At 72.8% G+C, this 57,671-nt stretch carries 50 protein-coding genes and 1 tRNA gene (1 of these 51 running past the window's edge); 35 read left to right on the forward strand and 16 right to left on the reverse strand.

Going from position 1 to position 57,671, the window contains the following annotated elements; translation table 11 throughout:
- Positions 1-640, forward strand: the end of a protein-coding gene (locus tag OG553_RS19960) for a NarK family nitrate/nitrite MFS transporter (protein WP_405980290.1). 788 nt of this gene lie to the left of the window's left edge; only the last 640 of its 1,428 coding nucleotides appear in the window; its start codon lies off the left edge, out of view; its stop codon occupies positions 638-640.
- An 85-nt stretch (positions 641-725) separates the two neighbouring features.
- Entirely contained in the window at positions 726-947 is a 222-nt protein-coding gene (locus tag OG553_RS19965) for a hypothetical protein (RefSeq protein WP_405980291.1), read from the forward strand.
- Positions 948-960: 13 nt separating this feature from the next.
- Here the strand turns inward: OG553_RS19965 and mscL are convergent, their stop codons facing one another.
- From mscL to OG553_RS20000, 7 genes are all read right to left on the reverse strand, one after another.
- Positions 961-1,470 carry a large conductance mechanosensitive channel protein MscL gene (mscL, locus tag OG553_RS19970; protein ID WP_405980292.1) on the reverse strand — a complete coding sequence of 170 codons (510 nt, stop codon included), beginning with the start codon at positions 1,468-1,470 and terminating at the stop codon, positions 961-963.
- Positions 1,471-1,593: 123 nt separating this feature from the next.
- Positions 1,594-2,169, reverse strand: coding sequence for a hypothetical protein (locus OG553_RS19975; RefSeq protein ID WP_405980293.1), 576 nt, complete (start codon positions 2,167-2,169; stop codon positions 1,594-1,596).
- 139 nt (positions 2,170-2,308) lie between these two features.
- Positions 2,309-2,866, reverse strand: a complete 558-nt coding sequence (locus OG553_RS19980; protein WP_405980294.1) for a carboxymuconolactone decarboxylase family protein — start codon at positions 2,864-2,866, stop codon at positions 2,309-2,311.
- A gap of 228 nt (positions 2,867-3,094) precedes the next feature.
- A complete protein-coding gene (locus OG553_RS19985) occupies positions 3,095-3,928 on the reverse strand; it encodes an S-methyl-5'-thioadenosine phosphorylase (RefSeq protein WP_405980295.1) in 834 nt (277 codons plus the stop codon).
- Between the two features lie 85 nt (positions 3,929-4,013).
- Positions 4,014-4,325, reverse strand: a complete 312-nt coding sequence (locus tag OG553_RS19990) for an FmdB family zinc ribbon protein (protein WP_405980296.1) — start codon at positions 4,323-4,325, stop codon at positions 4,014-4,016.
- A 67-nt stretch (positions 4,326-4,392) separates the two neighbouring features.
- A complete protein-coding gene (locus OG553_RS19995) occupies positions 4,393-5,727 on the reverse strand; it encodes an MFS transporter (protein ID WP_405980297.1) in 1,335 nt (444 codons plus the stop codon).
- A gap of 415 nt (positions 5,728-6,142) precedes the next feature.
- Positions 6,143-7,603, reverse strand: coding sequence for a potassium/proton antiporter (locus OG553_RS20000; RefSeq protein ID WP_405980298.1), 1,461 nt, complete (start codon positions 7,601-7,603; stop codon positions 6,143-6,145).
- Positions 7,604-7,883: 280 nt separating this feature from the next.
- On the opposite strand from OG553_RS20000, the gene OG553_RS20005 reads away from it, so the two are divergent.
- Positions 7,884-10,901, forward strand: a complete 3,018-nt coding sequence (locus OG553_RS20005; protein ID WP_405980299.1) for a penicillin acylase family protein — start codon at positions 7,884-7,886, stop codon at positions 10,899-10,901.
- A gap of 66 nt (positions 10,902-10,967) precedes the next feature.
- Here the strand turns inward: OG553_RS20005 and OG553_RS20010 are convergent, their stop codons facing one another.
- Positions 10,968-11,594, reverse strand: a complete 627-nt coding sequence (locus OG553_RS20010) for a 5-formyltetrahydrofolate cyclo-ligase (RefSeq protein ID WP_405980300.1) — start codon at positions 11,592-11,594, stop codon at positions 10,968-10,970.
- Positions 11,595-11,688: 94 nt separating this feature from the next.
- Between OG553_RS20010 and galU the strand changes: the two genes are divergently transcribed.
- The 8 genes from galU (at position 11,689) to OG553_RS20050 (ending at position 18,544) form a co-directional block, all read left to right on the forward strand.
- Positions 11,689-12,591 (forward strand): UTP--glucose-1-phosphate uridylyltransferase GalU, encoded by a 903-nt coding sequence (galU, locus tag OG553_RS20015; RefSeq protein WP_405980301.1) that lies wholly within the window; start codon positions 11,689-11,691, stop codon positions 12,589-12,591.
- Between the two features lie 4 nt (positions 12,592-12,595).
- Positions 12,596-13,939, forward strand: a complete 1,344-nt coding sequence (glp, locus tag OG553_RS20020) for a gephyrin-like molybdotransferase Glp (protein ID WP_405980302.1) — start codon at positions 12,596-12,598, stop codon at positions 13,937-13,939.
- An 80-nt stretch (positions 13,940-14,019) separates the two neighbouring features.
- On the forward strand, positions 14,020-14,499 hold the full coding sequence (gene moaC, locus OG553_RS20025; RefSeq protein ID WP_405980303.1) for a cyclic pyranopterin monophosphate synthase MoaC: 480 nt from the start codon (positions 14,020-14,022) through the stop codon (positions 14,497-14,499).
- Between the two features lie 107 nt (positions 14,500-14,606).
- Positions 14,607-15,098: a molybdenum cofactor biosynthesis protein B gene (locus tag OG553_RS20030; RefSeq protein WP_405983082.1), complete on the forward strand. Its 492-nt coding sequence runs from the start codon at positions 14,607-14,609 to the stop codon at positions 15,096-15,098.
- Positions 15,099-15,115: 17 nt separating this feature from the next.
- Positions 15,116-15,736, forward strand: a complete 621-nt coding sequence (locus tag OG553_RS20035; protein ID WP_405980304.1) for a GNAT family N-acetyltransferase — start codon at positions 15,116-15,118, stop codon at positions 15,734-15,736.
- Positions 15,737-15,890: 154 nt separating this feature from the next.
- On the forward strand, positions 15,891-16,922 hold the full coding sequence (locus tag OG553_RS20040; RefSeq protein WP_405980305.1) for a hypothetical protein: 1,032 nt from the start codon (positions 15,891-15,893) through the stop codon (positions 16,920-16,922).
- A 78-nt stretch (positions 16,923-17,000) separates the two neighbouring features.
- Positions 17,001-17,074, forward strand: a tRNA-Ala gene (locus OG553_RS20045).
- 153 nt (positions 17,075-17,227) lie between these two features.
- Entirely contained in the window at positions 17,228-18,544 is a 1,317-nt protein-coding gene (locus OG553_RS20050; RefSeq protein ID WP_405980306.1) for a CoA transferase, read from the forward strand.
- A gap of 48 nt (positions 18,545-18,592) precedes the next feature.
- Here the strand turns inward: OG553_RS20050 and OG553_RS20055 are convergent, their stop codons facing one another.
- Positions 18,593-19,099 carry a GNAT family N-acetyltransferase gene (locus tag OG553_RS20055; RefSeq protein ID WP_405980307.1) on the reverse strand — a complete coding sequence of 169 codons (507 nt, stop codon included), beginning with the start codon at positions 19,097-19,099 and terminating at the stop codon, positions 18,593-18,595.
- Between the two features lie 38 nt (positions 19,100-19,137).
- On the opposite strand from OG553_RS20055, the gene OG553_RS20060 reads away from it, so the two are divergent.
- A complete protein-coding gene (locus tag OG553_RS20060; protein WP_405980308.1) occupies positions 19,138-19,941 on the forward strand; it encodes an exodeoxyribonuclease III in 804 nt (267 codons plus the stop codon).
- 134 nt (positions 19,942-20,075) lie between these two features.
- Here the strand turns inward: OG553_RS20060 and OG553_RS20065 are convergent, their stop codons facing one another.
- Complete coding sequence (locus tag OG553_RS20065) at positions 20,076-20,792, reverse strand: MerR family transcriptional regulator (RefSeq protein WP_405980309.1); 717 nt, start codon at positions 20,790-20,792, stop codon at positions 20,076-20,078.
- Positions 20,793-21,015: 223 nt separating this feature from the next.
- Here OG553_RS20065 and OG553_RS20070 point away from each other — a divergent pair, with 223 nt between their 5' ends.
- From OG553_RS20070 to OG553_RS20085, 4 genes are all read left to right on the forward strand, one after another.
- Entirely contained in the window at positions 21,016-22,626 is a 1,611-nt protein-coding gene (locus tag OG553_RS20070; protein ID WP_405980310.1) for a flavin-containing monooxygenase, read from the forward strand.
- Positions 22,623-23,639: an alpha/beta fold hydrolase gene (locus tag OG553_RS20075; RefSeq protein WP_405980311.1), complete on the forward strand. Its 1,017-nt coding sequence runs from the start codon at positions 22,623-22,625 to the stop codon at positions 23,637-23,639. Before OG553_RS20070 ends, OG553_RS20075 begins: the two co-directional genes overlap by 4 nt.
- Positions 23,636-24,520 (forward strand): SDR family oxidoreductase, encoded by an 885-nt coding sequence (locus OG553_RS20080; protein ID WP_405980312.1) that lies wholly within the window; start codon positions 23,636-23,638, stop codon positions 24,518-24,520. Before OG553_RS20075 ends, OG553_RS20080 begins: the two co-directional genes overlap by 4 nt.
- A gap of 76 nt (positions 24,521-24,596) precedes the next feature.
- Positions 24,597-24,785, forward strand: coding sequence for a hypothetical protein (locus OG553_RS20085; RefSeq protein ID WP_405980313.1), 189 nt, complete (start codon positions 24,597-24,599; stop codon positions 24,783-24,785).
- A 223-nt stretch (positions 24,786-25,008) separates the two neighbouring features.
- Here the strand turns inward: OG553_RS20085 and OG553_RS20090 are convergent, their stop codons facing one another.
- Complete coding sequence (locus tag OG553_RS20090; RefSeq protein ID WP_405980314.1) at positions 25,009-28,272, reverse strand: S41 family peptidase; 3,264 nt, start codon at positions 28,270-28,272, stop codon at positions 25,009-25,011.
- Between the two features lie 227 nt (positions 28,273-28,499).
- On the opposite strand from OG553_RS20090, the gene OG553_RS20095 reads away from it, so the two are divergent.
- Entirely contained in the window at positions 28,500-29,078 is a 579-nt protein-coding gene (locus tag OG553_RS20095) for a TetR/AcrR family transcriptional regulator (protein WP_405983083.1), read from the forward strand.
- Between the two features lie 217 nt (positions 29,079-29,295).
- The gene (locus tag OG553_RS20100; RefSeq protein WP_405980315.1) at positions 29,296-31,512 is read left to right on the forward strand and encodes an MMPL family transporter; all 2,217 of its coding nucleotides are present in this window, start codon (positions 29,296-29,298) and stop codon (positions 31,510-31,512) included.
- A 182-nt stretch (positions 31,513-31,694) separates the two neighbouring features.
- Here OG553_RS20100 and OG553_RS20105 read toward each other — a convergent pair whose 3' ends face one another.
- Positions 31,695-32,087: an SsgA family sporulation/cell division regulator gene (locus tag OG553_RS20105; RefSeq protein ID WP_405980316.1), complete on the reverse strand. Its 393-nt coding sequence runs from the start codon at positions 32,085-32,087 to the stop codon at positions 31,695-31,697.
- A 177-nt stretch (positions 32,088-32,264) separates the two neighbouring features.
- Here OG553_RS20105 and OG553_RS20110 point away from each other — a divergent pair, with 177 nt between their 5' ends.
- The 4 genes from OG553_RS20110 to OG553_RS20125 all read left to right on the forward strand — a co-directional run bounded on the left by OG553_RS20110 (position 32,265) and on the right by OG553_RS20125 (position 36,238).
- The gene (locus OG553_RS20110) at positions 32,265-33,326 is read left to right on the forward strand and encodes an energy-coupling factor ABC transporter permease (RefSeq protein WP_405980317.1); all 1,062 of its coding nucleotides are present in this window, start codon (positions 32,265-32,267) and stop codon (positions 33,324-33,326) included.
- 1 nt (position 33,327) lies between these two features.
- Complete coding sequence (gene cbiQ / locus OG553_RS20115; protein WP_405980318.1) at positions 33,328-34,089, forward strand: cobalt ECF transporter T component CbiQ; 762 nt, start codon at positions 33,328-33,330, stop codon at positions 34,087-34,089.
- Positions 34,077-34,880, forward strand: coding sequence for an energy-coupling factor ABC transporter ATP-binding protein (locus tag OG553_RS20120; protein ID WP_405980319.1), 804 nt, complete (start codon positions 34,077-34,079; stop codon positions 34,878-34,880). The genes cbiQ and OG553_RS20120 overlap by 13 nt, the downstream gene beginning before the upstream one ends.
- A gap of 176 nt (positions 34,881-35,056) precedes the next feature.
- Positions 35,057-36,238, forward strand: coding sequence for a serine hydrolase domain-containing protein (locus OG553_RS20125; RefSeq protein WP_405980320.1), 1,182 nt, complete (start codon positions 35,057-35,059; stop codon positions 36,236-36,238).
- Positions 36,239-36,251: 13 nt separating this feature from the next.
- Here OG553_RS20125 and OG553_RS20130 read toward each other — a convergent pair whose 3' ends face one another.
- From OG553_RS20130 to OG553_RS20140, 3 genes are all read right to left on the reverse strand, one after another.
- Entirely contained in the window at positions 36,252-36,731 is a 480-nt protein-coding gene (locus OG553_RS20130) for a YbaK/EbsC family protein (protein ID WP_405980321.1), read from the reverse strand.
- A 497-nt stretch (positions 36,732-37,228) separates the two neighbouring features.
- Entirely contained in the window at positions 37,229-38,884 is a 1,656-nt protein-coding gene (locus OG553_RS20135) for a penicillin-binding transpeptidase domain-containing protein (protein WP_405980322.1), read from the reverse strand.
- 79 nt (positions 38,885-38,963) lie between these two features.
- Positions 38,964-40,730: a dolichyl-phosphate-mannose--protein mannosyltransferase gene (locus tag OG553_RS20140; protein ID WP_405980323.1), complete on the reverse strand. Its 1,767-nt coding sequence runs from the start codon at positions 40,728-40,730 to the stop codon at positions 38,964-38,966.
- A 67-nt stretch (positions 40,731-40,797) separates the two neighbouring features.
- Here OG553_RS20140 and rsmI point away from each other — a divergent pair, with 67 nt between their 5' ends.
- From rsmI to OG553_RS20205, 13 genes are all read left to right on the forward strand, one after another.
- Positions 40,798-41,694: a 16S rRNA (cytidine(1402)-2'-O)-methyltransferase gene (rsmI, locus tag OG553_RS20145; protein ID WP_405980324.1), complete on the forward strand. Its 897-nt coding sequence runs from the start codon at positions 40,798-40,800 to the stop codon at positions 41,692-41,694.
- A 160-nt stretch (positions 41,695-41,854) separates the two neighbouring features.
- Entirely contained in the window at positions 41,855-42,346 is a 492-nt protein-coding gene (locus tag OG553_RS20150) for a hypothetical protein (RefSeq protein ID WP_405980325.1), read from the forward strand.
- An 88-nt stretch (positions 42,347-42,434) separates the two neighbouring features.
- Positions 42,435-43,343: a TatD family hydrolase gene (locus tag OG553_RS20155; protein WP_405980326.1), complete on the forward strand. Its 909-nt coding sequence runs from the start codon at positions 42,435-42,437 to the stop codon at positions 43,341-43,343.
- A 146-nt stretch (positions 43,344-43,489) separates the two neighbouring features.
- On the forward strand, positions 43,490-45,001 hold the full coding sequence (locus OG553_RS20160) for a ubiquitin-like domain-containing protein (RefSeq protein ID WP_405980327.1): 1,512 nt from the start codon (positions 43,490-43,492) through the stop codon (positions 44,999-45,001).
- Entirely contained in the window at positions 44,998-45,909 is a 912-nt protein-coding gene (gene rsmA / locus OG553_RS20165) for a 16S rRNA (adenine(1518)-N(6)/adenine(1519)-N(6))-dimethyltransferase RsmA (protein ID WP_405980328.1), read from the forward strand. Before OG553_RS20160 ends, rsmA begins: the two co-directional genes overlap by 4 nt.
- Positions 45,906-46,811 (forward strand): 4-(cytidine 5'-diphospho)-2-C-methyl-D-erythritol kinase, encoded by a 906-nt coding sequence (locus tag OG553_RS20170; RefSeq protein ID WP_405980329.1) that lies wholly within the window; start codon positions 45,906-45,908, stop codon positions 46,809-46,811. Before rsmA ends, OG553_RS20170 begins: the two co-directional genes overlap by 4 nt.
- Positions 46,812-47,131: 320 nt before the next feature.
- A complete protein-coding gene (locus OG553_RS20175) occupies positions 47,132-48,478 on the forward strand; it encodes an acyltransferase family protein (RefSeq protein WP_405980330.1) in 1,347 nt (448 codons plus the stop codon).
- 28 nt (positions 48,479-48,506) lie between these two features.
- Positions 48,507-50,306 carry an ABC-F family ATP-binding cassette domain-containing protein gene (locus OG553_RS20180; RefSeq protein WP_405980331.1) on the forward strand — a complete coding sequence of 600 codons (1,800 nt, stop codon included), beginning with the start codon at positions 48,507-48,509 and terminating at the stop codon, positions 50,304-50,306.
- Between the two features lie 188 nt (positions 50,307-50,494).
- A complete protein-coding gene (locus OG553_RS20185) occupies positions 50,495-52,150 on the forward strand; it encodes a PQQ-binding-like beta-propeller repeat protein (RefSeq protein WP_405980332.1) in 1,656 nt (551 codons plus the stop codon).
- 41 nt (positions 52,151-52,191) lie between these two features.
- Positions 52,192-53,859 carry a PQQ-binding-like beta-propeller repeat protein gene (locus OG553_RS20190; protein ID WP_405980333.1) on the forward strand — a complete coding sequence of 556 codons (1,668 nt, stop codon included), beginning with the start codon at positions 52,192-52,194 and terminating at the stop codon, positions 53,857-53,859.
- A 133-nt stretch (positions 53,860-53,992) separates the two neighbouring features.
- Positions 53,993-54,712 (forward strand): response regulator transcription factor, encoded by a 720-nt coding sequence (locus OG553_RS20195; RefSeq protein ID WP_405983084.1) that lies wholly within the window; start codon positions 53,993-53,995, stop codon positions 54,710-54,712.
- 182 nt (positions 54,713-54,894) lie between these two features.
- Complete coding sequence (gene galE, locus OG553_RS20200) at positions 54,895-55,854, forward strand: UDP-glucose 4-epimerase GalE (protein WP_405980334.1); 960 nt, start codon at positions 54,895-54,897, stop codon at positions 55,852-55,854.
- A 491-nt stretch (positions 55,855-56,345) separates the two neighbouring features.
- On the forward strand, positions 56,346-57,116 hold the full coding sequence (locus tag OG553_RS20205) for a LuxR C-terminal-related transcriptional regulator (RefSeq protein ID WP_405980335.1): 771 nt from the start codon (positions 56,346-56,348) through the stop codon (positions 57,114-57,116).
- Here OG553_RS20205 and OG553_RS20210 read toward each other — a convergent pair.
- Positions 57,075-57,572 carry a MarR family winged helix-turn-helix transcriptional regulator gene (locus OG553_RS20210; RefSeq protein WP_125603002.1) on the reverse strand — a complete coding sequence of 166 codons (498 nt, stop codon included), beginning with the start codon at positions 57,570-57,572 and terminating at the stop codon, positions 57,075-57,077. The two genes, OG553_RS20205 and OG553_RS20210, sit on opposite strands and share 42 nt — an antisense overlap.
- Between the last annotated feature and the right edge of the window lie 99 nt (positions 57,573-57,671).

The following is a 57,671-nucleotide window of genomic DNA, read 5'->3' on the forward strand; positions in this document are numbered from 1 at the left end:
GCGCAAGCACAACTGGCTGATGACCTGGCTCTACGTCGGCACCTTCGGGTCCTTCATCGGATTCGCCGCCGGCCTGCCGCTGCTGATCAAGAACAACTTCGAGACGCAGGGCTACCAGGCCACCACCTACGCCTGGATCGGACCGTTCATCGGCGCGCTCATGCGCTGGGCCGGCGGCTGGCTCTCCGACAAGATCGGCGGCGCCCGCGTGACCATGCTGTCCTTCGTCGGCATGGCGGCGGCCCTGGTCGTCGTGATCTTCGCACTCCCGTCCGGCGGCGACCAGGGAAGCTTCTGGGCGTTCTTCATCGGCTTCCTGGCGGCCTTCGCCTTCTCCGGACTGGGCAACGGCTCGACCTTCCGGCAGATCCCGGTGATCTTCCGCGATCAGTACATGCGCCAGGCGGAGGGCCAGGGCCCCGAGGCGCAGGCGGCCGCGCTGAAGCAGTCGGAGATGGAGGCGGGCGCCGTCACCGGCTTCTCCTCCGCCATCGCCGCCTACGGCTTCTTCTTCATCCCCGCGATGTTCGCCGCCATGGCGGTCACCCACGCGCTGTGGATGTTCATCGGCTTCTACGCGACCTGCCTCGCGGTGTGCTGGTGGTTCTACGCCCGCAAGGGCGCGGAAGCCCCCAGCTGACCCGGGCACCGGCACCGCTGCCGGCAGCGGCAGCGGCAGCGGCAGGGACCGGGGCCGGGGGCGAGGGCGGCCGTACCCTTGGGGCATGAGCACCGCCCCCGCCTCCGACCCGCAGTCCCCGAAGCCCGAAGCCGGGGCGAAGCCCGAGACGAAGCCGAAGCCCAGGCCGAAGCTCGTCTTCGACGACCCGCTGGACCGGCAGTCCTCGGACGACACCGACCGGGGCTGGGGCGAGCGGCCGCCCGCCGGAGGGAGCGCGGCCGACCTGGCCCGCTTCCTCGACGAGAAGCCCCCGCACCACATCTGACCTTCCGGGGCCGTCAGAAGGCGTCGCGCGCCCCCGGCGTCCCCTGCGGCCTGACGCTCTCGCCGTTCCCGCTCCGCTGCGCGACCAGGACGTCGCGGATGTCCTTGAGCACCTCCAGCTCGGTGATCTCCATGCTCTCCTGCACGCCCTCCTTGGCCTTGCGGCGCGCCTCCACCTTGGCGAGGTACTTCGCCATGGGCAGGACCATCAGGAAGTACACGACCGCCGCGGTGATCAGGAAGCTGAGGGCGGCGTTCAGCACGGAGCCCCACATGATGTTGACGCCGGTCGGCTCGCCCTTCGCGTCGACCCCACAGGGTGCCTTCAGACACGAGGTGTAGACATCCAGGTTCTTGGTGCCGATGGCGCCCACGAGAGGGCTGATGATGCCCTTGACGATCGAGTTCACGATGTTCGTGAACGCCGCGCCGATGACCACGGCCACCGCCAGGTCGACCACGTTCCCGCGCATCAGGAAGGCCTTGAAGCCCGCCAGTACGCTCTCCTTCTTCTTCTCGCTCACCACTGAGCCTTTCTCTGTGCCTGCTGTAGACGGAGCCAACGGTTCCGAAAGCTACGGCAGGCACGGCCCGGCGTGTCCAATCAGCGCCCCCTCCAGAGCGACTTGACTGCTCCTCAGTGCGAATCAACACACCGTCACCGCCAGCCGCGCCACGGCACCCGCCCCCACGAGGGCACGCGCCGTGTCCCGGGGCACGGACAGCACCACCAGCGCCCCGCCGTCCCCCACACCCGCCTCGGCAGCGGGCACTTCAGCCACCCGGGCACCCGTCGCCACCACCCGGGGCGACCCGGTGCGCTCGGCCGCGACCACGTCGACCCGGTCCCCGGGCCGCAGCAGCCGCACCGTCCCGGCATCCGCGATGCGCACCGGCGCCGACACCATCCGCACCGCCGCGGGCGCCGGTTTCACCACCGGCGCGGGAGGAGGCGCACTTCGGGAGGCCCGGGCCTCCGTTCCGCCCACCGCCAGAGCGGCCGCCACCACGGCCAGCCCGGCCGAGGCGACCCGCCGCTTGCGGCGCACCGCCCGCCGCAGCCGGCCCCCGGCCCGGCCCACCCGGAGCGGGGGGAAGGGAGGTACGGGGCGCGCGGGGGGACACGTGGACGAGCAGACGGGACGGGACCCCGAAATGGCAGGGGAACCGGGGGAACCGGGGGAAGCGGAGGAAACGGGGGATGGGGGAGAGGTCCTGGACATGATGGGCACCGCCAAGCTGGTCGTGGTCCGGCGTCCGGGCCCACTGCCCGGACCTCCCTCACGATCCGCCGCCCCGCCAGGGCCCGCTCCGGCCTGTGGACAATCCCCAGGTTGTGGACAACGCCGTCACCCTCAGGTGTCAGCGCCCGGCCGGGACCTGGCAGGCCTCCGAGAAGCCCTGGCTGGTCAGACCGAAGGCGCTGTTGACCCGCGAACGCCAGTTCTCCAGCGCGACCATGGCCGTGAGCTCGACGAACGCCGCCTCACCGAGGCGGGCGATCAGCTCGGCGGCCAGCTCGTCCGTGACCGACGGTTCGGTCTCGGTCATCGCCTCGGCGTACTCCATGACCAGCAGCTCCAGCCCGGTGAACACCTCGCGCGACTCCCGCCACTGCGGCACCCGCTCGATCTTCTCCGGCGAGAGCCCCTTCTCGTGGCCCTCCCAGTAGCCGAAGTCCATGCACCACGAGCAGTTGATGCGCGCGGCCGCGGCCATCACCGCCAGGTGCTTGAGGCCGGCGTCGAGCTTGTTCCACTTCGCCGCCTGCTGCTCCATGCGTACGTACGAGAACAGCACGCGCGAGTTGTGGCCGTACGCCTGGCCGGGGTCCAGCACCTTGCCGTAGGTGCGGCGCGAGTACCAGGCGCCGATGCGCATGAGCAGGGTGCGGGGCGGGGTGAGCGAGATGCGCGGCATGGCTGGCCTCTTCCGGCTCGGGGGTCCCGGTGACCCCTTCGCCATGGAGACAGGACAGCCCCGCGGAATGTGACACCGCCCCGAAAGTTTTTCGTACGGTGCCGGCTCGGGTCCCCGGCAGGCGGCCGGCAGGCCCCCCAGAGGCGCGCCACTGCCCTGCCGACCCGTCGAGGGCCGGCAGGGGAGGGCGAAGGGACGCGTGAGGGCTCCACCGGCCCTCAGCCGCCGCTACGGCAGTTCGATGCCGAGGTCCCAGCCGTCGTGTACGCGGGTGCACAGGCAGGCGCGGGTCTCGGTCGGCGGCAGCGCCGCCACCGCGTCGAAGAGGACCTCGCGCAGTCGGCCGACGTTCTCGCCGAACACCTTGAGGACCTCCGTGTGGGAAACGCCCTCACCCGTCTCGGCACCCGCGTCCAGGTCCGTGACCAGGGCCATCGAGGTGTAGCAGAGCCCCAGCTCGCGAGCGAGGACCGCCTCCGGGTGCCCGGTCATGCCGACCACCGACCAGCCGGCCGCCGCGTGCCACCGCGACTCCGCACGCGTCGAGAACCGCGGCCCCTCGATGACGACCATGGTGCCGCCGTCCACCGGCTCCCACTCCCGCCCCCGCGCGGCCGCGAGCGCCACCGACCGGCCCACCGGGCAGTACGGGTCGGCGAAGGTGGTGTGCACGACGTTCGGAACGGTCCCGTCCGGCAGCGGCTCACCGTCGAAGAAGGTCTGCGCCCGGGACTTCGTACGGTCGACCAGCTGGTCCGGCACCAGCAGCGTGCCGGGCCCGTACTCCGCTCGCAGGCCGCCGACCGCGCAGGGGCCCAGCACCTGGCGGACGCCGACCGAACGCAGCGCCCACAGGTTGGCCCGGTAGTTGATCTTGTGTGGCGGCACGGTGTGGCTGCGCCCGTGCCGCGGCAGGAACGCCACCTGGCGTCCGGCCAGCTCACCCACGTACAGGGAGTCGCTCGGGGGCCCGTACGGCGTCTCCACCTGGATCTCGGAGACGTCCTCGAGGAAGGAGTAGAAGCCCGACCCGCCGATTACACCGATCTCTGCGTTCACCATGGCCTCACCCTAACGGGGGACGCACAAGGCCCCGCCGCCCAAGAGGGCGGCGGGGCCTTGCGGAAAGCGGAAGACGTACTGCGGGTCAGGCGGCCGAGGTGGAGCTGCTGCCCGTGCTCGAGGTCGCCGAGGAGGTCGAAGCGGCAGGGGCGGGGGCAGGCGTCGACGTCGTCGTGGACGACGAGGACGACTTCGAGGCAGGGGTGCTGCTCGACGAGGCGCCACGGCTGTCGTTCCGGTAGAAACCGGAGCCCTTGAAGACGATGCCGACCGCGGAGAACACCTTCTTCAGGCGTCCGTCGCAGCTCGGGCACACGGTCAGTGCCTCGTCGGTGAACTTCTGCACGGCCTCAAGGCCCTCACCGCACTCGGTGCACTGGTACTGGTAGGTCGGCACGAATTTCCTCCTGGCACTCTGACTCAATGAGTGCTAACGACGCTCCATGGTGACGTATTCCGGCGGATCAGTCCACCGTCACAGGCGTGCGGTGACCGATCCCACGCTCGTTCGCCGCGTTGCGGGCGGCTGACGTGGTGGCCGGCGCGGTGGCCGGCGAGGACGAGTTCACGATCCGGCTCGGGGCCTTCGGCGCCAGCTTCCCGCGCAGCGCCACCAGCGTGACGAGGGCGAGGGCCGTGGCCACCAGCGGCACCAGGAAGCCGTACGAGGACCCGTGCGCGTCCGTCAGGCGGCCGGCCAGGGTGACGGCGGCGGCCTGCCCGAAGGCGACCGCTCCGGTCAGCCAGGTGAAGGCCTCGGTCCGCGAGGCGGCCGGGACCAGCTGCTCGATCATCGTGTAGCCGGTGATCAGCGCGGGGGCGATGCACAGACCGACGACCAGGCCGAGCGCGCCCAGCAGGATCATCGAGTGCGCGGCCCACAGCACCGAGGCGGCGGCGGTCAGGCCGATGTAGCCCAGGATCAGGCGGCGGCGCGGGCCGATCTTCCAGGCGACGGCGCCCATCGTGATGCCGGCGATCATGTTGCCGGCCGCGAAGATGCCGTACAGCAGGCCGTTGGCGCCCGGGTTGCCGATCTCGTTGGAGAAGGCGGCGAGCGAGACCTGCATGCCGCCGAAGACGGCGCCGATGCCGATGAAGGCGACGATCAGGACGCGCAGGCCGGGGAAGGACAGCGCGGACTGGTGCTTGCCGCCGGCCGCGGCGAGGGGAGCGACCTTCGGCTCGGTGGCGCGCTGCGCGGCGAAGAACAGGCCGCCGAGCAGGGTCAGGGCCGCCTCGGTCGCCAGGCCGGCGGCCGGGTGGACGCCGGTGCACAGGGCGGTGGCGAGCACCGGGCCGACGACGAAGGTGAACTCGTCGGTGACGGACTCGAACGCGGCGGCCGTCGGCAGCAGCGGGGAGCCCTCCAGCTTGGCCGCCCAGCGGGACCGGACCATCGGGCCGACCTGCGGGACCGAGGCGCCGGCCGGGACGGCGGCCAGCGCGAGCGCCCACAGCGGGGCGCCGAGGAGTGCCAGCGCGGTCAGAGCGGAGACCGCGGCGGCGTGCGCGAGGACGACCGGCACGAGGATGGCGCTCTGGCCGCGGCGGTCGGTGAACTTGCCCATGACCGGCGCGAACAGGGCCATGGAGACGCCGGTGACGGCGGCGACGATTCCCGCGTCGCCGTAGGAGCCGGTGGCGTGCTGGACGAGCAGCAGGATGCTGATGGTCAGCATGCCGAACGGCAGACGGGCGGCGAAGCCGGGGAGGACGAAGGAGAGGGCGCCGGGAGTGCGCAGCAGCTGCCCGTAACCGGGTCGGGCGGACTTGTCGGTCGTGACCGCGGATGTCACGGCCTGGCCTTTCCGCTGCCTGGTAGAGCGTCCCCGTCTGCGGACGGCGGGCCGCTTTGTGAGCGACCGCACCCGTACATGTGGGAGCCCCGAGAGCTGTCCTCTTGCGCAGAACCGAGTGATACCTGGGCGCCCACTGCGGGAGGGAGCCACGGCCGCTTTGCGGTCGCGCCAGCTCTGCGTCAGGCAGAGTTGGTTCGATGTGGTGTGCCTTCATCGTACAGGGGAATCCACTACCACGCCCTGTGATTACGGTGACAAGGCATGTCTTCACCTGCGATTAACTGGAACTTTGCATTCCGTGCCCCATGAAATGGGTGCAAGGTCGGTCACATGCCAGCGAAAATGGCCGAATTAGAGCGCCGCTCTAACTGAAAATGATCACCTGTGCGGCGTTCCGGGCACCCTCCGCCACCTAGAGTGACGTTCCGCCACCGGTCCCGAGCCACCCCGCCAGCTTGCCGCCGCGCGCCACCGCCCGCAGCCGGGCCTCCGCGGCATCCCGCACCGGGTCCGTCGCCACGACCAGCAGCTCGTCCCCGCGCCGCAGCACCGTCGACGGCGCCGGCACGAAGCTCTTCGCGTCCCGCACCACCAGCGTCACCGACGCCCCCGCCGGCAGCCGCAGCTCGCCGACCTCCACGCCGTGCATCCGGGAGGCGGCCGGGATGGCGAAGGACAGCAGGTGCCCGCGCAGCTTCTCCAGCGGCGCCGACTCGATCCCGAGGTCGGCCGCCGCCTCGTCCGTGTCGCGCAGGTTCAGCTTGCGCGCCAGCCACGGCAGGGTCGGCCCCTGCACCAGCGTGTAGACGACCACGAGCACGAAGACGATGTTGAAGACCCGGTCGCTGCCCTCGATCCCGGTCACCAGCGGGATCGTCGCCAGGATGATGGGCACGGCGCCGCGCAGGCCGGCCCACGACATCAGGGCCTGCTCCTGCCACGGGATGCGGAAGGGCAGCAGGCTGACGAAGACCTCCAGCGGCCGCGCCACCATGGTCAGCACCAGTCCGATGATCACGGCGGGCCAGAAGTCGTTCACCAGCTCGTGCGGGGTGACCAGCAGGCCCAGCAGCACGAACATGCCGATCTGCGCGATCCAGCCGAGCCCGTCCGCGAACCCGCGCGTGGCCGGCCAGTGCGGCAGCTTCGCGTTCCCCAGCACCATCGCCGCCAGGTACACCGCGAGGAATCCGGAGCCGTGCGCCATCGCGCCGGCCGCGTACGCGGTCACGGCGATCGCCATCACCGCGATCGGGTACAGGCCGGAGGCGGGCAGTGCCACGTGCCGCAGCCCGTACGCCCCCAGGAAACCCACCGCCAGGCCGATCGCGGCGCCGATCGCCAGCTCCAGCGCGATCTTGCCGAGCAGTACGTACCACTCGTCCACCGGTCCGACCGCCGCGAAGGCGACCACCAGGATCACGACGGGGGCGTCGTTGAAACCGGACTCCGCCTCCAGCACGCCCGTCACCCGCGAGGGCAGCGGCACCTTGCGCAGTACGGAGAAGACGGCCGCCGCGTCGGTCGAGGAGACGACCGCGCCGATCAGCAGCGCCTGCCGCCACTCCAGCCCCACCAGGTAGTGCGCGCCCGCCGCCGTGACCCCCACGCTGACCGCGACGCCGACCAGCGACAGCACCACCGCCGCCGGCAGTGCGGGTTTGATCTCTTTCCACTTGGTGCCCAGACCGCCCTCGGCGAGGATGACGACCAGCGCCGCGTAACCGATGACCTGCGTCAGCTCGGCGTTGTCGAATACGACGTTGCCTATGCCGTCCTGGCCTATCGCGATGCCTATGCCGAGGTAGATGAGCAGGCTGGGGAGTCCGCTGCGCGAGGAGATGCGCACCGCCGCCACGGCGACGAGCAGCACGAGCGAACAGACCAGCAGGAGCTCATTGAGCGTGTGGACAGTCAGCGGGCGGCCCTTTCCTCAGAGCGTGCCTGGTGGATCGTTCCCCGGCGGCGCATTCGGCAAGTACTTCGTTACCTTACCTAATCTTTGACGGACTCTTTACGTGATAACCACATTGTGAAACGCCTCTTCCCGCCTGTCCTACGGACCTCGACCCCTGGCGGATCAACGGAGGCGGTCCTGCGCCTATGGTTGCTCCCAGCAATCCCAGGACCACCCTGCCCCTCTAAGGACAGCGATGCCCGCCAATGAATCCGGACCTTCCGTCAAGAAGAAGGGACGACGCGCACGCCTGCTCGTGCTCGTCATGGTCCTGGCGCTCTTGGCGGGCCTCGGCTACGGCGCGTACTGGAGCGTGGACACCGTGCGCGCCTCCTTCCCGCAGACGACCGGCTCCCTCAAGGTCCCAGGCCTGACCGGGACGGTCGATGTGAAGCGCGACGAGCACGGCATTCCGCAGCTCTACGCCGACAACGACGAGGACCTCTTCCGCGCGCAGGGCTTCGTGCACGCCCAGGACCGGTTCTGGGAGATGGACGTACGCCGCCACATGACCTCCGGCCGGCTGTCGGAGATGTTCGGCTCCGGCCAGGTCGAGACCGACGCCTTCCTGCGCACCCTCGGCTGGCGCCACGTGGCGCAGGAGGAGTACGACAAGAAGCTCTCGCCGGAGACGAAGAAGTACCTCCAGGCCTACGCCGACGGGGTCAACGCGTACCTGAAGGGGAAGTCCGGCAAGGACCTCTCCGTCGAGCACGCGGCCCTCAAGCTGACCGGCGACTACAAGCCGGAGCAGTGGACGCCGGTGGACTCGGTGGCCTGGCTGAAGGCGATGGCCTGGGACCTGCGCGGCAACATGCAGGACGAGATCGACCGCTCGCTGATGACGAACAAGCTCTCGCAGGCGCAGATCGACGAGCTCTACCCGCCGTACCCCTTCGACCGGAACAAGCCGATCGTCGAGGGCGGCACCGTCGCCGGCGGCAAGTACAACCCCCAGGGCACCCCCGGCTCCGGCTCGACCGGCACCGGAACCGGCAGGGGCACCGGTACGGGTACGGGCGCGACCGGCACCGGCACCGGGTCGGGCGCGAGCACCACCCCCGGCACCGGCTCGCAGGCCACCCCCAACGGGGGCACGACCGCCCCCACCGGCCTCGCCGACAACGCCGGAGCCCAGGGCGCGACCGTCGGCCTGCGCACGCAGCTCGGCTCCCTCGCGAAGACCCTGGACGAGATCCCGGCCATCCTCGGCCCCAACGGCAGCGGCATCGGATCGAACTCCTGGGTCGTCTCGGGCCAGTACACGACCACCGGCAAGCCGCTCCTCGCGAACGACCCGCACCTGTCCCCGCAGCTGCCCTCGGTCTGGTACCAGATGGGCCTGCACTGCCGTGCGGCCTCGCCCCAGTGCCAGTACGACGTGGCCGGCTACACCTTCTCGGGCATGCCCGGCGTGGTCATCGGCCACAACGCCGACATCGCCTGGGGCATGACCAACCTCGGCGCCGACGTGACCGACCTCTACCTGGAGCAGGTCCGTCCCGAGGGCTACGTCTACGACAACAAGGTCGTCCCCTTCACCACCCGTGAAGAGGAGATCAAGGTCGCGGGCGGCAAGAGCAAGAAGATCACCGTCCGCACCACCAACAACGGACCGCTGATCTCCGACCGCAGCGACGAGCTGGAGACCGTCGGCTCGCGCGCCCCCGTCCCCAGCTCGGCCCCCGACCGCGGCAACGGCTACGCCGTCGCCCTGCGCTGGACCGCCCTGGACCCGGGCAAGTCGATGGACGCGGTGTTCAAGCTCAACCGGGCCAAGGACTTCAACGCCTTCCGCGCCGCGGCGGCCGACTTCGAGGTCCCCTCGCAGAACCTGATCTACGCCGACAACAAGGGCGCGAACGGCAACATCGGCTACCAGGCCCCGGGCCGCATCCCGATCCGCAACCAGGGCGACGGCCGCCTGCCGGCGCCCGGCTGGGACCCCAAGTACGCGTGGAAGGGCGGCCGGGACGGCAACGCCGGCTACATCCCGCAGAACGAGATGCCCTGGGAGCTCAACCCGGCGCGCGGCTACATCGTCACCGCCAACCAGGCCGTCACCGAGTCCGCTCCCGCCGCCTCCGGCAACGCCGCCGGCACGGGCACCGGGACCGGGACCGGGACCGGTGCCGGCAACAGCACCGGGACCAGCACGGGCACGGGGACGGGCACCGGCACCGGCACCGGTTCCAGTGCCGCCGCCGGCAAGTACCCGTACGTCCTGACCACGGACTGGGGCTACGGCGCCCGGAGCCAGCGGATCAACGACCTCATCGAGGCGAAGACCAAGGACAACGGCAAGATCTCCACCGACGACATGCGCGCCATGCAGATGGACAACAGCAGCGAGATCGCCGCGCTGCTGACCCCGATGCTGGCCAAGATCCAGGTCTCGGACCCGGACGTGCGTTCGGCGCAGAAGCTGCTCGAAGGCTGGAACTACACGCAGGAGTCCGACTCCGCGGCGGCCGCGTACTTCAACGCGGTCTGGCGGAACATCCTCAAGCTGGCCTTCGGCGACAAGATGCCGAAGGAGCTGCGGGTCGAGGGCAGCTGCATGAACGTCAGCGAGGAGAGCACCGGCCCGAACGACGACCTCACCAAGACGGTCCGCGAGTGCGGTACGCGCGGCCCCGACTCGGCGCAGCCGGACGGCGGCGACCGCTGGTTCGAGGTGGTCCGCAAGCTGGTCAAGGACGAGAAGTCGCCGTGGTGGACCGCCACCCCGAAGACCGTCCACGACAAGCCGATCAAGACGCGTGACGAGCTCTTCGCCCGCGCCATGGAGGACGCGCGCTGGGAGCTGACGGCCAAGCTCGGCAAGGACCAGGCGACGTGGAGCTGGGGCCGGCTGCACCAGCTGACCCTGAAGAACCAGACGATCGGCAAGGAGGGCCCGGGCTTCATGCAGTGGCTCCTCAACCGCGGCCCGTGGAACGTGGGCGGCGGCGAGGCCACCGTCAACGCGACCGGCTGGAACGCCTCCAGCGGTTACGACGTCACCTGGGTGCCGTCGATGCGGATGGTCGTCAACCTCGGCGATCTGGACAAGTCCCGCTGGATCAACCTGACCGGTGCCTCCGGTCACGCGTACGCCGGCACGTACACGGACCAGACGGAGATGTGGGCCAAGGGCGAGCTGCTGGAGTGGTCCTTCGGAAAGGACGCCGTCGACAAGTCGACAAAGGAGACGCTGACGCTCAAGCCGTGAGCGGGAGCGTGAGCGTCGGCGTGAGCGGGAGCGTGAGCGTGATCACGTCGCCCGGCGGCCGGCCGGTCACGCGGTAAAGCGCACCACCCCCGACGGGGTGGCCACCGCCTGGACGGGGTGGTCGTGCGGTTCCTCCGGGACCCGCGCGACCACCTCTTCGTCGTACAGGAGCACCACCAGCGCGGGATGCGCGCCGGCCCGCTCCAGCCGGGCGAGCACCCGGTCGTACGAGCCCCCGCCGCGGCCGAGCCGCATCCCGCGCCCGTCCACCGCGAGCCCGGGGAGCAGCACCGCGTCCGCGCCGGTCACGGCGTCCGGGCCGAGCGGCGTGCCGGAGGGCTCCAGCAGCCGCATCTTCCCCGGGTGCGCGGCTTCGGCGAGGCTGCCGGGTCCCTCGTACGCGGCCCAGTCGAGGTCGTTGTCCGGGAGCAGCAGGGGCAGCAGCACCCGCTTGCCGGCGGCCCGCAGCGCGTCGAGCAGCTCGCGGGTGCCCGGTTCGGAGCCGACGGAGACGTACGCGGCGACGGTGTGCGCGCCGTCGAGTTCGGGCAGGGTGAGGGCGGTGCGGGAGAGTGCGCGGGCCGCCGCGTCGCGCGCCCCGGCGGACAAGGTGCGGCGGGCGGCGAGCAGTTCCCGGCGCAGGGCGGCCTTTTCGGGTACGAAGGGGTTGTTTCCGGACGGGTTCTCTACCACAGTCTCGTCACAATTCCTTTCACATATGGATCAAGTCGGGCATATTCACCGGAACCCTGCTGGGTCTTCTGTACGACCCACTATCGTTCTGCCCATGACTCAGTCGCACCCAGTGATCAAGAAGGCCGTCATCCCGGCTGCGGGGCTCGGCACTCGGTTCCTCCCGGCGACCAAGGCGACCCCCAAGGAAATGCTCCCGGTCGTGGACAAGCCGGCCATCCAGTACGTCGTCGAGGAGGCCGTCTCGGCCGGCCTGGACGACGTACTCATGATCACCGGCCGTAACAAGCGGGCCCTGGAGGACCACTTCGACCGGAACTACGAGCTCGAATCGGCTCTGATCGCCAAGGGTGACGACGACCGGCTGAAGAAGGTCCAGGAATCGAGCGACCTGGCCACCATGCACTACGTCCGCCAGGGCGACCCGCGCGGCCTCGGCCACGCCGTCCTGTGCGCCGAGCCGCACGTGGGCGACGAGCCCTTCGCCGTCCTCCTCGGCGACGACCTGATCGACCCGCGCGACCCGCTGCTGCGGCAGATGGTCGACGTCCACGCGCGCCACGGCGGCACCGTCATCGCGCTGATGGAGGTCGACCCGTCCAGCGTCCACCTCTACGGCTGCGCCGCCGTAGAGCCGGCCGGCGAGGACGGCGTCGTCCGCATCACCGGTCTCGTCGAGAAGCCCGAGCCCGCCGAGGCGCCCAGCAACTACGCGGTCATCGGACGCTATGTCCTCGACCCGGCGATCTTCGGCATACTGCGGGAGACCGAGCCGGGCCGCGGTGGGGAGATCCAGCTCACCGACGCCCTGCAGAAGCTGGCCGCCGACGAGACCGTGGGCGGCCCGGTGCACGGCGTGGTCTTCCGAGGCCGCCGCTACGACACCGGGGACCGGGGTGACTACCTGCGGGCCATCGTCCGACTCGCGTGCGAACGTGAGGACCTGGGCCCGGAGTTCCGCACCTGGCTTCACCGTTACGTCACGGAGGAGATGTAGCACCTTGAGCAGTTCCGCACCGCAGGACACCGGCCGGCACCGTCTGTGGTCGGTGGACGAGCACCTCGCGGACGTACTCGCCGCCGTCCGGCCGCTGGAGCCCATCGAGCTCCAGCTGCTGGACGCCCAGGGCTGTGTCCTGGTCGAGGACGTCACCGTGCCCGTCGCCCTGCCGCCCTTCGACAACAGCTCGATGGACGGGTACGCCGTCCGCACGGCCGACGTCCAGGGTGCGAGCGAGGAGTTCCCCGCGGTGCTCGCCGTCATCGGCGACGTGGCGGCGGGCAGCGGCGAGCTGCCCACCGTCGGCCCCGGCCAGGCCGCCCGCATCATGACCGGCGCCCCGCTGCCGCCCGGTGCGGAAGCCGTCGTACCGGTCGAGTGGACCGACGGCGGCACGGGCGGCGGCGCCGCCTCCGGCATGACCCCCGCCAGCGCCGCACCCGAGGGCGCGGCCGGCGAGGTACGCGTCCACCGCGCGGCCGAGGCCCGCGCGCACGTCCGCTCGCGCGGCAGCGACGTACAGGCCGGCGACCTGGCGCTCGCCGCCGGCACCGTCCTCGGCCCGCCGCAGATCGCACTGCTGGCGGCGATCGGACGCGGCACCGTACGGGTCCGCCCGCGTCCGCGCGTGGTCGTCATGTCCACCGGCAGCGAGCTGGTCCAGCCGGGTGAGGCGCTCACCGCCGGGACGATCTACGACTCGAACAGCTTCGCGCTGGCCGCCGCCGCCCGTGACGCCGGCGCCATCGCCTACCGCGTCGGCGCGGTCGCCGACGACGCCGACACGCTGCGCTCCACCATCGAGGACCAGCTGATCCGGGCCGACCTGCTCGTCACCACGGGCGGGGTCTCCGTCGGCGCGTACGACGTGGTCAAGGAGGCGCTGACCGCCGCCGGCTCCGGCGACGGCGACGAGCCCTCCGGCGGCGGCGTCGACTTCCGCAAGCTCGCCATGCAGCCCGGCAAGCCGCAGGGCTTCGGGACCGTCGGCCCCGACCACACCCCGCTGCTGGCCCTGCCCGGCAACCCGGTGTCCTCGTACGTCTCCTTCGAGCTGTTCGTGCGCCCCGCGATCCGGGCGCTCATGGGCCTGCCGGAGTCCGAGGTGTCGCGGCCCAGCGTGCGCGCCGTGCTCAAGGCCGACGCGCCGATCGGCTCCCCGGCGGCCCGCCGCCAGTTCCTGCGCGGCAAGTACGACGCCGAGGCCGGCACCGTCACCCCGGTCGGCGGATCCGGCTCGCACCTGATCGCCGCGCTCGCCCACGCCGACTCGCTGATGGTCGTACCGGAGGACGTCACCTCGGTGGAGCCCGGGGCCGAGCTGGAAGTGATCCTGCTCGGCTGAGCGGCGGCCGGTGCGGGTAGCGTGTTGCATCACACAGGCCCCAGGCTCCAGGGGGCCCGGAGCGGGAGCGGCACGCAGATATGAGTACGCAGAGCAGGCTGACGCACATCGACGAGGCCGGCGCGGCCCGGATGGTCGACGTGTCCGAGAAGGACGTCACCACCAGGACGGCGCGCGCCAGCGGACGCGTCCTCGTCTCGCCCCGGGTGATCGAGCTGCTGCGCGGCGAGGGCGTGCCGAAGGGCGACGCCCTCGCCACCGCGCGGATCGCCGGGATCATGGGGGCCAAGAAGACCCCCGACCTGATCCCGCTCTGCCACCCGCTGGCGGTCTCTGGGGTGAAGGTCGACCTGACGGTCGCCGACGACGCCGTCGAGATCCTCGCGACCGTCAAGACCGCCGACCGCACGGGCGTCGAGATGGAGGCGCTGACCGCGGTCGCCGTCGCCGGCCTCACCGTGATCGACATGGTCAAGGCCGTCGACAAGGGCGCGGTCATCACCGAGGTCCGGGTGGAGGAGAAGACCGGCGGCAAGTCCGGCGACTGGACCCGCGCGTGACTCCCCCGCGCGGCGGCGAGGTCCACAGCCACAGCCACGGCCACGCGGCGGGGACGGTACCGGAGCCGGCGGACGCCGCCGCCCCGCGGCCGGCGGCGGGGCGGGCGCTGGTCGTCACCGCCTCGAACCGGGCCTCGCAGGGCGTCTACGCCGACAAGGGCGGACCGCTGCTGGCCGAGGCCCTGCGGGAGCTCGGCTTCACGGTGGACGGCCCGCGCGTGGTGCCGGACGGCGACCCCGTCGAGCGGGCGCTGCGCGAGGGCGTGGCCGGCGGCTACGACGTCATCCTGACCACCGGCGGCACCGGCATCTCGCCGACCGACCGGACCCCGGACGCCACCGCCCGCGTCCTGGACTACGAGGTCCCCGGCATCCCGCAGGCCATCCGCGCCGAGGGCCTGGCCAAGGTGCCCACCGCCGCCCTGTCGCGGGGCCTGGCGGGCGTGGCCGGCCGCACCCTGATCGTGAACCTGCCCGGTTCCACGGGCGGGGTGAAGGACGGCCTCGCGGTGCTGTCGCGGATCCTGCCGCACGCCGTGGACCAGCTCCGGGGCGGCGACCACCCCAGACCTGACGCGGCGCCCGGGAGCCCGAGCTGAACGGCCCCTCCTGGCCGGTGGTGCTGGCGGACGGCGATGTCACGCTCCGGCCGATAAAGCTGCGGGACCAGCGCGCCTGGCGCGAGGTCAACCAGCGCAACCGCGACTGGCTGCGGCCGTGGGAGGCGACGATCCCGCCGCCCGCGCCGTGGGGTCCCGTTATCCATAGGCCGACATATCGACAGATGGTCCGCCATCTGCGGGCCGAGGCGAACGCGGGCCGGATGCTGCCCTTCGTCATCGAGTACCAGGGCAGGCTGGTCGGTCAGCTGACGGTCGCCGGGATCACCTGGGGCTCGATGTGCGCCGCCCACGTCGGCTACTGGGTGGACCGGGACGTCGCCGGCCGCGGAGTGATGCCGACGGCGGTCGCGCTCGCCGTGGACCACTGCTTCCAGAAGGTCGGCCTGCACCGGATCGAGGTGTGCATCCGCCCCGAGAACGGTCCCAGCCGCCGCGTCGTGGAGAAGCTCGGCTTCCGCGAGGAGGGGCTGCGGCCGCGTTATCTGCACATCGACGGAGCGTGGCGCGACCACCTGGTGTTCGCGCTGACGGCGGAGGAGGTCCCGCAGGGGCTGCTGCGCCGCTGGCACCGCACGCGCAAGCGGGAGAGCCCGCCGCCGACACCCGCCCCGTAAAGCAGGTAATCGCAAAACCGTTCGAATTGTTGGTCGATTCGCCCATAACCTGATCCGAAGAATCACAAAAAAAGTCGGTGATATCAGCCGGATCGTGCGACACACCGGCCCAATTGGCTGATCCCCCCGGGCGCGCCCCTCTACGGTGTGATGTGTGAGCAGCAGCGGCCTCATCTACGCAGTCATCGTCGGGGCCTGGGCCGCCTACTTGGTGCCCATGTGGCTCCGGAGGCAGGACGAGCTGAACGAAGCGCGTCCGACGGAACGCTTCTCCACCGCCATCCGGCTTCTTTCCGGCCGGGCGGGAATGGAGCGCCGTTACGCCAAGGGGCTGCGTGAGCGCGGTGAGGATCAGGCGGAGGCCCAGCCCCACGCGGACCCGGAAGCGGCGACGGAAACGGTTAATTCCGTGGACGCCGACGCCCGGGCCATCGGCGTGCCCCCGACCAGGGCCGAACCGAGATCCGTCGAGGCGGAGCGGGTCCGCCGGCAGCAGCGCCTCCAGGTCCTCGCGCGGCGCCGGCGCACCACGGCGCTCCTCTTCCTCGCCTTCAGCGGCGGCGCGGTCGCCGCGGCCGTCTGCGGGATCCGCTACCTGTGGGCCCCGGCCGTCCCGGCCCTGCTGCTGAGCGCCTACATCGTGCACCTGCGGGTCCAGGAGCGGCGCCGCTACGAGTTCACGATGGACCGCCGGCGCGCCGAGGCGGCCGCCCGCAGCCTGCGCGAGAACCGCCCCCAGCGCCACCGCGAGCAGCCCGAGCCCGCCACCGCGGGCGGCGGCGCCGAACCGGACCCCGCCCCGCCGGTCTCCCCCCAGGAAGCCGGGCGCCGGGCGCTCGTCGAACAGACCGACCACGCCGAGTGGGTGGACCAGCAGCGCGAGCGCGAGCGCGGCCCGGCCCGCGGCGACAGCTGGGAGCCGGTGCCGGTCCCGCTGCCGACGTACGTGACGGCCCCGGTCGCCCCCCGGGCCACCGGCCCGGTCAACCCGGACGGCTGGAGCGCGGCCCGCTCCAGCGCCGCCGAGCCGACCGATCCCCGCCTGCGCGCCCAGCCGGCCGTACCCAAGCCGGCGGACCCGGCCCCGCAGCCCGCCCCGCCCCGCCCCCGGGGCCGCGATCTGGGCCGCACGCCGCTCTTCGACCAGTACGAGAGCGACGACCGCCCGCGCGCCGCGAACGAGTGACGGGTGACCTGCGCGGACCCTCCGGACAACGCGTTTTGGAGCACCCGCGCGGGGATGCTAATGTTTCACACGTCGCAAGGGCCTGTGGCGCAGTCTGGTAGCGCACCTCGTTCGCATCGAGGGGGTCTGGGGTTCAAATCCCCACAGGTCCACAAACGACAGTTCTCGGATAGCTACCGGGAATCGTCACGAGATCCCGTCCGGTCGAAAGACCGGGCGGGATCTCGGCGTTTTCGGGGACGCCGCCGAAATCCCCCGGAAATCGTCAGGTTGGGCGGCGGGCGGTCACCGCGACAATGGGCCGTATGACGAAGACGGACGGGGCCGTCGCACAGGCGTGGGAAGCGCTGGGCGGGTCGGGCGAGTTGGCGGGGCGGGTCGGGTTCCGGGGGCCGAGCGGGCTGGAGGGTCCGCTGCCGGTACGGGAATTGGCGCGGGCCTGCGTCGGGGTGTGCGGGCTGGCGGCGGCCGAGCTGGCCGCCGTACGGGCCGGGGGGACGGCGCTGGACGCAGCCGCGGTCGAGGTGGACGAGGGGGCCGTGGCCACGGCGTTCGTCAGCGAGCGGCACCTGCGGGTGGAGGGCCGGGCACCGGTGACCTTCGCGCCGCTGTCCGGGTTCTGGCGGGCGGCCGACGGCTGGGTGCGGACCCACGCCAACTACCCGCACCACCAGGCGGCCCTCGTGCGCGCGCTCGGCGTGCCCGGCACCCCGGAAGCGTTGCGGGAGGCCCTCGCGGGCCGGAGCGCCGCCGAGGCGCAGGAGGCCGTCTACGCGGCGGGCGGGCTCGCCGTCGCCGTCACGCCGCGGTACGGGGAGCCGCAGCCGCTGGTGGAGTGGGTACGCGGCCCCGGGGGCGGGCGGCCGCCGGGGCCGGGCGCGCTGCCCGCGTCCGGGGTGCGGGTGCTGGACCTGACCCGGGTCATCGCCGGGCCCGTCGCGACGCGGACGCTGGGGCTGCTGGGCGCCGACGTGCTGCGCGTCGACTCCCCGGCACTGCGCGAGGCGGACGACGCGCACGCGGACACCGGCTTCGGGAAGCGCTCCGCGCTGCTGGACCTCGGGGACGCGGCCGGCCGGGCGGAACTCGACCGGCTCCTCGCCACCGCCGACGTGGTGGTGACCGGCTACCGGCCGGGCGCGCTGGATCGGTTCGGGCTGGGTGCCGGGGAGCTGCTGGAACGGTTCCCGCGGCTGGTGGTGGCGCAGCTGTGCGCGTGGGGGTGGAGCGGATCCTGGGCGGGGCGCCGGGGCTTCGACTCGCTGGTGCAGGCGGGGTACGGGATCGCCGCGCGGTGCGCGGACGGGGACGGGAAGCCGGGGGTGCTGCCGGCGCAGGCGCTGGACCACGGCACGGGGTACCTGGTGGCCGCGGGCGTGATGCGGGCGCTGGCGGAGGGCGGCGGCCGGGCGCTGCGGTTCTCCCTGGCCGGGACGGCGTCGTGGCTGGTGCGGGAGGTCCCGTCGGCGGGCGCGCCGGTGCCGGGGTACGCGCCGGAGCCGTGGCTGCGCGAGACGGGGTCCGGGTACGGGGTGCTGCGGTACGCGGCGAGCCCGTTCGGGGACTGGGGGCGGGGGCCGTCCCGGTGGGGCGCGGACGGAGCCGGCTGGCTCGCCCGCTGACCCGGCGGAACGGCCCCGCGGCTGGGAGGCGGGGGCCTGGAGGCGGGGTCAGGAGCTGACGGTGGCCCGCAGCGGCTTCGCCATGCAGCGGCTGGACGGGTAGTCGCGGTAGTAGCCGAACTTCTCGGACAGGGCGTAGCCCGAGGAGAGGTAGAGGGCGATGGCCTCCGGCTGCTTGTCGCCGGTCTCCAGGACCATGCGGGTGCGGCCCGCCGCCAGGGCGTCGGCCTCCAGCTCCGCCAGGATCCGGCGGGCCAGGCCCAGGCCGCGCGCGCCGGGGACGACGTACATGCGCTTGATCTCGGCGTCGCCGTCCGAGTAGCCCTCGTCGTTCTTCTCCTGGCCGCGCCAGGCGCCGCTGGCCACCGGGGTGCCGGCGTCGTCGTAGGCGAGCAGGTAGAGCCCGTTCGGCGGAAGGAACATCGCCGGGTCGAGGAAGGTGGCGTCGCCCTCGCCGTCGTAGCGCTGCTGGTACTCGACCTGGACCTGGGCGTCGAGCGCCGCCGCGTCCGGGTGGTCGTACGGCACCGCGCGGATGTTTATACCGTGAGACATTCGAATATCGTACGGATCCCTCCCGCTATGGTGCAGGGATGCTCACCGTGACCTCCGTGAATGTGAATGGGATCCGCGCCGCCGCCAAGAAGGGGTTCGTGGAGTGGCTCGCCGGATCCGACGCCGACGTCGTGTGCCTCCAGGAGGTGCGCGCCGAGGAGGCGCAGATCCCGGCGGAGGCCCGGCAGCCGGAGGGCTGGCACACCGTGTTCGCGCCGGCCGCCGCCAAGGGCCGGGCCGGCGTCGCGCTGTACACGCGGCGCGAACCCGAACGGGTGCGGGTGGGCTTCGGCAGTGACGAGTTCGACGCCGCCGGCCGCTACATCGAGGCCGACCTGCCCGGTGTCACCGTCGCCAGCCTGTACCTGCCGTCCGGGGAGGCGGGCACGGAGAAGCAGGACGAGAAGTACCGGTTCATGGAGGAGTTCCTCGGCTACCTCGGGGAGCTGAAGGCGCGGGCCGCCGCCGACGGGCGGGAGGTCGTGGTGTGCGGCGACTGGAACATCTGCCACCAGGAGGCCGACCTCAAGAACTGGAAGACCAACCGCAAGAACGCGGGCTTCCTGCCCGAGGAGCGGGAGTGGCTGGGCAAGGTGTACGCGGAGGCCGGCTACGTCGACGTGGTGCGCGGGCTGCACCCGGACACGGAGGGCCCGTACTCCTGGTGGTCCTACCGGGGCCGGGCCTTCGACAACGACGCGGGCTGGCGCATCGACCTCCAGGTCGCGAGCCCGGGGCTGGCGGCGAAGGCCGTGAAGGCCTTCGTCGAGCGCGCCGAGACGCACCCCGAGCGCTGGTCGGACCACGCGCCGGTGACGGTGGTCTACGAGCACGGGGTCTGAGGGCCTGACGGCTTGAGCGCTTGAGCGCTTGAGGGCCTGATGGCTTGAGGGCCTGATGGCTTGAGGGCCTGATGGCTTGAGGGCTTGAGGGCTTGAGGGCTTGAGGGCGGTGAGTGTCTGAGGGCCCGCTGCGGCTACGGAGTCCCGGTGTCGTGAGGGTGCCCGGGTCCTGCGGCCGGGGCGTGCGGCTGGTGCAGGCGGTCCATCGCCATCGTCAGCTCCGCCTCGACCACGCTCTTGGCCAGCGGGCGCAGCCGCGCGACGGCCTCCTGCCCGAGGTGGGCGGAGATCAGCCCGGTGAACAGCTCCGCCAGCGCGTCCGCGTGCTCGCGGACCAGGCGGCCGGTCTCCAGCACCGCCGACAGCGGCACGCCTTCGCGGACGAGCGCCGAGGAGACGTCGAGCAGGCGCCGGCTGACGTGCACGATCTCCTCGCCGTCGGTGGCGACGTAGCCGAGGTCGAGCGCGGCCGCCAGGTTCTCGGGGGTGACCTCGCCCTCGAAGTAGTCGGCCAGCAGTTCGGGCGAGAGCCGGACCGGGGTCTCCTCCGACCCGCCGATGCCGAGCAGCTCGCCGAGCTGGCCGACGTCGCGGCCCTTCTCGAAGGCGGCGGTCAGTTCGGCGATCCCGCCGAGGGTGTGGCCGCGGTCCAGCAGGGCGGCGATGGTGCGCAGCCGGGCGAGGTGGCGTTCGTCGTACCAGGCGATGCGGCCCTCGCGGCGGGGCGGCGGGAGCAGCTTGCGCTCGCGGTAGAAGCGCAGGGTGCGCACCGGGATGCCGGCCGCGTCGGCCAGTTCCTCCGTCCGGTACTCGCGCCGGCCCCCGTGCTCCTCGGGCTCCACGGTTTCCACGGCGGGCCGCGCCCCTCTCGTCACCGGTCTGTCCACCCCCGCAGCCTAGGGGGTGTCCTGTGGATCACGCCGGGCCCGATGCGCGGGAGTCCGTACGGAGTACTCGCGGTAACTTTCCGGGCGCGACCCCTACCCATGGGTACGGAGCTGCTCTACTCTCCCGATTGTGCCAGTGATTGCTGGCAACGTTGCGGTTCGGATTGCGGTGCGGAAGGCGGCGGGCATGGGCGGCAGCACGGTCGGCAAGGGCAGGAAGGTCGGCAAGGGCGCGCGCGAGCACGTACGGGTGGCGGTGGTGGGCTCCGGCTTCGGCGGGCTCGGCGCGGCCGTCCGTCTGCGGCGCGAGGGGATCACCGACTTCGTCGTACTGGAACGGGCCGACTCCGTCGGCGGCACCTGGCGCGACAACAGCTACCCCGGGTGTGCCTGCGACGTGCCCTCGCACCTGTACTCCTTCTCCTTCGCCCCCAACCCCGACTGGCCGCGGACCTTCTCCGGGCAGCCCGCCATCCGCGCCTACCTGGAGCGCGTCGCCGACACCTTCGGGCTGCGCCCGCACATCCGGCTCGGCCACGAGGTCCTGATGATGCGCTGGGACGTACAGGAGCTGCGCTGGGAGATCGAGACCTCGGCGGGCGCCCTGACCGCGGACGTCGTGGTGTCGGCGACCGGGCCGCTGTCCGACCCGAAGACGCCCGAGATCCCCGGGCTCGCCGAGTTCCCCGGCAAGGTCTTCCACTCCGCCCGCTGGGACCACGACTACGACCTGACCGGCAAGCGCGTCGCCATGATCGGCACGGGCGCCTCCGCGATCCAGATCGTGCCGGCCATCGCCCCCAGGACGGCCCGCCTCACGCTCTTCCAGCGCACCCCGCCGTGGGTCATGCCGCGCACCGACCGCGCCATCAGCACCGCCGAGCGCTGGCTGCACCGGCAGCTGCCCTTCACCCAGTCGGCCCGCCGCGGGCTGCTGTGGGGGATCCGGGAGCTCCAGGTCAGCGCGTTCACCAAGCGGCCCAACCAGCTCGGGCTGATCGAATCCCTGGCCAAGGCCAATATGGCGCGCTCCATCAAGGACCCGGAGCTGCGGGCCAAGCTCACGCCCTCGTACCGGATCGGCTGCAAGCGGATCCTGCTCTCCAGCGAGTACTACCCGGCGCTGGCCCGGCCGGACGTGGACGTGGTCGCCTCGGGGCTCAAGGAGATCAGGGGCTCGGTCCTCGTCGCCGACGACGGGACCGAGACCGAGGTGGACGCGATCATCTTCGGAACCGGCTTCCACGTCACCGACCTGCCGGTCGCCGACCGGGTGGTGGGCGCCGACGGGCAGACCCTCGCGGACGCGTGGAAGGACGGGATGCAGGCGCTGCGCGGGGCGACCGCGGCCGGCTTCCCCAACTGGATGACGATCATCGGACCGAACACCGGCCTCGGGAACAGTTCGATGATCCTCATGATCGAGTCCCAGCTGAACTACATGGCGGACTACCTGCGCCAGCTCTCCCTCCTCGACGGCGGCAGCCTGGGCGGGCGCACCGCCCTCGCGGCCCGGCCTTCCGCCGTCAACCAGTGGAACCGGCGGGTCCAGGCGCGGATGGAGCGGACGGTGTGGAACACCGGCGGCTGCACCAGCTGGTACCTGGACGCCCAGGGCCGCAACACCACGGTGTGGCCGGGCACGACGGGTGAGTTCCGGCGCGCCACGTTGACGGTCGACCTGGCCGAGTACGAGGTCGTACGCGTACGCGACCGCGAGCGCGGCCGGGTCCCGGCCCCCGCGGCGGCCGCGGCGGCTCCGTCGGGCGCCACCCCCGCAGCGGAGGGGGCCGCGTGAGCCGGCCCGGGCACGTCACCGCCGGGCGGTACGCGCCGCCGGCCGCGGCCCGCGAGCTGGTCGCCGTATCCGCAGACGGGGCCCGGCTGCACGTGGAGGTGCACGGCGCGGAAGGCGCCCCGGCCGTCGTGCTCTCCCACGGCTGGACCTGCTCCACCGCCTTCTGGGCGGCGCAGATCCGCGACCTGGCCCGAGACCACCGGGTCGTCGCGTACGACCAGCGCGGCCACGGCCGCAGCCCGGCGGCCGCCGCCTACAGCACCACCGCCCTCGCCGACGACCTGGCCGCCGTACTGGAGGCGGCCCTCGCCCCCGGGGAACGGGCCGTCATCGCCGGGCACTCGATGGGCGGCATGACCGTCATGGCCGCCGCCGGCCACCCCCGGTTCACCGAGCACGCCGCGGCCGCCCTGCTGTGCAGCACCGGCAGCTCGCGGCTGGTCGCGGAGGCGACCGTGCTGCCGCTGCGCGCCGGGCGCGCGAGGACCCGTACGACCCGCGCCGTGCTCGGCTCGCGCGCCCCCCTCGGTCCCGTCACCCCCATTGCCCGCGCGGTGCTCAAGTACGCCACCATGGGCCCCGGCTCCGCGCCGGACCGGGTGGAGGCCTGCGCCCGCATCGTGCACGCCTGCCCGGCGGGGGTGCGCCACGCCTGGTCCGAGGTGCTGGCGGGGCTGGACCTGGACGCCGGACTGGCCCGGCTGACCGTGCCGACCGCCGTCATCGCCGGCCGCGACGACCGCCTCACCCCCGTCGCGCACGCCCGGCGGCTCGCGGTGGCGCTGCCGAACTGCGTGGGCCTGACCGAACTCACCGGGATGGGGCACATGACCCCCGTCGAGGCTCCCGAGGCCGTCACCGCCGCCGTGCGCGAGCTGACCGGCCGCTACCTCGGCACCGCCGCCGCCCCGGACGCCACCCCCGAACCGTCCGCCGCACCGACCTCATCCGCTGCATCGACCTCATCCGCCTCATCCGCCGCATCCGCCGCAGAGAAGGAGAAGACCGCGTGAGCGCTCGCAGGAGTATGGAAGGCCAGGTCGCCGTCGTCACCGGCGCCGCCCGCGGGGTCGGCGAACTGCTCGCCCGCAAGCTGTCCGCGCGCGGCGCCCGGATCGCCCTGGTGGGTCTGGAGCCGGAGGCGCTCAAGGAGGTCTCCGAGCGCCTGCACACCGACAGCGACCACTGGCACGCCGACGTCACCGACCACGAGGCGATGGCCCGGGTCGCGCGGGAGGTCAAGGAGCGCTTCGGAAAAGTCGACATCGTCGTCGCCAACGCCGGCGTCGCCGCCGGCGGGCCGTTCGGGGACTCCGACCCCGAGGCCTGGCGCCGCGTCATCGAGGTCAACCTGATCGGCGGGGCCGTCACCGCCCGCGCCTTCCTGCCCGTACTCACGGAGAGCCGCGGCTACTTCCTCCAGATCGCCTCGCTCGCCGCGATCACCCCGGCGCCGATGATGACGGCGTACTGCGCCTCCAAGTCCGGAGTCGAGGCCTTCGCGCACTGCCTCCGCGCCGAAGTCGGCTACAGGGGCGTCAAGGTCGGCGTCGGCTACCTCTCCTGGACCGACACCGATATGGTGCGCGGCGCCGACCAGGACGAGGTCATGCGCGAACTGCGGCAGCGGCTGCCGTGGCCCTCGAACCGCACCTACCCGCTCGGGCCGGCGGTCGACCGCATCGTGGCCGGCATCGAACGCCGCTCGGCGCACGTGTACGCGCAGTGGTGGCTGCGCGGCATGCAGGGCGTCCGCGGTTACCTCCCGGCGGTCATCGCGGCGGGCGGGAAGCGCGAGATGAAGCGCTTCGAACCGCGGCTGGCCGAGGTCTCCAGGGGCCTCGTGGGGGCGGGCGGAGCGGCCGACGAACAGGAACGATCGGCCCACCGCTGATCGAAATGCGTGCTTTGTCCCTGCGTGTCAGTCTGGTCGAGGCCCAACCACCGACACCCCGTACGGAGTGAGAAGCATGGGTATCAAGGACCAGTTCCAGGACAAGGCCAACGAGCTCAAGGAACGCGCCGAGCAGGCCAAGCAGGGCGCCGAGGACGAGATGTCCGAGCGCACCGCGAAGGCCAAGCAGCAGAAGAAGGACATGCGGTCCAAGACCCAGCAGCCGGCCGACGACATCAGGGGCGAGCTCGACGACCGGACCTGAGGTCCGGGAACGGAACGACCCGCGAAGCACCTTCGAACCTTCGAACCTTCGAGGCTTCGAACTGAACCTTCGAGATCCTCGAACCTTCGGGCCTGACTGCTACCGGGCCCCGACACGTCCGGCGCCGACGCACACGGCGCCGGACGCACACAGCGCCGAGGGGCGCGGTCCGCACCGATGAGGTACGGACCGCGCCCCTTCCGCTTCCCCGCCGCCCGCTCGCCTACTCGCGCGGCGGCAGCTTCGGACGCCGGCGGTCCGGTACGTCGGTGTAGCCGGGCGGCACCGCCGCCGGGTCCTGTTCCAGCAGCTCCAGCGCCAGGTGCACGGCGTCGTCGAGCTGCGCGTGCCGCCCCTCCGCCCAGTCGAGCGGGGTGCGCAGGATCGCGAGGTCCGGCTCCACGCCGTGGTTCTCCACCGACCACCCGTACTCCGGGAACCAGGCGGCGTTCATCGGCACGGTGATGACCGTCCCGTCGCCCAGGGTGTGCCGGCCGGTCATCCCGACCACCCCGCCCCAGGTGCGCTGGCCCACCACCGGGCCCAGGCCCAGCAGTTTGAACGCGGCGGTGATCATGTCCCCGTCGGAGGAGGTCGCCTCGTCGGCCAGCGCCACGATCGGGCCGCGCGGCGCGTTGGACGCGTACGAGACCGGCTGCGCGTTGCGTGTCAGGTCCCAGCCGAGGATCGAACGGGTGAGTTTCTCCACGACGAGTTCACTGATGTGCCCGCCCGCGTTGCCGCGCACGTCCACGATCAGGGCGGGCCGGGACATCTCCATGCGCAGGTCGCGGTTGAACTGCGCCCAGCCGGAGCCGCCCATGTCGGGGATGTGCAGGTAGCCGCAGCGGCCGCCGCTGACCTCGCGGACCACGGCGCGGCGTTTGGAGACCCAGTCCTGGTAGCGCAGCGGGCGTTCGTCGATCAGCGGGACGACCGCGACGCGCCGGGCCCGGCCCTCGCCCTCGGCGGGCTGGAAGGTGAGTTCGACGGTGGTGCCGCCGGCCGCCGACAGCAGCGGGTAGGGGCCGGCGACCGGGTCGACGGGCCGGCCGTCGACGTGCGTGAGGACCGCGCCCTCGCGGATGCCGGTGCCCGCGAGCGGGGAGCGGGCCTTGGAGTCGGAGGACTCGCCGGGCAGGATCCGCTTGACCACCCAGCCCTCCTCCCGGTGCACGAGGTTGGCGCCGAGCAGCCCGATGGCCCGCTGGTAGTGGGGCGGACCTTCGTTGCGGCGGGCGGGGGAGACGTAGGCGTGCGAGGTGCCGAGTTCGCCGAGGACCTCGCGCAGCAGGTCGGCGAACTCGTCGGGGGAGGCGACGCGTTCGACGAGGGGGCGGTACTGGCGCAGTACGCCGTCCCAGTCGATGCCGCACATCTTCGGTTCCCAGAAGTACGCCCGGATGAGCCGGCCGGCCTCCTCGAAGGCCTGGCGCCACTCGGCGGCCGGGTCCACCTCGTGCAGGATGCGCCGCAGGTCGAGGTAGACGGTGGAGTCGCCGTCACCCGATTCGGTGGCCGGCACGGCGCGGAGGTCACCGTCGTCGTTGACGACGAGCCGGGTGCCGTCGCCGCTGACCGCGAACCAGTCCAGCCCGGAGGCCAGTTCGGTCTTGCGGGCCTTGGTCATGTCGAAGTGCTCAAGCGTCGGCTTGCCGCTGGTGTCGGCCGGGTTGGCGAAGGTCTCGCCGAGCGCGCCCGAGATGGGCCAGCGCAGCCAGACGAGGCCGCCGCCGTGCACCGGGTGGAGGGCCGAGTACTTCGACGCGGAGACGGGGAAGGGCGTGACCCGGCTCTCCAGGCCCTCGACCTCCACGGTGACGGTGCCGTCGCCCTCGCCCGGTTCGCCCTCGACCGGGTCGAGGCCGCCCGCCGCGGGCCGGCCGTCGGGGGAGAAGGCGAAGGGGGAGGGGGTGGCCGAGGAGAGGGGCACCAGGTAGGGGCGGCACCCCAGCGGGAAGGACAGGTCGCCGGTGTGCACGTCGTACACCGGGTCGAAGCCGCGCCAGGACAGGAAGGCGAGGTAGCGGCCGTCCCGGGTGAAGACCGGGTTCTCGTCCTCGAAGCGGCCGTTGGTGACGTCGACGATGACGCGCGCCCCGGGTCCGGCGATCTTCGCCATCTTGATCTGCCGCAGGGAGCGTCCGATGCCGGGGTGCGACCAGGTCAGCCAGCAGCCGTCGGGGGAGAAGGCGAGGTCGGTGACGGGGCCGTTGATGGACCGGATGAGTTCGCTGACCTCGCCGTTGGACTCCTCCGTCGCGTCGAGCAGCAGCAGGCGTCCGTCGTTGGAGGCGATGGCGAGCCGCTCCCCGTCGGGGTCGGACAGCAGTTCCGTGACGCGGCCCAGCTCGCCCGAGGCCAGCCGGCGGGGCTCGCGGTCGCCGGAGGCGCGCGGCAGGTAGGCGATCTCGATCGCGTCCTCGCCCTCGGCGTCGGTGACGTACGCGACCTGCCCGCCGCTGCCGAGCATCTCGGGCAGCCGCACCCGTACGCCGGGGGTGTCGGCGATGGTGCGGGCCGGGCCGTCGCGGTGGGTGAGCCAGTACAGGCTGCCGCGTACGACGACGGCGCTGGCCCGGCCGGTGGTGTCCACGGACAGCGAGTCGACGTTGCTGGCGGCCGGCACCTGGTACGTACGCCGCCCCGCGCGCGGGCCGCCGAGGCGGACCGGCAGCTTCCGGGGTGAGGCCCCTTCGGTGAGGGAGTCGACGAGCCAGACGTCGCCCGCGCACTGGTAGACCACGCGGGAGCCGTCGCTGGAGGCGTGCCGGGCGTAGAACTCGTCGTGGTCGGTGTGGCGGCGCAGGCCGGTGCCGTCGGGGAGGCAGGAGTAGAGGTTGCCGACGCCCTCGTGGTCGGAGAGGAAGGCGATCCGGCCGCCTACGAACATCGGGGATTCGAGGTGTCCCTCGATGTCCTCCAGGAGCCGTTGCCCGTGCAGCCAGAGCCGGCCCGTGGCGCCGCCCCGGTACCGCTTCCAGGCGGCGGGCTCGTGCGGGGGTTTGCCGGTCAGCAGCAGGCTGCGGTGCTCGCCGCCGACGTCGGCGACCTGGATGTCGGAGACCGGGCCCCAGGGGAGGCGGCCTCCGGGGTTGCCGTCGGTGGGCAGCTTGTACGCCCAGGAGTAGTAGGAGAAGGGCTGGCCGTGGGAGGAGACGGCCAGGATGTTGCCGTCCGGGTCCCAGCCGCAGACCCGGGTGTCGGTGGAGCCCCAGTGGCTGAGCCGGCGTGCGGGGCCGCCGTCGACGGGGGCGAGGTGGATCTCCGGGTCGAGGCTGCGCCAGGTGGTGAAGGCGATGTGCCGGCCGTCGGGGGAGAAGCGCGGGTGGCCGACCCGGGTGCGGTCGACGGTGATGCGCCAGGCGCGGCCGGGGGTCTGGCCCTCGGGGACCAGGGGGGCGACCCAGAGGTCGTCTTCGGTGGCGAAACACAGCAGGTCGTCGTGCAGGTGCGGGAAGCGGAGGTACGCGACGTCGTGACTCACCCCCCAATGCTTTCCGCGCCGAGGGGGCCCGGCAACTCGTACAGGTGACCAAATGGCGCCCCGTGCGGGTGAGCTGCGGGCGGCTCGGGGCGTGACCCACACCACGCCGCTAACGAAACGGAACGGTTTCGTTTCGTTAGTCGGGGAGGTAGGCTCTGAGGAGTACGGAACCGTTTCGTTCGGAGGAGGAGGCCGCGATGAAGGCGAGTTGCCGGGTGACCGACGTCATGTCGTCCCGCCGCAGCCGGATCACCCCCGAACGGGAAGCCGAACTCCACGGGGCGGTCCTCGACCTCCTGCGCGAGGTCGGCTACGAGGCGCTGACCATGGACGCCGTCGCCGCCCGTACGAAGTCCAGCAAGGCCACCCTCTACCGCCAGTGGGGGAGCAAGCCGGAGCTGGTCGCCAAGGCCCTGCGATGTACCCAGCCGGTCTCCCTCCGGGAGATCGACACGGGCACCCTGCGCGGGGACTTCGCCACGATGGTCGAGCGCTCGGACGACGCGCAGATGGCCAAGGACACCGCGCTGATGCGGGGCCTGGCCCATGCCGTCCACGAGAGCCCGGAGCTGCACCGGGCGCTGCGCGACCTGCTGGTCGACCCGGAGCTCAACGGTCTCCAGGCGATGCTGCAGCGCGCCGTCGAGCGGGGCGAGATCCGGCCGGACTGCCCGGCCCTGGACTTCGTGCCGCACATGCTCATCGGGGCGTTCATCGCACTACCGCTGATCGAGGACCGGTCCGTCGACCGGGCCTTCCTCGGCCAGTTCATCGACGCCGTGGTCTTCCCCGCCCTCGGCGTCTGACGCCCCGCCCGGGTACTTCGCCCGCGGCCGCTACCCGGCCGCACGACCGCACGACTGCTCAACCGCATGACCGCATGACCGTGCGAAGTACAGCTCCCCAGAAGTACAGAACGTCCTTCCTGCTGCTCCTGACACGCCGCTCTCGTCGTCGGGCCGGCTTTCCACGCCCTGATCCGTCCCGGATCCATCCCACGACCTGAAACGGGAGAACCACGACGTGGCCACCTTCCTCTACCGGCTCGGGCGCGGCGCCTTCAGGCGCCGCGGCCTGGTCGCCCTCGTATGGGTGGCGCTGCTCGTCGCCGCGGGCTTCGGCGCCGCGACGGCCTCCGCGCCCACCTCCGGCTCGTTCTCGATACCCGGCACGGAGGCCCAGAAGGCCTTCGACCTGCTGGACGCGAAGTTCCCGGGCATGTCCGCCGACGGCGCGACCGCCCGCATCGTGGTCAAGGCGCCCGCGGGCGCCAAGGTCACCGACCCGGGCCCCAAGGCCGAGGTCGAGAAGCTCATCTCCGGCCTGAAGAGCGGCGACGGCGCCGCCCAGATCGCCACCGTCGACGACCCGTACCAGACGAAGGCGGTGAGCCAGGACGGCTCCACCACCTACGTCAGCGTGAAGTACAAGGTCAGCGGCATGGAGCTGAAGGACGACACCCGAGAGGCGCTCAAGGACTCGGGCCACGCGGCCCAGAAGGCCGGCCTCCAGGTGGAGATCGGCGGCGACGCGCTGATGGAGGCCCCCGAGACGGGCTCGGGCGAGGCCATCGGCATCCTGATCGCCGGCATCGTCCTCGTCATCACCTTCGGCTCGCTGGTCGCCGCCGGGCTGCCGCTGCTGACCGCGCTGATCGGCGTCGGCATCGGCGTCTCCTCGATCACCGCGCTCGCCAACGTCCTGGACCTCGGCTCCACCACCTCCACCCTCGCGATGATGATCGGCCTCGCGGTCGGCATCGACTACGCGCTCTTCATCGTCTCCCGCTACCGCGCGGAGCTCGCCGAGGGCCGGGAGCGCGACGAGGCCGCCGGCCGCGCCGCCGGAACCGCCGGCTCCGCCGTGGTCTTCGCCGGTCTGACCGTGGTCATCGCCCTGGTGGGCCTGGCCGTCGTCAACATCCCGATGCTGACGAAGATGGGTGTCGCGGCCGCCGGAACGGTGGTCATCGCGGTGCTCGTCGCCCTGACGCTGGTCCCGGCGATCCTCGGCTTTGCGGGCAAGAAGGTGCTGCCCGCCGGCCAGAAGAGCAAGCTGTTCGGCAAGGGCCGCCCGGCCGGCGCCGAGGAGAAGCCCAACGGCGGCACCCGCTGGGCCCGCTTCGTGCTGCGCCGTCCCGTCGTGGTGCTGCTGGCCGGTGTGATCGGCCTCGGCGCCATCGCGATCCCGGCGAGCAAGCTGGAGATGGGCCTGCCGGACGACGGCTCCAAGCCGGTCTCCACCAGCCAGCGCAAGGCGTACGACATGCTGTCCGAGGGCTTCGGCCCCGGCTTCAACGGCCCGCTGATGGTGGTCGTCGACGGTGACAAGGCGCTGGCCGACAGCACCGCCGACCGGATCAAGGGCCTGGACGGGGTGGCGGCCGTGATGCCCCCGCTCCAGAACGAGGCCAAGGACGCCGCGATCGTCAGCGTGATCCCGAAGGACCGGCCCTCCTCCACGGAGACCGAGGACCTGGTCCACAAGATCCGCGAGGGCAACGGCAAGGACGTGTTCGTCAGCGGCCAGACCGCCATGAACATCGACTTCTCGCAGAAGATGAACGACGCGCTGCTGCCCTACCTGGCGCTCGTCGTCGGCCTCGCCTTCCTGCTGCTGATGCTGGTCTTCCGCTCGATCCTGGTTCCGCTCAAGGCGGCGCTCGGCTTCCTGCTGTCGGTGGTCGCGGCCCTCGGCGCGGTCGTCGCGGTGTTCCAGTGGGGCTGGCTCGGCTCGCTCTTCGGCGTGGAGCAGACCGGTCCGATCATGTCGATGATGCCGATCTTCATGGTGGGCGTGGTCTTCGGCCTCGCCATGGACTACGAGGTCTTCCTGGTCACCCGCATGCGTGAGGCGTACGTCCACGGCGAGCGGCCGGGTCAGGCCGTGGTGACGGGCTTCCAGTACAGCGCCCGCGTGGTCGTGGCCGCCGCCGTCATCATGATCGCCGTGTTCTCCGGCTTCCTCGGGGCCAGCGACTCGATGGTGAAGATGATCGGCTTCGGTCTCGCCGTCGCCGTCCTCTTCGACGCCTTCGTGGTCCGCATGGCGATCGTGCCGGCGGTGCTGGCGCTGCTCGGCCACAAGGCCTGGTGGCTGCCGAAGTGGCTCGACCGGATCCTGCCGAACGTGGACGTGGAGGGCGAGAGCCTGCGCAAGCACCTCGGCGAGTCCGGGTCCGGGTCCGAGGCCGGTTCGCCGGAGGACCCCGACAAGCAGCGCGAGCTCGTCAACGCCTGAGCGGACGCCCGGGCGGACGCCCGGGCGGACGCCCGAGCAGGCGCCCGAGCGGGCACCCGATCCGTCGCCTGAGCGGAGGCCCGGGGTCAACGCCCCGGGTCAACATCGGGCCCGGAAAGTCACACCTGCCGAACGCCGGCCCCGCACCTGGAACCCCCGGGTGCGGGGCCGGTGGCGTTCCGCTACGCCGTCCGGGTGGTGGCGTACGTACGGCGCAGGAAGCGGCGCAGCGCGGCGCTGTCGAACTGGAGGACGGCGACCCCCTCGGGCGAGTGGAACTCCACCACCGCCTGGACGCGCCCGCACGGCCAGACGCGTACGTCCCCGGTCCCGGAGGGCGCGAGCAGGCCGGCCTCCAGGAGGGCGAGGGGGAAGACCCACTCGTTGTCGGTCTCCTCGGGGGACAGCTCGGCGGGGAAGACGACGCGCATGGCCAGGGGCTCGGCCGGGGTGAAGCGAAGGGCCACCGGAATGGCCCGGTAGAGGGGCTCGTCGGTGATCACGCGGGCGCGCACCCGCTCCTCGACGGCGGTCGCGGTCGCTGTGGCTGCTGGATTCTCGGCGGTGGCTGACATCGACAAGACTCCTCGAAATCGGAACATTTACGTCCGTTTGTCCGTCCAGCCTCGCACATTCCGACGAAACCGCACGGATCTATTTGTGACCCGCCTGCTCTTGCCAACAGTTTGCAACTGGGCACTACTCTTGAACGGTTAAAGACTTGTGCGAGAAAGAGGAAGCGGAGCTTCTCCATGCATGTGCCCGACGGATTCATCAACACACCCGTCTCGGTGGCCGCAGGAGTAGCGGCCGCCGCCGCTGTCGCGGTCAGCCTGCGCGGCGCCCGTCGTGAGCTCGACGAGCGCACCGCCCCGCTGGCCGGCCTCGTCGCCGCCTTCATCTTCGCCGTGCAGATGCTGAACTTCCCGGTCGCCGCGGGCACCAGCGGCCACCTCCTCGGAGGGGCGCTCGCCGCGATACTCGTCGGCCCGTACACCGGCGTGCTCTGCGTGTCCGTCGTCCTGCTGATGCAGGGCATCCTCTTCGCCGACGGCGGCCTGACCGCCCTCGGCGTCAACGTCCTCAACATGGGCGTGGTGACCGTGGTCGTCGCCTACGCCGTCTTCCGCGGCCTTCTCAAGCTGCTGCCCGTCGGCCGCCGCTCGGTCACCGCCGCCGCCTTCGCCGGAGCCCTGCTCTCCGTGCCCGCCGCGGCCGCCGCCTTCACCGTCCTCTACGCCCTGGGCGGCACCACCGACGTCCCGCTCGACAAGGTCCTCACCGCGATGGTCGGCGTCCACGTCCTCATCGGCATCGGCGAGGCCGCCATCACCGCCGCCACCGTCGGCGCCGTGATCGCCGTACGCCCCGACCTGGTGCACGGCGCGCGCCGGCTGACCGCCCCGCTGAAGCTGCGCGTCGGAGGCGAACTGGTCGACGCCCCCGCCCCCGCTGCCACCCCGGTGCCCGCTGCCACCCGCTCCACCCGCAAGCTCTGGCTCACCGGCCTGGCCACCGCCCTCGTCCTGGCCGGCTTCGTCTCCTTCTACGCCTCCGCCAGCCCCGACGGCCTGGAGAAGGTCGCCGCCGACAAGGGCATCGACACCAAGGTCGAGGAGCACGCCGCCGCCGACTCCCCGCTCGCCGACTACAGCGTCAAGGACGTCTCCGACGCCCGCCTGTCCGGCGGCCTCGCGGGCGTCATCGGCGTCGGCGCGACCGTCGCCGTCGGCACCGGCGTGTTCTGGGCCGTGCGCCGCCGCCGCGCACAGGACCCGGCCGCGACGTCCACGGCCGCCCCGTCGGCCGGCTGACATGGGGGCCGGCCACGCGCACAAGCTCTACCGGCACGGGCACTCGCCCGTGCACGAGCTGCCGCCGCACTGCAAGATCGCCGCGACGTTCGCGTTCGTGGTCGTCGTCGTGTCCACCCCGAGCGAGGCCATGTGGGCCTTCGCGGGGTACGCGGTCCTCCTCGCCGCCGTCGCGGCGGCGGCCCGGATCTCCGCGGGCTTCATGCTGCGGCGGATGCTGATCGAGGTGCCGTTCGTACTCTTCGCCGTGCTCATGCCCTTCGTGTCCCAGGGCGAACGGGTGGAGGTGCTCGGCATGTCCCTGAGCGTCTCCGGCCTCTGGGGCGCCTGGAACGTCCTGGCCAAGGGCACCCTCGGCGTGGCCGCCTCCGTACTCCTCGCCTCCACCACCGAACTGCGCGCCCTGCTGCTGGGACTCCAGCGGCTGAAGCTGCCGCCGCTGCTCGTGCAGATCGCCTCCTTCATGATCCGGTACGGCGACGTCATCACCGACGAGCTGCGCCGGATGTCCATCGCCCGGCGCTCGCGCGGGTTCGAGGCGCGCGGCGTGCGGCACTGGGGGGTGCTCGCCAAGACGGCCGGCGCCCTCTTCATCCGCTCCTACGAACGCGGCGAGCGGGTCTACCTCGCCATGGTCAGCCGCGGCTACGCCGGTTCCATGCCGGTGATCGACGACGTCACGGCCACCCGCGCCCAGTGGGCGTACTCGGCCGTGCTCCCCGTGACGGCGCTCGCCGTCTGTCTGATGGGATGGACGCTGTGACGTCTCCTTCCGCTCCCTCTTCCCCCTCCGCTTCCTCTTCCTCCTCGGCGCCCTCCCTGGAGGTGTCCGGGGTCGCCTACGCCTACCCCGACGGGCACCAGGCCCTCTTCGGGGTCGACCTCACCGTCGGCCGCGGGGAGCGGGTCGCGCTGCTCGGCCCCAACGGCGCGGGGAAGACCACCCTCGTGCTGCACCTCAACGGCATCCTCGGCGGCGGGGTCGGCACGGTGAGCGTGGCCGGGCTGCCCGTGGAGAAGCGGAACCTCGCCGAGATCCGGCGCCGGGTGGGCATCGTCTTCCAGGACCCCGACGACCAGCTGTTCATGCCGACCGTGCGGGAGGACGTGGCCTTCGGCCCGGCGGCGGCCGGACTGCGGGGGGCGGAGCTGGAGGAGCGGGTCCGCGAGGCGCTGGAACTGGTCGGCATGGCCGGCTTCGCCGACCGGCCCCCGCACCACCTGTCCTTCGGCCAGCGCCGGCGGGTGGCGGTGGCGACCGTACTGGCGATGCGGCCGGAGATCCTCGTCCTGGACGAGCCCTCCTCCAACCTGGACCCGGCCTCGCGGCGCGAGCTCGCCGACATCCTGCGCTCGCTGGACGTGACGGTGCTGATGGTGACCCACGACCTGCCGTACGCGCTGGAGCTCTGCCCGCGCTCGGTGATCCTGAGCGAGGGCGTCATCGCCGCCGACGGACGCACCCGGGACCTGCTGTGCGACGACGCGCTGATGCGGGAGCACCGGCTGGAGCTGCCGTTCGGCTTCGACCCGCGGTCGGTGGCGACGGCGTAGGACGGCACGCCGGCGGTGGCGTCGGGCGGCGGCGTCAGGCGGCGGCTCCGGCGGTTGCGCGGGGCGGTCACGGAACGCGGGCGGCTAATGTCACTGCGTGACGGTGTGGCATTAGCCGGTGGAGCCGGGTCGGGGTGTGGGCCGGCGGGCGCGGGCGGCGGCATAAGGGGCCGCCGATGGTTGTTGGCCTGCTCGTGAACATCCAGGGTGTGGTGACCGAGGGCTTCGAGCCCGTCAGAGACGCCTTCGCGCGCAACTTCGAGGTCCTCGGGGACCGGGGTGCGGCCGTGGCCGTGTACCGGGACGGCCGCAAGGTCGTCGACCTGTGGGGCGGGACGAAGGACGCCGACGGTGACGCCGCCGGGCCCTGGGCCGAGGACACCGCGACGATCGTGCGCTCCGCCACCAAGGGCGTGGCCGCGGCCGTCCCGCTGCTGCTGCACCAGCGCGGACTGCTGGACCTGGACGCGCCGGTGGGCTCGTACTGGCCCGAGTTCAAGGCGGGCGGCAAGGAGAAGGCGTTGGTCCGCCACCTCCTCGCCCACCAGGCCGGTGTGCCCGCGCTGGACCGGGGCCTCACCACGGCGCAGGCCGCCGACGGGGTGAGCGGGGCGCGGGCGGTCGCCGCGCAGCGGGCCTTCTGGGAGCCGGGCACCGAGCACGGCTACCACGCGCAGACCTTCAGCTGGCTGGTCTCCGAGCTGGTGCTGAGGGCGACGGGCCGCACCGTCGGCGGGATCCTGGCGGAGGAGATCGCCGAGCCGCTGGGGCTGGACTTCTGGATAGGCCTCCCGGGGAGCGAGGCGCCGCGGGTGGGCCGGGTGGCGCCGGTGGAGCCGCCGGCGAGCGCGGGGCTGCTGAAGACCCGGCCGAGGAGAAACGTTTCCGAGGCGTACGCCGACCCCGGCTCCCTCACCCGGCGCGCCTTCGCGGCCATCGATCCCCTGCCGGACGAGAACGACCCCGTCTACCAGGCGGCCGAGCTGCCCGGTTCCGCCGGCATCGGCACGGCGCGCGCCCTGGCCCGCTTCTACGGGGCGACCATCGGGGTGGTGGAGGACGGGGCGCGGATCTTCACCCCGGCGACCACCGCGCTGGCGGGAACGGAGTTCGCTTCCGGGCCGGACCGGGTGCTGGTCGTGAACACCCGTTTCGGCCCGGGCTACATGCTGCACGGCCCGTCGTCCCCGCTGCTGTCCCCGGCTTCCTTCGGGCACCCGGGGCGGGGCGGGTCACTGGCCTTCGCGGACCCGGAGGCGGGGATCGGCTTCGGCTACGTCACCAACGCCCACGCCAAGTCGGTGACAGCCGACCCGCGCGCGCAGGCGCTGGTGAGGGCGCTGCGGTCCTGCCTCTGACGGGTTACTGCGGTCAGGCGCTCTCGCGTACGTCGGCCAGTGCGGCCGCGGCGTGCTCGATGAGCTCCTTCGGGGCCATGGGGAAGACGGTGTGCGGGGTGCCGGCGGCGGCCCATACGACGTCGTGCGCCAGCAGCGAGCGGTCGGCCAGCACCCGGGTGCTGGTGCGGTGGCCGAAGGGCGGGACGCCGCCGATGGCGTAACCGGTGGTCTCGCGGACGAGCGCGGCGTCGGCGCGGGTGACTTTCGCGGCGCCGAGTTGACGTCGTACGGCTTCGACGTCGACGCGTGAGGCGCCGTCCATGAGGACCAGCACCGGGACCCCGTCCGCCGCGAAGATCAGCGACTTCACGATCTGGCTGAGCTCGCAGCCGATCGCGGCGGCGGCGTCGGCCGCCGTGCGGGTCCCTTCGGGGAAGGCGCGGACGTCGAGGTCGAGGCCCAGCTCGGTGAGGGCCTGGGCGAAGAGGGGGTGCGGGGTGCTGGTCGTCATGCCGGGACGCTAGCGCTGTGCGGGCCCCGGAGACCACGCCTTTTGCCCGGGGTCCCCCGGCCCGGCGTCCCGCCCCGTTGCCGGTGGTCCGACCCGCACGTCCGTCCGGGCGGGGCTCCGCACCGCGCCGCCGGCGTCGGCCGTGCCCCGCGGGGTGCCTTGCCGCGGCCTTCCGGCCCGGCTTCCCTGCCCTTGCCTTCCGGCCAGGCCGCGCTGCCCCTGGCCCGGGCACCCCAGCCTTGGCTTTCCGTCTTGGCTTCCCGGCCCGTTGCCGGTGGCCGTAGCCCCGGCTTTCCGTCTTGGCTTCCCGGCCCGTTGCCGGTGGCCGCAGCCCCGGCCTTCCGGCCTGGCCTCTGGCCCGGGTGCCCCGGCCCGGGTGCCCCGGCCCGGTGGTTGTGCCTTCTGGTCGGACCCGGCCGGTAGCCCTCACCCCGTCCCGTCCGGTCCGGGTGGCGGGCCGGAGCCGGGGGCGGGCAGCGCCCCCCTACCCGCCTCCGTCAGGAGGCGTTCAGGACCGTGGCGACTATGGGGCCCGCCGTGTCGCCGCCGTGGCCGCCGCCCTCGACCATCGCGGCCGCCGCCACGTCGCCGTGGAAGCCCGTGAACCAGCTGTCCGGGGCCGCCGCGCCGTCGACCTCCGCCGAGCCGGTCTTCGCGCCCTTGTCGGAGCCGCCCACGGAGGACATGGCGCCCGCCGCCGTGCCGCCGGGGCCGGCGGCCTGCTTCATCATCTTCACCAGCTGCGCCGACACACCGGGCGCCAGCGAGCGCGGGGCGGCTGCCAGGGCGCGGCCGTCCAGCGAGGCCTTCACCAGCACCGGCTGCCGGAACACCCCGGTCCGGGCGGTCGCCGTGATCGACGCGATGTTCAGCGGGTTCATCTGGATCGCGCCCTGGCCGATGTACTCCGCGGCCGCCGCCGGACCGGAGGTCACCGGCACGCTGCCGTCCTGGGACGGGATGCCGGTCTTCCAGTCCAGCCCGATCCCGAAGGCCTCCTTGGCGACCCTCGGCAGCGCGCCGTTGTCGTGCACCTCGTCGATCAGGCCTATGAAGGCCGTGTTGCAGGACTTGGCGAAGCTGGTCGAGAAGGGCTGGCCCTTCAGCGAGAAGTTGTTCACGTTGTGGAAGGCCTTGCCCTCCCACGAGACGGTCTGCGGGCAGTCAGCCGGGCGGTCGGCCGCCACCAGGCCCTTCTCCAGCAGCATGGCCGCCGTCACGATCTTCATCGTCGAGCCGGGGGCGCGCCGGCCCTGCATCGCCGCGTTGAAGCCGTCCCTGCGGTGGTTGGCCACCGCCAGGATGTCGCCGGTGCTGGGCTGGACGGCGACCACGGAGGCCTCCGCGTACTGTGCGACGGCCCGCTCGGCCGCCGCCTGCACGTCGGCGTCGAGCACGGTCCGGATCTGCCCCGGCTTGCCCTCCACCAGCGTCAGCAGGCTCCGCTTCGGTGCGTCCTGGGCCGCCGGTTCGATCCACAGCTCGACGCCGGGCGTGCCGCCGGTCTTCTCCCCGTACGTCTTGCGCAGCGAGTCGAGCACCGGGCGCAGTGACGGGTACTGCTCGGGCGTCAGCTCCTTGCCGTTGCGGTCGACGGCCTTGACCGGCGGGCTCGCCGGGGTGCCCGCGCGGAGCTTCTCGCCGGTCTGGAGCTGCGGGTGGATCACCGAGGGCTGCCAGTCGACGAGCGGCTTGCCGCTCTCGACGCCGCGTACGACGGTCAGGCGGGAGTCGTAGGCGAGGGGCTTGGTGGTGCCCGCGTGGCTGATCTCGGCCTCGACCTTGAACGGCACCGAGGTGCCCTCCGTCGCGCCGGGGGTGATGACGGCCTTGGAGACCATCGCCGCGGCGCGGTAGTCGGCCACCGCGGTCTGCGCGGCCTGTGTGTTGTTGGTCAGCCCGGCGGCGGTGGCGGCGTCGCCTGCCGCCCACGCGGCGAGGAAGGCCTTCGCGGTGGCGGCCGCCTCCTTCTCCGTGACCGGCCCGCTGCCCTTGGCGGCGGGCGCCGCGCTGTTCGCCGTACTGCCGCTGCCGCTGCCCGTGCCGCCGCCGTCGCCGGCGTCCCCGACCAGCGCGTACACCCCGTACGCGGTGCCGCCGACCATCGCGAGGAACACCCCGCCGACGATGGCACCCTTCGCCGCCCCGTTCACTGCGTCCCCTCCCCAGGAGCCCCCGTTCTCTGAACATGTTCAAAGAACCTGTGAGGGGACTTTACCTCTCGGTAACGGCTCAGATCCAGGTGTCCAGCCACATCCGGCCACGCCACGAGTCCATGGGCAGGGTCTGGCCGGTGTAGACCGGCCAGAAATAGATGAAGTTCCAGATGATCAGGAGGACGAGGACGCCCGCGCCGATCGCGCCCACCGCGCGCCGCCGCTCCGAGGAGCCCGCCGGGCCCAGCAGGGCGCCCACCATCATCGCCACCGCCAGGCACAGGTACGGGACGAAGACCACCGCGTAGAAGTAGAAGATGGTCCGCTCCTGGTAGTTGAACCAGGGCAGCAGGCCGGCGCCCAGCGCGCAGGCGATCGCGCCCGCCCGCCAGTCCCGGCGGAAGAACCACCGCCACAGCACGTACAGCAGCGCGAAGCAGCCCGCCCACCACAGCAGCGGCGTACCGAGGGCCAGCACCTCTCGCGCGCACTTGCCGGCCTCGGACGCCGGGCAGCCGTCGGTGCCGGGCGCGGGGGACTCGTAGAAGTAGGAGACGGGCCGGCCCAGGACCAGCCAGCTCCACGGGTTCGACTCGTAGGTGTGGCCGGAGGTCAGGCCCACGTGGAACTTGTAGACCTCCGTCTCGTAGTGCCACAGGCTGCGCAGCCACTCGGGGAGGAAGGACAGGGCGCTGTTCTGGTCGTTCTTGGCGGCCCAGTCGCGGAAGTAGGCGCCCTTGCCGTTGTCCGGGCTGAGGATCCACCCCGTCCAGGAGGCCACGTACACGGCGATCGCCACCGGCACCGTCGACAGGAAGCCGGGCAGCGCGTCGCGGCGCAGCATCGCCGCGTACGGGGCGCCCGCGCCGGCGGTGCGGCGCGCGGCCGCGTCCCACAGGACGGTGAGGATCCCGAAGAAGGCCAGGACCACGAGGCCGTTCCACTTGGTGCCGAAGGCCAGGCCCAGGCAGACGCCGGCCAGCAGCCGGTACGGGCGCCAGCCCAGCCGCAGCGTCTCGGCGACCGTGACGTCGGGGCGGGCGCGGCCCTCCTCGTCGACGGGCAGGACGGCGGCGAGTCTGGCGCGCGCCTTGTCCCGGTCGACGACCAGTGCCCCGAACGCGGCCAGGACGAAGAACATCAGCACCAGGTCGAGCAGTGCGGTCCGGCTCATCACCAGGTGCAGTCCGTCGACCGCCAGCAGCGCGCCCGCCAGGCAGCCGAGGAAGGTGGAGCGCAGCAGCCGCCGGCCGATGCGGCACACCAGCAGCACGGACAGGGTGCCGAGCACCGCCGTCATGAACCGCCAGCCGAAGGGGGTGAAGCCGAACATCCACTCGCCGAGGCCGATCACCCATTTGCCGACGGGCGGGTGCACGACGTAGCCGGGGTCCAGGGGGAGCGGTACCGCGTCGGGATTCGCCAGGATCGACTTGTCGACATCCTTGGGCCAGCTGGCTTCGTAGCCCTGCTTGACGGTGGCCCACGCGTCCTTGGCGTAGTACGTCTCGTCGAATATCACCGCCTTGGGGCTGCCCAGGTGCGTGAACCGCAGCACCCCCGCCACCAGGGTGATCAGCAGCGGACCCGCCCAGGCCATCACCCGCTGCCAGGTCCGCCGGGCCGGCTCGGGGATCCCGAGCGCCGTCCACAGCTGCGCGGACGGCCGTGCGTACGGGGGCACGAGGCGGGTGCGGACGTCGGTCACCGGCGCGGCCGGCGCGTAGCCGAATCCGCGCAGGCGGCGCAGCCACACGGGCGGCTCGTAGTCGGAGTCGCCTCCGCCCGGCCGGACGGGCGGGGCCCCCGCGGGGCTGGGCGGCGGCGTCGCGGTACTGGTCACCGGATCATCGTAGGGAACGCCCCTGTGGAGCCCCAGCCCCCACGAGCCCCAATGAGAGGATGAGCCGGTGACAGCTGACCAGCCCCGCGGTGCCGAAGCCCCTTCCTCCCACGGCGTACTCGTCCTCGCCGGGACCCCCATCGGCGATCTCGCCGACGCCCCGCCCCGGCTCGCGGCCGAGCTGGAGCGCGCCGACGTGATCGCCGCCGAGGACACCCGGCGGCTGCGCCGGCTCACGCAGGGCCTCGGCGTGCACACCACCGGGCGCGTCCTGTCGTACTTCGAGGGCAACGAGTCCGCCCGCACCCCGGAGCTCGTCGAGGCCCTGGAGGCCGGCCGGCGGGTGCTGCTGGTGACCGACGCCGGGATGCCGTCGGTCTCCGACCCCGGCTACCGGCTCGTGGCCGCCGCCGTCGAGAAGGACATCAAGGTCACGGCCGTGCCCGGCCCGTCCGCCGTGCTCACCGCGCTCGCCCTGTCCGGGCTGCCCGTGGACCGCTTCTGCTTCGAGGGCTTCCTGCCGCGCAAGGCGGGCGAGCGCCTGGGCAAGCTCCGGGAGGTGGAGGGCGAGCGGCGCACCCTCGTCTACTTCGAGGCCCCGCACCGGCTGGACGACACCCTGGCGGCCATGGCCGAGGTGTTCGGCGCCGGCCGGCGGGCCGCCGTGTGCCGCGAGCTGACCAAGACGTACGAGGAGGTCAAGCGCGGCGGACTCGGCGACCTCGCGGCGTGGGCGGCCGAGGGCGTGCGCGGCGAGATCACCATCGTGGTCGAGGGTGCGCCCGCGGCCGCGCCCGGCGACGTGGACGACGAGGAGCTCGTGCGCCGCGTGCGCGTGCGCGAGGAGGCCGGCGAGCGCCGCAAGGAGGCCATCGCGGCCGTCGCGGCGGAGGCGGGAGTACCCAAGCGCGAGGTCTTCGACGCGGTGGTCGCGGCAAAGAATGCGACACAAAAGATGCCGTAAGACGGTAAAGGGATAACCTGAAAAGCAAAGCTCAGACCGCGCACCGGCCCCTTTGGGCATGACTCGGCCAAGGACCGTCCATTACTGGACAGGGCCTGATGCGCTCCCGCCCGAAGAGGCGTCCACTGGCAATGGCACCAGTGGAACAAGAGGAGCTGGCATGAGTGAGATCGCAGACACCCCGGTACCCGTCACGGCCGCGGGGCCGGCCCCTGTTCCCACCTCCGGCGTGCAGACCGTGCACGAGGCCTACTCGTTCGCGTGCATGAAGTGCGGCTACGGGTGGGAGCAGGCGTACGCGATAGAGCACCACGTCGACGGCAAGGGCGAGCCGTTCATCATGTACACGGTGAACGGCGAGCGGGTCCCCTCCCCGCTGTCGAACCCGACCTGTCTCAACTGCGGCGGACACGTCGTACGGATCATGCGCGCGGGCCAGGTCTCCACGGTGCTCGGCACGATCGACCGGCTCTACCACCACCGCATCGCCCCGGGGATCGCCGGACCGGTACCGGCCGGCGAGAACGCCCCGCGCCCGCCGAAGCAGCGCCGGGTCCCCTCGCACGACTCGCCCGGACCGGTGGCGGTGGACGCGTCCGAGCGGCGCCGCGGCCTGCTCTCCCGCCTGCGCGCGTTCTTCCGGCGGTCGTAGGCGCAGGCCCAGGCCCAGGCCCAGGCATGGCCGTCGTCGCAGGAGCGGTCGCAGGAGCGTTCGCGGGCGGCGGTCATAAGATCGGCTCATGAGCCCCAGCCCCTCCTCCCCGGCCGCCGCCGCCAAGGCCGCGTCGAAGGACGTCCCGCCCCCGCTGCCCGAGCCGCTCCGGGTGGCGGTGGCCGACTCGCACACCCACCTCGACATGCAGTCCGGCACCGTCGAGGAGGGCTTGGCGAAGGCCGCGTCCGTGGGCGTGACCACCGTGGTCCAGGTGGGCTGCGACGTGAAGGGCTCGCGCTGGGCCGCCGAGACCGCGGCCGCGTACGCCAACGTCCACGCCGCCGTCGCCCTCCACCCGAACGAGGCACCCCGCATCGTCCACGGGGACCCCGACGGCTGGTCCCGCCAGGGGGCGCGGCCCGGCGGCGGCCAGGGCGCGCTCGACGACGCGCTCGCCGAGATCGAGGCGCTGGCCGCGCTGGACCACGTCAAGGCGGTCGGCGAGACCGGCCTCGACCACTTCCGCACCGGCCCCGAGGGGATGGCCGCGCAGGAGCGTTCCTTCCGGGCCCACATCGAGATCGCCAAGCGGCAGGGCAAGGCCCTCGTCATCCACGACCGCGACGCCCACGCCGACGTCCTGCGCGTGCTGCGCGAGGAGGGCGCCCCCGAGCGCACGGTCTTCCACTGCTACTCCGGCGACGCCGAGATGGCCCGCGAGTGCGCCGCCGCCGGCTACTACATGTCCTTCGCCGGGACCGTCACCTTCAAGAACGCCGCGCCGCTGCGCGAGGCACTCGCGGTGGCCCCGCTGGAACTGGTGCTGGTGGAGACCGACGCCCCGTACCTCACCCCGGCGCCCTACCGCGGACGGCCGAACGCCCCGTACCTCATTCCGCTGACGGTCCGGGCCATGGCCGCGGTGCGCGGCATCGACGAGGACGCCATGGCCACCGCCCTCGCCACCAACACGGCCCGCGCCTTCGACTACTGATCCGCCGTCGGCCCCGCTCCACCGCGTCCTTCGCGCAGCCGTTCGCCCGACACGCTGGGTAGTCGAACGGCTTTGGTGCGTGACGCCCCCTGCCGCTAGGGTGCCGTGCCCGAGCAGCCGGGGGCCGGACCAGTGGAGCGAGCGACGTGAGCGAAACGCAGGGCAGTCACCGCCGTGCCTCCTGGCCGGACACCGCCCCCGGCCACCCCGGCCCGTACGAGGCGACGGCGTACGAGGCGGCGTACGAGGCGGCCGCGTACGAGGACCCGCACGACGGCCCGTACGAGGACCCGTACGGCGCCCCCGCCCCCGCCCCCGAGCCGCAGGTCCCCGCCCCCCGCGGCGAGGGCCGCCGGGCCGCCCGCCGCCGCGCGGCCGCCCCCGCCGGCGGCCGCCGCCGCGGCGGCACCACCACCGCGGAACCCCCGCCCCCGCCACCCCCGCCGGCCCCCGGCGCCGACCCCGCCCCCGGCCGGCCGCCCGGCACCGCCACCGCCGCCGGGTCCGGCCGGCGCAGGCGCTCCGTCCCCGCCCCGGCCCCGGCAGGCCGGGCCGCCGCGCCCGCCCGGGACAGCTGGCGGCGCATCGTCCCGCAGGCCCTCGTCGTCGCCTTCCTGGCCGGAGGCACCACCGCCTTCGTCGCCGCCGACAAGGCCGTCCGGCTCACCGTCGACGGAGTGCCCCGCACCCTCCACACCTTCGCCGGCAGCGTCGACGAACTCCTCCAAGCCGAAGGCCTCGGCGTCGGCCCCCACGACCTCGTCGCCCCCGCCCCCGGCTCCGACCTCGACGACGGGCAGCAGATCGTCGTCCGCTACGGCCGCCCCCTGCGCCTCACCCTCGACGGCACCACCCGCCAGGTGTGGACCACGGCCCGCACCGTCGACGGCGCCCTGCGCCAGCTCGGCGTCCGCGTCGAGGGCGCCTTCCTCTCCACCCCCCGCACCGCCACCGTCCCCCGCTCCGGCCTCACCCTGGGCGTGCGCACCGAACGCGGCGTCACCTTCATGGCGGACGGCCGCGAACGCACCATCCGCACCAACGCCGCCACCGTCAAGGAAGCCCTCGACCAGGCCGGCATCACCCTCCAGGGCCAGGACACCACCTCCGTCCCCCCGGACTCCTTCCCCCGCGACGGCCAGACCGTCACTGTGCTGCGCATCACCGGCACCCGCGAGGTCCGCGAGGAACGCATCCCGTACGAGACCGAACGCGTCGAGGACTCCGGGCTCTTCGCCGGCACCGAGGTCGTCGAGCGCGTCGGCCGCCCCGGGGCGCGCCGGGTCACGTACGCCCTGCGCACCGTCAACGGGGTCCGCCAGCAGCCCCGGAAGATCGCCGAGGAGGTCGTCCGGGAGCCCGTCAGCCAGCGCGTCCTGGTCGGCACGAAGCCGCTGCCCACCTCCGTCGCCGGCGCCGACGGCCTCGACTGGGCCGCGCTCGCCCGGTGCGAGTCCGGCGGCCGCCCCTCCGCCACCGACCCGTCCGGCACCTACGGCGGCCTCTACCAGTTCGACGTGAACACCTGGCAGGCCCTCGGCGGCAGCGGCCGCCCGCAGGACGCGCCCGCCTCGGAGCAGACGTACCGGGCGAAGAAGCTCTACGTGCAGCGGGGGGCGAGTCCGTGGCCGCACTGCGGCCGTAGGCTTGAGCGGTGAGCACCGCAGAGCAGCAGCCCCACGAGACCCCCGAGGTCCCTTCCGACGCCCTCCTCGGGCCGGCCGACATCCGAGAGCTGGCCGCCGTCCTCGGCGTCCGCCCGACGAAGCAGAAGGGCCAGAACTTCGTCATCGACGCCAACACGGTGCGCCGGATCGTGCGCACCGCCGAGGTGCGTCCGGACGACGTGGTCGTGGAGGTCGGACCGGGCCTCGGCTCGCTGACGCTCGCCCTGCTGGAGGCCGCCGACCGGGTGACCGCCGTCGAGATCGACGACCTCCTCGCCGCCGCGCTGCCCGCCACCATCGAGGCGCGGATGCCGCACAAGAAGGACCGCTTCGCGCTGGTCCACTCCGACGCGATGCTCGTCACCGAGCTGCCCGGCCCGGCGCCGACCGCGCTCGTCGCGAACCTCCCCTACAACGTGGCCGTGCCGGTCCTGCTCACGATGCTCGACCGCTTCCCGAGCATCGAGCGGACCCTCGTCATGGTGCAGTCCGAGGTCGCGGACCGGCTCGCCGCCCGCCCCGGCAACAAGGTGTACGGGGTGCCCTCGGTCAAGGCCGCCTGGTACGCGGACGTCAAGCGCGCCGGGGCCATCGGCCGCAACGTCTTCTGGCCCGCGCCGAACGTCGACTCCGGACTCGTCTCCCTCGTGCGCCGCTCCGAGCCGGTGAAGACCACCGCCTCCAAGGCCGAGGTCTTCGCGGTCGTCGACGCCGCGTTCGCGCAGCGCCGCAAGGGCCTGCGCGCCGCGCTCGCCGGCTGGGCCGGTTCGGCCGCCGCCGCCGAGCAGGCGCTGACCGCCGCGGGCATCTCCCCGCTGGCGCGCGGCGAGTCCCTGACGGTCGAGGAGTTCGCGGCGATCGCCGAGCACAAGCCCGTCGCCCCGAGGCCCGCGCTGTGAGCGCGGGCGTGACGGTACGCGTCCCCGCGAAGGTCAACGTCCAGCTGGCGGTGGGCGCCGCCCGCCCCGACGGCTTCCACGACCTCGCCAACGTCTTCCTGGCCGTCTCCCTGTTCGACGAGGTCACCGCGACCCCGGCCGACGCGCTGACGGTGAGCTGCGAGGGCCCCGACTCCGACCAGGTGCCGCTCGACCGCGGCAACCTCGCGGCCCGCGCCGCCGAGCTGCTCGCGGCCCGGGCCGGCATCGAGCCGGCCGTCCACCTCCACATCGCCAAGAACATCCCCGTGGCCGGCGGCATGGCGGGCGGCAGTGCCGACGGGGCGGGCGCCCTGCTGGCGTGCGACCTGCTGTGGAAGCTGGACACCCCGCGCGAGGAGCTCCTGGCCATCTGCGCGGAGCTGGGCAGCGACGTCCCCTTCAGCCTGGTGGGCGGTGCCGCGCTCGGCACCGGCCGCGGCGAGCTGCTGACCCCGGTGGACGCCGGACGGTTCCACTGGGTGTTCGCGGTCGCCGAGGGCGGCCTGTCCACCCCGGCCGTGTTCCGCGAGTTCGACCGGCTGACCGCCGGTACGGACGTGCCCGCGCCCGAGGCCTCCCCGGCGCTGCTCGCGGCCCTCGCCTCCGGTGACGCCGACGCGCTGGCCGCCGTACTGCCCGGGTCGAACGGCCTCCAGGCCGCCGCGCTGTCGCTGCGCCCGGGGCTGGCGGACACCCTCGCGGCGGGCGCCGGCGCGGGGGCGCTGGCCGGGCTGGTGTCCGGGTCGGGGCCGACGACGGCCTTCCTGGTCCGGGACGCGGAGTCCGCCGCGAAGGTCGCCGCCGCGCTGGAGGCCTCCGGCACCTGCCGCGCCACCCGGGTCACCTCCTCCCCGGCAGCGGGGGCCACGCCCGTCTCCTGAGGCCCGGGCGCCTTCCGAGGCGCGGCCGTCTTCGGAGGCCCTGCTGTCTCCTGAGGCCACGCCCGTCTCCTGAGGCCCGGGCGCCTTCCGAGGCGCGGCCGTCTCCGGAGGCCCTGCTGTCTCCTGAGGCCCTGCCGTCTTCTGAGGCCCCGCCGTCTCCTGCGCTGCGGCCGTCTCCTGCGCCGCGGGCGTCTCCCGGGCCGCGGGCGGCGGCCCGGCGTGGGAAGGGCTCCGGCCCGGCCCGTGCGCCGGCTACCTAGGCGCGGGATGAGTACCCGCGCCCTGTCGCCGCACCGGGCGCGCCCGCGACCGTAGTGGGCATGACAGTCAGCGCACGCGCCATGGCCGCCGCCACCCCTGCCTCCCGCGACCGGTACGTGGACCTGCTCCGGGTGGCCTCGCTCGCCACCGTCGTGTGCGGGCACTGGCTGATGGCCGCCGTCAGCACCGACGGCATAGGGAACCTGCTCGCGCTGGTGCCCCCGCTCCAGGTGCTGACCTGGGGGCTCCAGGTCATGCCGGTGTTCTTCTTCGTCGGAGGGTTCTCGCACGCCCTGTCGTACCGCTCGCTGGAACGCCGCGCCGGGGGCCGGCCCGTCTACGCGGCCTTCCTGCGCGCCCGCCTCCAGCGGCTGCTGCGGCCCACCCTGGTCTTCGTCCTCGTCTGGGCGGCGCTCGCGCTGCTCGTGCAGCTCGCCGGGGCGGACGGCGGCCGGCTGGCCGGTGCCGCGCTGCGGATGGTCACGCAGCCGCTCTGGTTCATCGGGATCTACCTGGCGATGGTCGCCCTCACCCCGCCGCTGCTGCGGCTGCACGCCCGCTGGGGCTGGGGCGCCTTCGCCGCCCTGGCCGGCGCCGCGGCCCTGGTCGACGTACTGCGCTTCGCGCTCGGCGTGCCCTACGCGGAGTTCCTGAACTTCGCCTTCGTCTGGCTCGCCGTGCACCAGCTCGGCTTCCTGCGCGCCGACGGCCGCATCACCCGTCCCGCGCTCCTCGGCGCCGCCGGGCTCGCCGGAGCCGTACTGCTGGTGGCGGCCGGACCGTACCCGCTGTCCATGGTCGGGATGCCGGGGGAGAAGGTCTCCAACATGGCCCCGCCCACCCTCGCCCTGCTCTGCCACGGCATGTGGCTGGTCGGCGCCGTCCAGCTGCTCGCCCGGCCGGCGACGGCCTGGCTGGCCCGGCCGCGGGTGTGGCGCGGGGTCGTCGCCGCCAACGGCGTCGCCATGACCGCCTTCCTGTGGCACCTCACCGCCATGCTCGCCGTGTACGCCGCCCAGCTCGCCGCCGGCCTGGCGCTGCCCGAACCGGCCACCGCCGCCTGGTGGGCGCAGGTACCGCCGCGGATCCTGCTCGCCGCCGCCCTCACCGCCGCGCTCGTGGCCTGCTTCCGCCGCTTCGAGGCGCCCCGGCGGGGGCCCGCCGCCCCGGCCCCGGCCGCGGCGGGAGCCCCGGGCAGCGGACCCGCCGCCGCACTGGGCACCACCCTGTGCCTGCTGGGGATCCTCGGCCTGTCCACGACCGGCCTCGGCGGGCTCCTGGAGGGCCACACCGCCGTCCTGATCGCCTTCCCGGTGACCGCTCCCGCCGCCATCGGCATGGCAGTGGGGGGCGCCTGGCTGGTGGAACGTTCCGCGTCGGCGCGGAGGGTTAGGCTGAGGGGCTGATCCACACCCTTTCCCTGGAGCGCGTCTGATGGCCGTCAATCTGGTCAATGTCGAGGCAGTCAGCAAGGTGTACGGCACCCGTACCCTGCTCGACGGCATCTCCCTCGGCGTGTCCGAGGGAGACCGGATCGGCGTCGTCGGCCGCAACGGCGACGGCAAGACCACCCTGATCCGGATGCTCGCCAAGCTGGAGGAGCCCGACTCCGGGCGCGTCACCCAGAACGGCGGCCTGCGGATGGGCGTGCTCACCCAGCACGACTCCCTCGACCCGGCCGCGACCATCCGGCACGAGATCATCGGCGACATGGCCGACCACGAGTGGGCCGGCAACGCCAAGATCCGCGACGTCCTCACCGGTCTCTTCGGCGGCCTGGACCTGCCCGGCTTCGGCCAGGGCCTGGACACCGTCATCGGCCCGCTGTCCGGCGGCGAGCGCCGCCGCATCGCCCTCGCCAAGCTGCTCATCGCCGACCAGGACCTCCTCGTCCTCGACGAGCCGACGAACCACCTCGACGTCGAGGGCATCTCCTGGCTGGCGAGCCACCTCCAGACCCGCCGCTCCGCCCTCGTCTGCGTGACCCACGACCGCTGGTTCCTCGACCAGGTCTGCACCCGCATGTGGGACGTGCAGCGCGGTGACGTCTTCGAGTACGAGGGCGGCTACAGCGACTACGTCTTCGCCCGCGCCGAGCGCGAGCGGATCGCCGCCACCGAAGAGGTCAAGCGGCAGAACCTGATGCGCAAGGAGCTGGCCTGGCTGCGCCGCGGCGCCCCCGCCCGGACCTCCAAGCCCCGCTACCGCATCGAGGCCGCCAACGAGCTGATCGCCGACGTGCCGGAGCCGCGCGACAAGTCGGAGCTGATGCGCTTCGCCAACGCCCGCCTCGGCAAGACCGTCTTCGACCTGGAGAACGTCACCGTCCAGGCCGGGCCCAAGACCCTGCTCAAGCACCTCACCTGGCACCTGGGCCCCGGCGACCGCGTCGGCCTCGTCGGCGTCAACGGCGCCGGCAAGACCTCCCTGCTGCGGGCCCTCGCCGAGGCCGCCCGCACCCAGGGCGAGGCGCAGCCCGCCGAGGGCTCCGTCACCGTCGGCAAGACCGTCCGCCTGGCCTACCTCTCCCAGGAGGTCGGCGAGCTCGACCCGTCGCTGCGCGTCCTGGAGGCCGTCCAGCGCGTCCGCGACCGCGTCGACCTCGGCAAGGGCCGCGAGATGACGGCGGGCCAGCTGTGCGAGCAGTTCGGGTTCACCAAGGAGAAGCAGTGGACGCCGGTCGGCGACCTCTCCGGCGGTGAGCGGCGCCGGCTGCAGATCCTGCGCCTGCTGATGGACGAGCCCAACGTCCTCTTCCTCGACGAGCCCACCAACGACCTCGACATCGAGACCCTCACCCAGCTGGAGGACCTCCTCGACGGCTGGCCCGGCTCCATGATCGTGATCTCCCACGACCGGTTCTTCATCGAGCGCACCACCGACACGGTGATGGCGCTGCTCGGCGACGCGAGCCTGCGGATGCTGCCGCGCGGCCTGGACGAGTACCTGGAGCGCCGGCAGCGGATGATCGAGGCCGCCGCCCCGGCGCCGGCCCCGGCCGCCGCCGCCAAGTCGACGTCCTCGGGCGACTCGCGGGCCGCGAAGAAGGAGCTCCAGAAGATCGAGCGGCAGCTCAACAAGATGTCGGACCGCGAGACGAACCTGCACGCGCAGATCGCCGAGCACTCCACCGACTACGACAAGGTCGCCAAGCTCGACGCGGAGCTGCGGGAACTGATCTCCGAGCGCGACGACTTGGAGATGCGCTGGCTGGAACTGGCCGAAGAGGCCTGAGTCCAGGGGGCCCGAGAGGGCCCCGGAATGCGCCGGCCGGGCGATAACGGCCGTGTCACGGGCCGGTCCTCCCTTGGGAACAGGGGTGCGACCGGCCCGGTGCGTACCGGCCACGAGTGATACAAAGGGTCGGTTCTTTTCGATCTCCCGGACCGCCCCACACCGCCCGAACCCGAAGGTATGCGCTGATGACCGAGCCGCCCCAGCCGCCGAACCAGCCGCCGTCCCCTTCCGGTTACGGGCACCTGCCCGGACCGCCGCAGCAGGGCTACGGCTACCCGCCGCAGGGCTCCAACCCGTACGCGCAGCAGCCGCCGACGGTGCCGCAGCACGCCGTCCCGCAGGGCGGGTACGCCTACCCGCCGGCCGGGCCGGGCACGCTGGTGGGCCCGCCGGCGCCCGGCGGACGGGGCGGGCGGCGCAAGGGCGCCGTCGTCGTCGCGGCGGCCGTCGCGGGTGTCCTCGTACTGGGCACCGGCGCCTGGTTCGCCTTCCTGAAGGACGACGGGTCCAAGAAGCCCGCCGCGCAGGGTTCGGCGCCCGCCGACCCCAAGCCGTCCGGCTCCCCGTCCGTGGACAAGGGCGACGGCAGCGGCAACGGCATGGGCGAGCAGACCGACCTCAACGCGGGCCGCAAGCCCGGCGAGGACAAGGTGCTGTGGCTCAAGACGGCCAAACTGCTGGCCGAAGGCGACACGGGCATCCCCTCCCCGGCGATGTGGGTGGTCGGCGACTCCGTCGTCAAGACCGTCGGCAAGTCCGTCATCGCCTACGCCGTCACCGACGGCAAGGAGAAGTGGAAGGTCGACTTCAAGACGGAGATCTGCGGCTGGTCCGACCAGACCACCGCCGACGGCAAGACCGTGCTCGCCGTCAAGGACGGCGAGGGCTCCAACGCCACCTGCAACCAGATGAAGCTCTTCGACCTGAAGGCCGGCAAGGAGGGATGGACCAAGGAGCTCGCCAAGGAGAACCTCTTCGACGGCGGCAGCACCGTCTCCATGGCCGTCACCGGCGACGTCTTCGTCGTCAACCGGATGGCCACCGCCACCGTCCACAAGCTCGCCACCGGCGACAAGCTCTTCTCCGGCGCCGCCCCCGAGGGCTGCCAGGCCGGCCAGTACGCCGCCGGCAACGGCAAGCTCCTCGGCATCGCCCTGTGCATGGACGAGGACAAGACCGTCGAGATCCAGGACGCCGACCCGGTCACCGGCAAGAAGACCTGGGCCTACCGGCTCCCCAAGGGCTTCCGCGTCAGGAGCGTGCTGTCCGTCTCGCCGATCGTCCTCGACATCAGCAACAAGGACCTCAACAACGCGGACACCAGCAAGCGGGCCATCATCTCCCTGACGCCCGACGGCAAGAAGCGCGCCAGCATGTCCGCCGAGGGTTCCTTCGAGACCAACTGCAACGCCGACCGGTCCGACAACATCCAGGGCTGCGGCAACACCGTCGTCGACGGCGACACCCTCTACCTGCCCACGACCACGACCCAGGGCACCGACAACGAGGTCGTCGCCTTCGACCTGGCCACCGGCAAGGCCAAGTGGCGCCAGAAGGCCGGCGGCAAGAGCAACTGGTACCCGGTCAAGGCGGGCGGCGGCCAGCTCATCGCCTACCGCGCCGGCGCCCTGCGCGAACCCGGCGAGATCGTCTCCATGGCGGCCGCGGGCGGCGCGCCCAAGACGCTGCTGCGCATGCCGTCGGGCCCCTCCGCGAACGTCGAGAGCTCCATGGTGACCTTCCAGGTGCGGGCCTTCGAGGACGGCCGGTACTTCACCTCCCGCACCAGGCTGACCGGCAACAACGCGGAGGAGCGGGTCCTGATGGTCTTCGGCAAGTGAACGAGCCCACCGAGCGTCCCACCGAGAGGCAGTAGCAAGCGATGAGTACCCCGCCGCCCCCCAGCCAGCCGCCCTCGGGCGGGTTCGGCGGTCCCACGCCGCCGCCCGGCCCCCCGCAGCCCCCGGCCCAGCCGCCCACCGTCCCGTCCCCGCAGGCCGGATACGGCTACCCGCAGCCCCAGGCGCAGCCCGGCTACGGCTACCCGCAGCAGCCGAGCACGGTCCAGGCGCCCGCGCAGGCCCCGTACGCCGCCCCCGCGGGCGGCGGCGGCAACGACAAGCGCAACCAGCTGGCGATCGTCGGCGCGGCCGTCCTGGCCATGGCGCTGATCATCGGCGGCGGCTTCTGGTACGTCTCCGGCGACGACGGCGGCTCCGGGCAGCCCACCGCGAGCGGCGCGAGCGGCTCCCCCGACGGCGACAAGGCCCCCGCCGGCACCCCCGGCAGCGAGAAGGTCCCGTCCAACCCCAAGTCGAAGTCGCTCGTCAACGTCCCCAGCCCGGCCCCGGCCGACGTGGTCTCCGTCGACGGCTCCTGGCTGACCGACAACACCTACGTCAAGTCCGACGTGGCGAAGGTCGTCGGCTACAACCTCGTCGACGGCGGCAAGAAGTGGGAGCTGCCGCTCCCCGCCAACGTCTGCGGCGCCACCAAGCACATCAGCGACAACAAGACCGCCATCCTCTTCGAGGAGGGCATGGCGACCAACGAGAAGAAGTACCCCCAGTGCACCCAGGTCGGCGTCATCGACCTGAACACCGGAAAGCTCCTCTGGTCCGCCAACGCCAAGTCCGCCACCGGCGGCGACAAGCCGGTCGCCTTCAACGAGGTCACCATCAGCGGCCAGACCGTCGCCGCGGGCGGCCTCTACGGCGGCGCCGCCTGGAACCTCACCGACGGCAAGTCCCTGTGGACCCCCAAGACCGACGGCGAGGGCTGCTACGACATGGGCTACGCCGGCGGCGAGGCCCTCGCCGTCCTGCGCAAGTGCGGCCGCGGCTCCAGCCCGACCCTCTACGCGCAGGCCCTCGACCCGGCCACCGGCGCGCCGAAGTACCAGTACAAGCTGTCCGCGGGCATCGAGTGGGCCGGCATCATCTCCGCCAAGCCGCTCATCATCGCCGCCAACGTCGGCAACACCGCCAAGAACGCCACCAACGTCAGCGACCTGTTCGTCCTCGACGACGCGGGCCAGCTCAAGACGCGCATCGGCCTCGCCGGCGGCAGCTACGCCCCCAAGTGCCCGGCCACCGAGGTCGAGCAGTGCACGAAGATGGTCGTCGGCAACGGCAAGGTCTACCTGCCGACGTACGAGCACCAGGGCTCGGCCTCCGTCGGCCGCACCAACGAGATCGTCTCCTTCGACCTGGAGACCGGCAAGGCCACCAGTGACCGCGCCGACGCGGGCGAGAAGTACACCATGTACCCGCTGCGCATGGACGGGTCGAACATCATCGCCTACAAGGTGCCCCCGTACGACGGCGGCGGCCAGATCGTCAGCATCGACGGCAAGACGATGAAGGAAACCCTGCTGATGCAGAACCCGGTGGACAAGGCCAGCCAGCGCCTGGAGACCGCGTTCTCGATGGACCACTCGGAGTTCCGCTACCACAACGGGCGCCTGTTCATCTCCCGCACCACGGTGCGCAAGCCGTACTCGGAGAAGTCCGACCCCGAGTTCCTCTTCGTCTCCTTCACGGCGAGCTGACGCCCGCTTTTCCCCGACGCCGAGAGCCCCCGGACGGTCCCCACCGATCGGGGGCTTTCGCGCGGTAACCGGCACGCCCCGTCGAACAAGCGTGTAGCTTGCCGGGTCAGAAGGATCTGGGGTGGGAGCCTTGATGGGCGTACGGGTCATGGTGGTCGACGAGCACCGTCTGCTGGCCGAGGCGCTCGCCTCGGCCCTGAAGCTGCGCGGGCACCGCGTGCTCGCGGCGGCCGCGCCGGCGGCCGGGGCCGCCGAACTGGTCATCGGCCGCGCCCCGGAGGTGTGCCTGTTCGGCACCGCCGCCCCGGCCGAGCCCGGGGTCTTCGAGCCGGTGGTGCGGATCAAGCGGGAGCGCCCGCAGATCGCCGTGGTGGTACTGGGCCCCGTGCCGAGCCCGCGCGGGATAGCGGCGGCCTTCGCCGCCGGCGCCTCCGGGTACGTACGCCAGGACGAGCGCATCGAGGGCGTCGAGCGGGCCCTGGCCAAGGCCCGGGCGGGAGAGGTCGCCATCGCCCCGCAACTGCTCCAGGGGGCCTTCGCGGAGCTGCTGAACCCGACGGCGCAGCCCGACGACGAGGGCAGCCGGCTGTTGCGGCTGCTGACGCCCCGGGAGGTCGAGGTGCTGGTCCGGGTCGCGGAGGGCGAGGACACCCGGCTGATCGCGGCCGGCATGGCCATCGCCCCGAGCACGGCCCGTACGCATGTGCAGCGGGTACTGATGAAGCTCGGCGTGGGGTCACGGCTGGAGGCCGCCGCGCTGGCCGCGCGCACCGGGCTGCTCGACCGGGCGGTGCTGCCCGCGCTGCAGCGGCCGCAGGGGCAGGGGCCCGGGGACGGGCCGTCCGCGGGCTGAACCGCCCGGTCGAGCAGCCCCCGGCCGCCGGAGGCGGGCCCGTGGGGGCCGCCGCGGGGCGTGCGGGTACGGTGCCCGGACGGCCGCGATTCCCGACGCGATTTCCCCGGAAGCGCGGAATCCGGTAAGCCAGTCACCAGAGCACGCGCATCCGCGTGCCTGCGCGAGAGGTAGGAGTGCGAGTGAGCAAGTACCTGGTCACCGGCGGTGCCGGATACGTGGGCAGCGTCGTGGCCGCCCATCTGCTGGAGGCCGGACACGAGGTGACCATCCTCGACAACCTCTCCACGGGCTTCGCCGAGGGCGTCCCCGCCGGCGCCACCCTGATCGACGGCCGGATCCAGGACGCCGCCGACCACCTCGACTCCTCCTACGACGCGGTGCTGCACTTCGCGGCCTCCTCGCAGGTCGGCGAGTCCGTGGTGAACCCCGGCAAGTACTGGGACAACAACGTCGGCGGCACCCTCGCCCTGCTGACCGCGATGCGGGAGGCCGGGGTGCGCCGGCTCGTCTTCTCCTCCACCGCCGCCACCTACGGCGAGCCGGCCGAAGGGGCCCTGACGGAGACCTCGGTGACCGCGCCGACCAACCCGTACGGCGCCTCGAAGCTGGCCGTCGACCACATGATCGCGGGGGAGTGCGCGGCGCACGGCCTCGCCGCCGTCTCGCTGCGCTACTTCAACGTGGCCGGCGCCTACCGCGAGTTCGGCGAGCGCCACGACCCCGAGACGCACCTGATCCCGCTGGTGCTCCAGGTCGCCCTCGGCCAGCGCGAGTCCATCTCGGTGTTCGGCGACGACTACCCGACCCCCGACGGCACCTGCGTCCGCGACTACATCCACGTCGCCGACCTCGCGGACGCCCACCTGTCCGCGCTGCGCGTCGCCGCCGAGGGCGAGCACCTGGTGTGCAACCTCGGCAACGGCAGCGGCTTCTCGGTCCGCGAGGTCATCGAGACGGTCCGCAAGGTCACCGGCCGGGAGATCCCCGAGGTCGTCGCCCCGCGCCGGGCCGGGGACCCGGCGGTCCTCGTCGCCTCCGCGCGCACGGCGCACGAGCGCCTCGGCTGGACCCCGACCCGCTCGGACCTCACCAACATCGTGACGGACGCCTGGAACTTCGCCCGCGAGCGCCGTTCCTGACCTCCCGGGCCACTCCCGGCCCCCGTCCGGCCCCGCCGGAGCCTTCCCGCGCGCCCCCCGCACCCGACGGTGCGGGGGGCGCGCGCGTGAGGGCCGGGCGCGGCGGGCAGGCGCCGCGCGCGGGCGCCCAGCGTGCGTACGCCGGGTGAAATGCCCCCCGTGCAACTGCCCGGGGCACACGCCGGTCGGAATTCCGCCTCCAGGGCCGCCCCGAGGGTTGAAAACAAGCCACCACGAAGGCCGTTGCGGACCGTCCCACCGGAAAATCGCTCGAAAAACTTCTGCTATTCGGCCAACCGCGGGAGCCCGCCCGCTCTACGCTGATGCGTGACACCGGTGGGGGCCGGTGTTGATTCAGGGGTCGAGACACGCCGGGTACGGCGTCCGGTCCGGGGTAGTGCACAGATGTCGCGGCGGCGGCCGCGGGGCCTGTGGGCACCCGGCCGGACGCCGTACCCGTAGTCGTCCGTTCCCCGACCCTTGGGGGTTTTGTGGTTCGTATCCGGGTCCTGGTGGTCGACGGCCACCGCATCTTCGCCGAATCTCTGGCAGCCGCGCTCGCGGCCGAGCCGGACGTGGACGTGTCCGCGGCCGGCAGCGGTCCCGCGGCCTCGCGCTGCCTGGACCGCGCGGTGGCGGAAGGCCGCCGCTACGACGTGCTGCTCGTCGACGCCGACCTCGGCACCGGCGCGGCCGCCCCGGGAGCCGTGCCCGGCCAGCGGGAGGCGGGCTCCGGCCCGCCGCCGGCCGACGGGATCGCCCTGGTCGCGGGCGTACGGGTGGCGCACCCCGGGGTGCACACCGTGGTCCTGGCCGAACGCGACGACCCGCGCCGGGCCGCGCTCGCCCTGCAGGCCGGGGCCTCGGGATGGGTGGCGAAGGACTGCTCGCTCTCCCGGCTGCTGGCCGTCATCCGAGGGGTGCTGCGCGAGGAGACCCACCTGCCGCCCGCGCTGCTCACCGGGGTGCTGCGGGAGCTGACCGCCGCCCGCAAGCACCGTACGGACAGCGAGCGGCTCGTGGAGTCCCTCACCCCGCGCGAGCACGAGGTACTGCGCTGCATGGTGGCGGGGCTGGGCCGCAAGGACGTGGCCGCGCGGCTGTTCCTGTCCCCGCACACCGTCCGCACGCACATGCAGAACGTGCTGGGCAAGCTCGGGGTGCACTCCACCCTGGCCGCCGTGGCACTGGCCCGGCGGGCCGGCGTGCGTCCCGCGGAGCTAGCCGGGGATGTTGTCGAACGGAGCGGTCAACTGGCGTAGCAGCCCGGCGAGCTCGCCCCGCTGCGTCGTGGAGAGCTGGGCCAGGATCGCGCGTTCCTGGGCCAGCAGTCCCGCCAGGGACTGGTCGGCACGGTCGCGCCCCTCGGGCGTCAGCCGTACCAGCACCCCGCGCCGGTCGCTGGGGTCGGGCAGCCGCTCGACGAGGCCCTTCTTGGCGAGCCGGTCGATGCGGTTGGTCATGGTGCCGGAGGTGACGAGCGTCTGCGTCAGCAGCTGTCCGGGGGAGAGCTGGTAGGGCGCGCCCGCGCGCCGCAGCGAGGTCAGGACGTCGAACTCCCACGGCTCCAGGCCGTGCTCGGAGAAGGCGAGCCTGCGGGCCCGGTCGAGGTGGCGCGCCAGCCGGCTGACGCGGCTGAGCACTTCGAGCGGTTCCACGTCGAGGTCAGGGCGCTCTCGCCGCCATGCCGCGACCAGTCGGTCGACCTCGTCCTCCATGCCGATCAGTGTACGGGGTCTGTCGACATGAAGTCTCTTGAAACCGAGAATCTTGACATCGAGATATAGTCTGGCCGAGCATGGGGCATGGAGGTGGCC

The organism is Streptomyces sp. NBC_00158 (assembly GCF_045160885.1).
Classification (GTDB): Bacteria; Actinomycetota; Actinomycetes; order Streptomycetales; family Streptomycetaceae; genus Streptomyces.

Excerpts from the sequence above, each read along its gene's own strand:
- OG553_RS19975 (WP_405980293.1), bottom strand. The coding sequence starts at position 2,169 with ATGTCCAGGACCTCTCCCCCATCCCCCGTTTCCTCCGCTTCCCCCGGT.
- OG553_RS20050 (WP_405980306.1), top strand. The coding sequence starts at position 17,228 with ATGACGAAGACGGACGGGGCCGTCGCACAGGCGTGGGAAGCGCTGGGC.
- galU (WP_405980301.1), top strand. The coding sequence starts at position 11,689 with ATGACTCAGTCGCACCCAGTGATCAAGAAGGCCGTCATCCCGGCTGCG.
- OG553_RS20210 (WP_125603002.1), bottom strand. The coding sequence starts at position 57,572 with ATGGAGGACGAGGTCGACCGACTGGTCGCGGCATGGCGGCGAGAGCGC.
- OG553_RS20005 (WP_405980299.1), top strand. The coding sequence starts at position 7,884 with ATGCCCGCCAATGAATCCGGACCTTCCGTCAAGAAGAAGGGACGACGC.
- OG553_RS20125 (WP_405980320.1), top strand. The coding sequence starts at position 35,057 with ATGGTTGTTGGCCTGCTCGTGAACATCCAGGGTGTGGTGACCGAGGGC.
- OG553_RS20185 (WP_405980332.1), top strand. The coding sequence starts at position 50,495 with ATGACCGAGCCGCCCCAGCCGCCGAACCAGCCGCCGTCCCCTTCCGGT.
- OG553_RS20195 (WP_405983084.1), top strand. The coding sequence starts at position 53,993 with ATGGGCGTACGGGTCATGGTGGTCGACGAGCACCGTCTGCTGGCCGAG.
- OG553_RS19985 (WP_405980295.1), bottom strand. The coding sequence starts at position 3,928 with ATGGTGAACGCAGAGATCGGTGTAATCGGCGGGTCGGGCTTCTACTCC.
- OG553_RS20180 (WP_405980331.1), top strand. The coding sequence starts at position 48,507 with ATGGCCGTCAATCTGGTCAATGTCGAGGCAGTCAGCAAGGTGTACGGC.
- OG553_RS20190 (WP_405980333.1), top strand. The coding sequence starts at position 52,192 with ATGAGTACCCCGCCGCCCCCCAGCCAGCCGCCCTCGGGCGGGTTCGGC.
- OG553_RS19980 (WP_405980294.1), bottom strand. The coding sequence starts at position 2,866 with ATGCCGCGCATCTCGCTCACCCCGCCCCGCACCCTGCTCATGCGCATC.
- OG553_RS20095 (WP_405983083.1), top strand. The coding sequence starts at position 28,500 with ATGTCGTCCCGCCGCAGCCGGATCACCCCCGAACGGGAAGCCGAACTC.
- OG553_RS20175 (WP_405980330.1), top strand. The coding sequence starts at position 47,132 with ATGACAGTCAGCGCACGCGCCATGGCCGCCGCCACCCCTGCCTCCCGC.
- OG553_RS20085 (WP_405980313.1), top strand. The coding sequence starts at position 24,597 with ATGGGTATCAAGGACCAGTTCCAGGACAAGGCCAACGAGCTCAAGGAA.
- OG553_RS20150 (WP_405980325.1), top strand. The coding sequence starts at position 41,855 with ATGAGTGAGATCGCAGACACCCCGGTACCCGTCACGGCCGCGGGGCCG.
- OG553_RS20070 (WP_405980310.1), top strand. The coding sequence starts at position 21,016 with ATGGGCGGCAGCACGGTCGGCAAGGGCAGGAAGGTCGGCAAGGGCGCG.
- OG553_RS20120 (WP_405980319.1), top strand. The coding sequence starts at position 34,077 with ATGGACGCTGTGACGTCTCCTTCCGCTCCCTCTTCCCCCTCCGCTTCC.
- OG553_RS19965 (WP_405980291.1), top strand. The coding sequence starts at position 726 with ATGAGCACCGCCCCCGCCTCCGACCCGCAGTCCCCGAAGCCCGAAGCC.
- OG553_RS20130 (WP_405980321.1), bottom strand. The coding sequence starts at position 36,731 with ATGACGACCAGCACCCCGCACCCCCTCTTCGCCCAGGCCCTCACCGAG.
- OG553_RS20110 (WP_405980317.1), top strand. The coding sequence starts at position 32,265 with ATGCATGTGCCCGACGGATTCATCAACACACCCGTCTCGGTGGCCGCA.
- cbiQ (WP_405980318.1), top strand. The coding sequence starts at position 33,328 with ATGGGGGCCGGCCACGCGCACAAGCTCTACCGGCACGGGCACTCGCCC.
- OG553_RS20060 (WP_405980308.1), top strand. The coding sequence starts at position 19,138 with ATGCTCACCGTGACCTCCGTGAATGTGAATGGGATCCGCGCCGCCGCC.
- moaC (WP_405980303.1), top strand. The coding sequence starts at position 14,020 with ATGAGTACGCAGAGCAGGCTGACGCACATCGACGAGGCCGGCGCGGCC.
- OG553_RS20155 (WP_405980326.1), top strand. The coding sequence starts at position 42,435 with ATGAGCCCCAGCCCCTCCTCCCCGGCCGCCGCCGCCAAGGCCGCGTCG.
- OG553_RS20105 (WP_405980316.1), bottom strand. The coding sequence starts at position 32,087 with ATGTCAGCCACCGCCGAGAATCCAGCAGCCACAGCGACCGCGACCGCC.
- OG553_RS20055 (WP_405980307.1), bottom strand. The coding sequence starts at position 19,099 with ATGTCTCACGGTATAAACATCCGCGCGGTGCCGTACGACCACCCGGAC.